This window comes from Aeromonas caviae (assembly GCF_000819785.1).
Taxonomy (GTDB): Bacteria; Pseudomonadota; Gammaproteobacteria; order Enterobacterales; family Aeromonadaceae; genus Aeromonas; species Aeromonas caviae.
On sequence record NZ_CDBK01000042.1, the window covers coordinates 56884 to 111797 of the forward strand.

Genomic DNA, 54914 nt, shown 5'->3' on the forward strand with positions numbered 1-54914 from the left:
AACGCAATACATCTAGAATGGCCATAATTTTTTCTTTAGTTTCATATAAACGCAGTCAATATTGACGTAATTCTAGTCATTTACGCCGACAAAAAACAGCAACACTTTGCGTGCAGAAGTAACAGGGAGTGTTATGTATCTGAAGCAAATCGTCGTCGCCTGCCTGGCGACAGCCCTGGCCGGTGGCGCCATGGCACAGCAGTTGACGCTCAAATCCGGTTACCCCGAGACTTATGTGGTGCAAAAAGGGGACACCCTCTGGGACATCTCGGGCCAGTATCTGGCCGAACCCTGGCTCTGGCCACGCCTCTGGAACATCAATCCGCAGATCGCCAATCCCCACTGGATCTATCCCGGTGACGTGCTGCACCTGAGCTGGGTCAATGGTGAGCCTCGGCTCGGCAAAGCCAGTCAGGGGGGCAAGCAGGTCATCCGTCTCTCGCCCAAGAACCGCTATGAAAACAAGGCCAATCCCATACCGACCCTGCCTTTGAGTGAGATAGCGCCCTTCCTGCAGACCGACCACATTCTGGCCAACAATCAGCAGAGCAAGGACCTGCCCTATGTGCTCGGCAACAATGACAAGCATGTCGGGATGCTGGAGGGCGACATTCTCTATGTGAAAGGAGCCCTGAACCCGGGCCAGAGTTATGGCCTCTATCGCCCGGGGGTGGCATACAAGGACAAGCATACCGGCGAGTCGCTCGGTCAGGAGGCAATTTTTGTCGGCACGGTGCGGGCAGAGGAGTACCTTGCCCACGACACCACCAAAGTGACGCTGACCCATAACCGGCGTGAGGTGTATCAGGGCGACAAGGTGATGCCGCTGCCGTCGCAGGAGAGCATCTCTGCCGTGTTCATGCCAAAGGCGGCACCCTCCATTTCCCCCGGCTATGTGATCGAGCTGCCGAGCAAGGTACATGGTGGGGGCAAATTTGATGTGGTACTCATCAACAAGGGGGAGCGTGATCAGGTGGCCCCGGGCGATGTGCTCGAGATCCTGCGCCCGGGAGCCGAGATGGTGGACAAGAATGGCAAGGTGTCATACCGGGAATATTCATCCGTCTATGACAAGGCGTTCTATTCTGCCGGCAAGTCATCGCTGCCTGCCGAGGCCGTTGCCAGAGTCATGCTGTTCAAGGTCTACGACAAATTGAGTTACGGTCTTATCCTGCAGAGCCAGGATCTGGTCGGCTCTGGTTATCAGGTCAGAAATTTCTGACGTGTCCTTGCCACTGGAGCGGTTGTCGCTATGGCTGACGCTGGATGCCGTTACAGGCATAGGCCCGGTCACCGCCGCTCGCCTGTTGGCGCATGTGGGTGGTGACATCACAACCCTGTTTGACTCAGACGATGGCGCCCTGCGAGTTCTTGGTATGCAGAGTGCCCAGATTCAGCAGATGAGATGGCCTCTTCCTGTCGTGGAGCAGGGATTGAGGTGGGCCGCCGAGCCCGGCAATCACCTCCTCTGTCCCGATGACCCCGCATATCCTGCCCTGCTCAAAGAGATCCCCGGCGCCCCGCTCTTGCTCTACTGCCACGGGAACGTCTCATCCCTCTCCCTGCCACAGTTGGCGATGGTGGGTACCCGCCACCCCACCTATGCCGGCAAAGACAATGCGACACGCTTGTGTGCCGAGTTGGTGGGGTGTGGTCTGGCGATCACCTCCGGCCTCGCGTTGGGCATCGATGGCGTCTGCCATCAGCAGGCGCTGGCATCGGGCGGAATCACCCTGGCGGTGCTGGGATCCGGTCTGGATTGTCTCTACCCCAAGCGTCATCAGGGGTTGGCGATGCAGATCCTCGAGCAGGAAGGTCTGCTTGTTTCCGAGTTGGCGCCCCAGCAAGGCCCCCTGGCTGAACACTTCCCTCGCCGCAACCGTATCATCAGTGGTCTGTCGCTGGGGACACTGGTGGTGGAAGCGGCAGAACAGAGTGGTTCGCTCATCACGGCCCGTTATGCGCTGGAGCAGGGCCGCGAGGTCTTTGCCGTTCCCGGCGCCCCGCAAAATGCACAGGCAGCAGGGTGCAACCGTCTGCTTCAACAGGGTGCCAAGCTGGTCTTGAATGCCGCCGATATCCTGGAAGAGTTTCCAAGGCTGGTCTTGCCCCCCGGACCCGCCAACGGTTCTTCCGAGGCGCAGCATAATAGCGAATTGCCTTATGCCGATTTGTTGGATAACGTAGATTATGAGACCACGAGCGTGGATACCGTTGCCGAACGGGCCCGGCTTCCTGTCGATGTCGTACTGGGCAGGTTGGTAGAGCTGGAGCTGGTTGGTGCAGTGATGGCGGTAGCCGGTGGATACGTCAGAGCGAGGAGGGCGAATCATGTTTGATGTATTGATGTACCTTTTCGAGACCTACATCCACAGCGATGCAGATGTGATGGTCGAGCAGGATGAACTCACCGACGAACTGAGCCGGGCCGGTTTCGACAAGGACGAGATCGAGAAAGCGCTCAACTGGCTGGAGCGACTGGCCAACCTGCACGACAGCGAGCGGGAAGTCTATGTCACCGCAAGCCAGCAGGGCTCTATGCGGATCTATGCGCCGCAGGAGCTTGTTCGCCTCAGTACTGAATGTCGCGGTTTCCTGCTGTTCCTGGAGCAGGCGCAAGTGCTGAATGCCGAAACCCGTGAAATCTGCATCGAACGGTTGCTCGAGCTGGACAAGCCGGACATCGAGCTGGACGATCTGAAGTGGGTCGTCATGATGGTGCTGTTCAATGTGCCAGGCAGCGAAAACGCCTACCAGCAGATGGAAGAGCTGGTGTTTGACGAGTCGGACGGCGTCATCCACTGACAGCCCGGTGCCGCGCTGGTAGAATTCAGGCCATCTGGATTTCAAGGCGCGGCCCATGTCAAAGATCGATCACCACCTCTTCTCTGCCCACGAACATGCCTTCGAGCGCGAGCCGTGCCCGCAGTGTGGTGCTGAACTGGTGATCCGCCAGGGCAAACACGGTCCCTTCCTTGGTTGTTCAGCCTATCCAGCTTGCGATTACATTCGCTCCCTCACCCCCTCTGGCCGCGATATAGAGAAAGTGCTCGAGGGGTCGTCCTGTCCGGATTGTGGCCATCCACTGGCCATCAAGAAGGGTCGTTACGGTCTGTTTGTGGGATGTACCCAGTACCCGGCCTGTCAGCATATCGAATCCCTTCAGGAGAGTGACGATACCCAAATCCTCTGCCCGGAGTGTGGTAAAGGTCATCTGGTGAGCCGCACGTCCCGTTATGGCAAACAGTTCTACTCGTGTGACGCCTATCCTCACTGCAAGTATGTGGTGAATGACAAGCCGGTTCCCATGCCCTGTCCCGAGTGTGGCTGGGGCATCATGATCGAGAAGAAGGTGCGGGGAAACCTGCGCTGGGTCTGCCCGCAAAAGAAATGCTCCCACCAGATTGAGCGGGTATAATCTCGCCGCCCATGATCAGGCAGGCGGATTGCTGGTCAGCGTGAGGTTGTGAGCCGATGCGCATCGCCCAACTTGCCTTGATCCTGACCTGATCGCCATCTCAAACTCCCTGCGGTTGCTCGGTTCACTGATGCACGCAAGCGTCTGAGCCGAAATGCATGACTGAAGAGGAGCAGGGATATAGCCCATATCGCAGCAGTGATGGCCCCGATGCCGTCATGTCGGTTCAACATACAATCCAGTGATGAGAGGCGGCAGCGTGGCTGTCGCATGTGCCTATGCCAAATGAATTTGAACAAGCGGTTGCCGCCCTTCAAGGAGAAGGGGTTATCGCCTATGCCACCGAAGCCGTGTTTGGTCTGGGGTGTGATCCTGATTCCGAAGCCGCCGTGCAGCGGCTGCTGGCCATCAAGCAGCGGCCGGTGGAGAAGGGATTGATCCTGATCGCGGCAGATCTGGCGCAATTGCAGGACTACATCGACTTGAGCCAGCTCAGCGATGAGCAGCTTGCTCGCGTGCAGGCGAGCTGGCCTGGTCCCTTCACCTGGATCATGCCCGCTCGCGCGACGACGCCGTCCTGGTTGACCGGTCAGTTCGAGACCCTGGCGGTGCGGGTCACAGGCCATCCCCAGGTGCAAGGGCTTTGCCGGGCATTTGGCAAACCGCTGGTGTCCACCAGTGCCAATCTCACCGGTGAGGAGCCCGCTCGCCGGGTGGCTGATATTGGCGATCTGCTGGCAAGCCAGCTGGCTTACATTCTGCCCGGCGAAGTCGGGGGGCAAGCCAACCCGTCCGAAATCAAGGACGCCCGCACCGGGGCCATCATTCGCCCATCCTGAGTTGGGCACGGCCCTGTTTCATGCAGGTTGTGCGATGAGGTCATGACAATACGAGAAGTGCAGGCAGTGCATGCATGATGCCTGTCTGACAGGAGATAAAATGAGCAAACCGGATGTGGCCCAGGTAAAAGCCTTCCTGCTGCAATTGCAGGATGATATCTGCCGTGGCCTGGAGCAGGCCGATGGATGCGGGCACTTTGTGGAAGATGCCTGGAGTCGCGAAGGTGGTGGTGGCGGTAGAACACGGGTGCTGCGCCAGGGGGCGGTGATCGAGCAAGGTGGGGTCAACTTCTCCCATGTCTATGGCGATGCCATGCCGGCATCCGCGACCGCACATCGTCCCGAACTGGCTGGCCGCAGGTTTGAGGCCATGGGGGTGTCGCTGGTGATCCACCCGCATAATCCCTATGTACCGACCAGCCATGCGAATGTGCGGTTCTTCATCGCCGAGAAAGAGGGGGAGGAGCCGATCTGGTGGTTTGGTGGCGGCTTCGACCTGACGCCCTTCTATCCGTTCGAAGAGGACGTGAGGCATTGGCATCAGGTCTCCCATGAGCTCTGTCAGCCGTTCGGCACCGACATTTATCCCGAGTTCAAATCCTGGTGCGATCATTACTTCTTCCTCAAGCATCGGGGCGAGACGCGCGGGGTGGGTGGTCTTTTCTTCGATGACCTGAACCGCTGGCCATTTGCCGACTGCTTTGCCTTCATGCGTGCAGTGGGTGAGGGTTACCTCGCGGCTTACTTGCCGATTGTCGAGCGACGCAAGGAGCTTGCTTATGGGGAGCGGGAACGGGCGTTCCAGCTTTATCGCCGTGGCCGCTACGTGGAGTTCAATCTGGTCTACGACCGCGGGACCCTGTTCGGACTGCAGACGGGGGGGCGCACTGAATCCATCCTGATGTCGATGCCGCCGCTGGCGCGCTGGGAGTACGACTGGCAGCCGGAGGCTGGCAGCCCGGAGGCATTGCTCTATAGCGACTACCTCAAACCGCGCGAGTGGTTGTGACCAGAGGGGCCATGATGGCCCCTTCTTATTGGTCGATATTCGGCTTGTTCCTTCATGAGAAAACCCGTTAAATCGGGATATTGCCCTCAAAAGGAACGCCTTGATGGATCGTTATCTGGTTTTTGGCCACCCCGTGCGCCACAGCAAATCTCCCTTCATTCATACCCTGTTTGCCAGGCAGACCCAGCAAGAGCTGGAGTATGGTCTGGCAGAACCGGCCGTCGATGAGTTTGCCAGCGCTCTGAACCACTTCTTCGCCGAAGGAGGGAAGGGGTGCAACGTGACCGTACCTTTCAAGGAGCAAGCCTTCGTGCTGGTGGCGCGGCTGAGCCCCAGGGCCAAGCGGGCGGGAGCGGTCAACACCATCAAACTGACTGATGATGGCGTGCTGCTGGGTGACAATACCGACGGCGCCGGGCTGGTCGCCGATCTCAAGGCTCACGGAGTGAACCTTGCCGGTAGCAGGATCCTGCTTCTGGGAGCTGGTGGCGCAGCTCGTGGCGCCCTGGCCCCCCTGCTGGCGGAAGCACCGGGCGAGATCGTTGTGGTCAACCGTACCCATGCCAAGGCGGAACAGTTGGCTGTGGAATTCAGGGATCTGGGCAGCATCACGGCTCAATCCTATGAACAGCTGGTGGGGCCGTTCGATCTCATCATCAATTCCACCTCAGCCAGTCTGCAAGGTGAGTTGCCACCTTTGGCGCCAACCCTCATCCACCCGGACATCGCGATCTACGACATGATGTATGGCGCAACGGACACAGCCTTCATCGGCTGGGCCAAACAACATGGCGCGCGCCATACCATGGATGGATTGGGCATGCTGGTCGAACAGGCTGCGGAGGCTTTTACCGTATGGCGAGGGATCCGGCCCGGCACCAAGCAGGTATTGAGAGAGTTGCAGCGCAATCTGGGCGTCGTGTGAACCAGCTAGTGTGCTCTATTGGGCTGTCGGCAGATCTGATGTAGAGATTCTGCATCGCTGGATAGGGGGCATCCATCAGGATGCGGCACGACACGTGTGACGTGAAACGGTTGTTCTGTGGTGGGGGTGTGGCAGAACAGGCACCATTTTATAAAATCATTATCTAACAATAAGTTACTTTTAATTTGCCGTAGCACGCAGAATTTTTTTTGAGTTTTTTCTCAAAGCAGCGGAACTTCTGTAACGGACTGCTGACTAACTGGATAGTTGAGGAAGTGCTAGCTAGTCACCTTTATAACTCCCCGGTATTCGTACTGGGGATTTTTTTATCTGCATGAAAATTATGAATATTTTTTCTTTTTCCTACCCTTGAAATTAAATTACATAAATTACTTTCACTTTCTGCTGCTTTGCTGTACAGTTGTCGGCGTAGGGTACAGAGGTAAGATGTTCTATCTTTCAGACCTTTTATTTCACGTAATTGAATGTGGCTGAATAGCAGCCCCGATGAGTCATCGTCGGGGCGTTTTTTTATGCGCAACATTTAGAGTAAATGCTTTAATTGTTGTCGTTCTTTGTTAGAATGAAGGCGTTTCTTGAGGAAAACCAATCGTCTTTGTTCTCGAGAACTCGCTTTTTCCCAAATTTTTGAACTCATTTCTTCAGGCCGGTTTGCAATGGCAAGACCGGCCTCATTTTTATCCCTATATTGCCTCACCGTGTAATTAAATTTCAGTTTCGTTTGTTACAGCCTTCAATTCTGATTTTTTACTCGATATCCATGAAAACGGTATCAGGTTGATGATTAGTTAATTCTTTTCGCGTCTAAACATGCTATCAGTATGATTTAAATATATTTTTTGAGGTTTTTCTTCAGAGGTGGCGAAGGCGGGGAGGGAGGGCTCGGAGATGGGGGGATCATGAAAGCCTTTCAATCAGCGGAGGTCCAACTCCGCCAATTGCAGCCAGGGAGAGGAGTCGTTTACTCCTCGTTCTGATTATCTTCGTCGTCTACCTGGGCGTTGTCTGCTTCGGACAGGTACCAGCCGCTCAGGGTCTGGGCCAGCTTCTCGACGCCGATATTGGTCAGAGAAGAGAATGCTTCAACCTGGATCTGCGGGCCCAGTTCTGCCACCGCCTGACGAACCTTGATCACCTGGTTGTTGCGGGGCCCCGGGCTTAACTTGTCCGCCTTGGTCAGCAACAGCATCACCGGCAGTTCACGGTGTGAACTCCATTCCAGCATGTTCATGTCGGTTTCCTTGAGCGGATGGCGGATGTCCATCAGGATCACCAGCCCTTTCAGGGACTCCCGTCGTTGCAGGTATTCAGCCAGTGACTTTTGCCACTTGAGCTTCATTTCCAGCGGAACCTGGGCATATCCATAGCCGGGCAAGTCGACCAGGCGTTTGCCCGGTTCCAGCTCAAACAGGTTGATCAGCTGAGTACGGCCAGGGGTCTTACTGGTACGTGCCAGGTTCTTGTGTTTGGTCAAGGTATTCAATGCAGACGACTTGCCAGCGTTGGAACGACCGGCAAACGCAATCTCGACACCCCCATCATTTGGCAGGTGGCGGATGTCGGGTGCGCTGGTCACAAAATGCACCTTATTGAAATTCAGAGTTTGTGTATCCAACGTAAATTCCCCATAGAGATAGAGGGTTATAGAGTTACTTTTTTGTGAAATAGTGTAAAATGGCGTCGCTTGAACGCGTTTATTTTAACATGCCTTCAGCGGCATGGGATCTGGAAGCCTAATAACGAGAAAGTTGGAACGCCATGAAGAACCTAGTCATTACACTTGCTCTGATGGTTGGCGTAACTGGGATGGCACAAGCCAAGGGCGATGCCGCTGCGGGACAAACCAAGGCTGCCGTCTGTGCGGCCTGTCATGGACCGGACGGCAACAGCCCAGTCGACATGTATCCCAAGATTGCTGGTCAGCACGCATCATATATCAAAAAACAATTAGTTGAACTGAAGGCTGCAGCTTCTGGCCAAACTGGTCGGGTTGCGCCCGTCATGGGACCTATGGCGTTGCCGTTGTCCGAGCAGGATATGGACGATCTTGCCGCCTATTTCTCCAGCCAGAAGGTGACGCCGGTTGCCGTGCCCGATGATGTGGTTGCCGCAGGCAAGGCGCTTTATATGGGGGGGGACATGGAGCGAGGCCTGGCCGCCTGTACCGCCTGTCATGGCCCACGGGGTTCCGGCGTCGAGCAAGCGAAGTATCCCAGCCTGTCAGGGCAGCATCCCGCCTATATCAAGGCCCAGCTCAGCGCTTTTCGTTCGGCGACCCGCGACAACGATCCCAATGGCATGATGCGGGATGTGGCCAAGAAGCTGACGGATCAGGACATCGAGGCGCTCTCCAAGTATGTGGCGGGGCTTCACTGATATAGCCTGTTAGTTATCTTGTTGAAAAGAACAGGGAACCATTGTGTTCCCTGTTCTTTTTTGAGGTTGTAGCGATCGCCCGTAAACAGCCTGCATTGCTGTAAGAGATCTTCTATATACGGGGCTGGTCGTGTCTGAAAGATTGCTCATGTATATTTAATTATTTTTTGTTTTTCAATGAATTAAGAAATAAAAAATCACTTTGTACCAGTTCGAAATGTGCTTTGGTTGATTGAGTCATCCAGCGAAGAAGTTACAGTAGGCAGCAAGGATTGGCCGGAGAGAGGGTGCAAGACCCGTCTTCGGTTTGACAGGATGTCGGCTCGGAGCATGCGATGAGCAATAGATGCAAAAAGCCAGGATGGTGACCGCCAGGGATGAGCGGGGCTGCGGGAGGCAACCACCCCGATGGGAGACAGGATGTCGCCGGTTTGGGTTAGACAAACAAACACACGCACACTCAGGACTGGTCAATAAGGATCAGGATGATCCAACGAAATGATGCGCCGTGGTTCGCCCAGGGATAAGGCGATTGGCTACCAGGGAATGGAACTCGCATGATGGAAAAAGGCAGCTTCGGCTGCCTTTTTTCTATTGGGTCATTAACCCGCCAAGACATTCTGTGTCAAAATACCAGCAACATGCCCAGAGGATGCCGATCCTGCGGTGTTCAGCGACCCAACGTGGTCGAATTGGTGCGGGATCCCACTCTTGTTCCATATTTACTGTTCCCCGCTTCAGCATCCTCCCCGGACGACACGCTCCGGGGGTTTCCATTCAGTTATTTGTCGGAGTCATTCATGTCGGCCAAACAACCCAACCGCAAGCCTACCGGCAAGCGCAAAGAATCAGATGCCAGTGCCCAGGAAGGTCGTGAGCGCAAGCGCGCCGCCAAGCGCAAGGGCCTGAAGGCGGGCTCCCGCCAACAGGTCGAGCAGGCGGGCAAAAAGAGCGGCTCCAAGCAGGCCAAGGATCCACGCATCGGCTCTCGCAAGCCCATCGCGCTGATTGCCGACGAGAAGGGTAGCAAGCCGGTGGCGACCAAGCCTGCGAAAGAGAAGCGGGTGGTGATGACCCCCGAGCAGGAGCTGGCGTCCATCGAGAATGATGATCGCCTCAATGCTTTGCTGGATCGTCTGGATGCCGGTGAAACCCTGGAGGCCGCAGAGCAGGCATGGGTCGATCAGCGGGTTGACCGTTATCAGGAGCTGATGGACGAGCTCGGTATCATCGACAACGACGATGACGAAGATGGCGACATGGATTTTGATGATGCCGATTTTGACGAGCCGAGTCAGCCTGCCTCCGAAGAGGAGCTGTGGGAACGTTTCTCTCAGGCAGACTACCAGCCTGAAGCCAAACCCGAGCCGAAGAAAAAGTGATGAGTGGATGGATGCTGGCCGCCCTGCTGGGTGGCCTGTTTTTGCTGGGGCTGGCCGTCTATGCCGGCACCCTGATGGCGCGTCTCAAACGCCAGCAAGAGATGCAGCAGCACGCCATTACGGCCCGCAACGAGCGGATCCTGGAGAGTGTCAGGGTGATCGCCCACGCGGTACGAGATGGTCAGTGCGACTACTCGGAAGGTGCCATCCGGCTGACCAATCTGCTGGATGCCTTGCAAATAAAGGGGGGCCGCGCCTTTGCCACCGAGTTCCCGGGGCTCTACGGCCTCTATGAGAAGGTGAAGGAGATGCCGACCCATGAGGCGAGGCGGGCACTCAAGCGCAATGAAGTGATGAAGATGGATCTCGAACGCAGCGGCTACGAGGCCGAGCTGGAGGCGCAGATCCTTGAGGATGTCGCCAGACTGAAGGATTTTCAGTTAAGCCGGTGAGCCCATGACAAAGACAGAGGAAGCAAGCGTGCAAGCAGAACAGATTGTGTGGGATCAGGCCCTGATCGAAAAATACAACTACAGTGGTCCGCGTTATACCTCCTATCCCACTGCGCTGGAGTTCAACGAGGGGTTCGGCTATCCGGACTTTGTCCAGGCAGCGGGCCAGTATCCTGCACGCAATCTGTCGCTCTACGTGCATATCCCCTTCTGTCACAAGCTCTGCTACTACTGCGGCTGCAACAAGGTCATTACCCGGCACCAGCACAAGGCAGATCAATACCTCGACTACCTCGAACAGGAGATCAAGGCCCAGGCCCCCCTGTTCAAGGAGAGACTAGTCACCCAGCTGCACTGGGGTGGCGGCACACCCACCTATCTGAGCGAACCCCAGACTCGTCGCCTGATGGCCATGTTGCGGGAGCACTTCCACTTCGCCGAGGAGGGGGAGATCAGCATCGAGGTGGATCCCCGCGAGATCGAATTGTCCATGCTGGATGTGCTGCGGGAGCTCGGTTTCAACCGCATCAGCCTTGGCGTTCAGGACTTCAACAAGGCGGTCCAGGTTGCGGTCAATCGGGAGCAGGACAACGACTTCATCCGCGCCATGCTGGTCCGTGCCCGCGAGCTGGGGTTCCGCTCCACCAATCTGGATCTCATCTACGGTCTGCCGCACCAGAACCGGGAGAGCTTCCATCACACCCTGGAAGAGGTGCTCAAGACCGACCCGGCCCGCCTGTCCATCTTCAACTATGCCCACCTGCCGAGCCGTTTTGCCGCCCAGCACAAGCTGAAAGAAGCGGACATGCCGGCGCCGCAGGAGAAGCTGGCCATGCTGCAGGACACCATTGCCTTCCTGACCGGCCAGGGTTATCAGTTCATCGGCATGGACCACTTTGCCAAGCCCGATGACGAGCTGGCCGTCGCCCAGCGCGAGGGCAAGCTGCATCGCAACTTCCAGGGCTATACCACCCAGGGGGATTGCGATCTGCTGGGGCTGGGGGTCTCTTCCATCAGCATGATGGGGGATGCCTATTCCCAGAACCAGAAGGATCTCAAAACCTACTATGCCCAGGTCGAGTCACTGGGCCATGCCCAGTGGAAGGGGTGCTCCCTCAATCGGGACGATCTGATCCGTCGTGAGGTGATCAAACGCCTCATCTGCGATTTTTCCCTGAACTTCGCCGCTGTGGAGCAGGCCCACGGCCTGGTGTTCAAGGAGTATTTTGCCGAGGATCTCAAGCTGTTGCAGACCTTCATCGACGACGGTCTGGTGCGCATGACCGAAGAGGGGCTGGAGGTGGTCTCCACCGGTCAGCTGCTGATCCGCAACATCTGCATGTGCTTCGATGTCTACCTGCGCAGCAAGGCGCGCCAGCAGCAGTTCTCCCGGGTGATCTAGACCGGGCAATGTCGTGGGACAATAAAAAAACCGCCTTTCGGCGGTTTTTTTATTGGGTTTTACCCCTGCTCAGCGTTGAGCCGCACGGGCACTCAGCTCGGCCTTCTCGGCTTCGCTCAGGAAGGCCAGGGTCAGGCCGTTTTGCTGGGCGGTGCGGATCTCGCTCACCGTCATGCCGGCAGCCGGGGCCGCCACCTCGTATTCATGGGGCAGGTCGATCCCCTCCACCGCCGGATCGTCGGTATTGAGGCAGGCCAGCACGCCGGCTGCCAGGAACTGGCGGATCGGGTGATCGGCCAGACTCGCCACCGTGGTGGTCTGGAGGTTGGAGGTGAGGCAGGACTCGATGCCGATGCGGTGTTCGGCCAGATAGGCCATCAGGGCCGGATCCTGGATGGCCTTGACGCCGTGGCCGATGCGCTCGGCTCCCAGCTCGCGAATGGCCTGCCACATGCTCTCGGGGCCGGCGGCTTCACCGGCGTGCACGGTGACCCGCATGCCTGCATCCCGCACCCGGCGGAAGTGGTCGGTGAAGAGATCGCCCGGGAAGCCCAGTTCGTCGCCGGCCAGATCGATGGCGACCAGGCGATCGCGATGAGCCAGACAGGCATCCAGCTCCTGCTTGCACTGCTCGGTGCCGAAGGTACGGCTCATGATGCCGATGAGGTTGGTCTTGATGCCGAAGTCACGGCTGCCTGCGGCCACGCCGTCGATGATGGCTTCGACCACGCCCTGCGGGTGCAGTTTGTGGGTCATCGCCATGTAGGCCGGGCTGAAGCGCAGCTCGGCATAGTCGATCCCGGCACGCAGCAGATCCTCCACGTTTTCGTAGGCGACCCGGCGGCAGGCATCGTAGTCGGCCAGCACGGCCACGCCCCAGTCCAGTTTCTTCAGGAAGGCCACCAGACTCGGCTCGTTCTCGACGATCTGCACGTGTGGGCGCAGGGCCTCCAGTTCATCGGCTGGCAGTCGGATGTTGTGCTGACGTCCCAGCTCGAGAATGGTCTGCGGGCGGATGTTGCCATCCAGATGGCGATGCAGGTCGGTCAGGGGGAGGGATCTGTCAATCATGGGGCACCTTCTGCGAGTCGGGTTGGAAAGCCTGCCATTCTAGGCGGGGCGCCTGAAAAAGATACCCCGTTTGCAAGCAAACGGGGTGTGATTGGTCAGGCTTTCCCTCAAGGCGTGATGGGAATCGTTTTTCCCGCAGGCTCAGGGAATGTCGAGCTCCTTGAGCTTGCGGGTCAGGGTATTGCGGCCCCAGCCGAGCAGGCGGGCTGCCTCCTGCTTGTGACCGTGGGTGTGATCCAGTGCCGTCTCCAGCATGATCCGTTCGAACTGGGGCATGGCATCCGCCAGGATATCGGTCTCCCCCAGCGCCAGCTTGGCGGCCACCCAGTCCTGCAACTGCTGCTGCCAGCCACCGGTCAGGGCGGGCTGGCCCGGCTCGGCGGTGCTGGTGATGGGAGTCAGCAGCTCGGTGGGCAGATCGCCTACCAACACCTCCTGGCCCGAGGCCATCACCGTCAGCCAGCGGCAGACGTTCTCCAGCTGGCGCACGTTGCCCGGCCAGGGGAGGCGGCTGATGTAGGTCTGGGTATCCGGGTGCAGGCTCTTGGCCTCCACGTTCAGCTCCTTGGCGGCTCGCAGCAGGAAGTGCTGGGCCAGCTGGGGGATGTCCTCCCGGCGCTCCTTGAGGGCCGGAATATGGATGCGGATGACGTTGAGGCGGTGGAACAGGTCTTCCCGAAACTCGCCGTCGGCGACCCGCTTCTCCAGATTCTGGTGGGTGGCGGCAATGATCCGCACATCCACCTGCACCGGTTGGTGGCCGCCAACCCGGTAGAACTGCCCGTCCGCCAGTACCCGCAGCAACCGGGTCTGCACGTCCAGCGGCATGTCGCCTATTTCGTCGAGAAACAGGGTGCCGCCATCGGCCTGTTCGAAGCGGCCGTGACGAATGTTGTTGGCGCCGGTGAAGGCTCCCTTCTCATGGCCGAACAGCTCGGATTCGATGAGATCTTTCGGGATGGCCGCCATGTTGAGGGCGATGAAGTTCTTGTGGGCTCGGGGGCTGTGCTTGTGCAGCGCATGAGCGACCAGCTCCTTGCCGGTACCGCTTTGACCGTTGATGAGCACCGAGATGCTGGAGCGCGACAGCCGGCCGATGGCGCGGAACACCTCCTGCATGGCAGGGGCTTCGCCGATGATCTCCGGGGTGGTGGTGGCTTCCTGTTGGCGAGCCTTGCGCTTGGTCCGCTGCTCCTTGAGGTGGTTCTCGGCCCGGCGTACCAGGGTGACCGCTTCGTCGATGTCGAACGGCTTGGGCAGGTATTCGAAGGCACCTCGCTGGTAGGCGTTGACTGCGGAGTCGAGGTCCGAGTGGGCCGTCATGATGATGATGGGCAGATCGGCTTGGCGGCGATGGATCTGCTCCAGCAGGCTCAGGCCGTCGATGCCCGGCATGCGAATATCCGAGAGGATCACGTCCGGTGAGCGCATCTCCAGTGAACTCAGCAGGGCTTCGCCGTCGGCGAAACTTTCGCATTCGAAGCCTTCGCTGCCAAGGGTGCGCTCCAGAACCCACCGGATGGAGCTGTCGTCATCGACGATCCACACTTTTGCTGTCATGAGGTTCCCTTATTTGCGAAGTGGTAAATAAATGGTGAATTCGGTGTGGCCCGGCCAGCTGATGCAGTCGATGCGCCCCTTGTGCTGATCGATCAGGTTCTGGGCTATGGAGAGGCCCAGGCCCGTTCCCCCGTCCTTGCCGGTGATCATGGGGTAGAAGAGGGTGTCGCGAATGGCGTCGGGAATGCCGGGGCCGTTGTCGATGATCTTGATTTCGGCCGCCAGGCGATAGCGCTGGCCATGGATGGTGATCTGGAAGGCGGTGCGCGTCTTGATGCGGATGAGGCCGTCCTGATCCCCAAGGGCTTCGGCGGCGTTGCGCACTATGTTCAGGAACGCCTGTTGCAGCTGGTCCGATTCCATCTCGAATTCGGGGATGCTGGGGTCGTAGTCCCGTTCGATGCGGATCTGCGGCGGCAGCTCCAGGTCCACCAGACGGCGCACCTGCTCCAGCACGGAGTGAACGTTGTGCATCTGGTGACGGCCGGGACGCTGGGGACCGAGCAACCTGTCGACCAGCACCCGCAGGCGATCGGCCTGCTCGATGATGATGCCGGTGTATTCACGCAAGGCCGGGTCGGGCAACTCCTTTTGCAGCAGTTGGGCCGCGCCGCGCAATCCCCCCAGGGGGTTCTTGATCTCGTGCGCCAGGCCGCGCACCAGCTCCTTGGCGGCCTGCTGCTGGGCGTGTTGCTGCAGCTCCTGGCTGATCTTCTTCTGCTGATCGATCTTGCGCAGTTCTACCACTATCAGTCGCTGTTCATGATCGGCCATGGGACTGACGCTGATCTCCACCAGCCTGGGCTCCCCCTCCACCACCAGGGTGACTTCGCTGTCGGTGAAGCCCTGCCCCGAAATGAGGCACTGTTTGAAACGCTGCAGATCGAGAGAGATGTGTTCCAGCAGGTGGGGCAGTTCGATGCCGATCAGTCGTCGTTCGCTGAGGGAAAGCAGCTGCTCTGCCGCCGGGTTGACGAATTGAATGCAGAGACGTTCATCCATGAGAATGACGGCGGTCAGCAGATTGTCCAAGAGTGTCTTGGCGTTGTCCGAGCGGGTTGGCACAGGTTTCTCCCTAAAACGGTGCTGTACACCTAGAATGCACCAATATAGTGCATCAAGTTTACCCGCATCGGTGCGTCACATCACCCCTAATTGGCCTTGGGGGCAGCTCTGGGAGCCTGATTCACCGACGCCCTGTGCAGGTAAAAGGTGGTTGGCTTAGATTTAGCAAGGATCGTACCGTCTTTGGCGAGCAACTCGAGCCGTGCCTCGTAAGCGCCCCTATCGAGGTTTTCCACCCGTATGGCCAGGCTGTTGTGAACCAGGGGCACCGCCTTGCCGTTCAGGATCAGGCGCACATCGTATTGCACCGGGACCTGGGGAGAGATCTCGCCCTGGAAGACGATGTTGCCGGTATTGTCGCGCAATGTGCTGCCCGGTTCCGGAGAGATGAGGTCGATCTCCAGGGGAGCCGCTTCCAGGGCTTTCCTGGCATCGACACCGGTCAGGCTGTTGAAGTTGTCCACCTGGACCGAGTGGGGGGCTGTGCCGATGAGCGGCGAGACCCGCAGGTCCACCTCTTTTGCGCTCTTGCCGGGAGGGGGGGCATCGGTGTAGTGGGTCACCCCCTGGGGATCGACCCAGGAGTAGACGCGGGCGGCCTGTGCGGAACAGGAGGCCATCAGCAGGAGGCTCAGCAGCCAGGGTACAGTGTTCATCCATCTCTCCTTGACGGGGTTCACCTTAATCCTATCAGAGAAAAACCATGGGGTCGGGGTGTGAACAGCCGAGGGTGGTACGGCTCCGTGAACGGGATCATCTTTCTGCACGATCGTGCCCGTTTGGCGGTATTTCCGTTGCCAGAATGAAAAAAAACCCGCCAGATGGCGGGTTTGTCATGGGAAAGCGGATTAGACGGAGTAGTACAGCTCGAACTCCAGCGGGTGCGGGGTCATGCGCACGCGGTCAACATCCTGCTGTTTCAGTTCCAGGTAGGAGTTGATGAAGTCATCGCTGAACACACCACCACGGGTCAGGAACTCACGGTCTGCATCCAGTGCGGACAGCGCTTCGTCCAGGGAACCGGCAACGGTCGGCACTTCAGCGGCTTCTTCCGGCGGCAGATCGTACAGGTTCTTGTCCATGGCATCGCCCGGATGGATCTTGTTGATGATGCCGTCCAGACCGGCCATCAGCTGGGCAGCGAAGGCCAGGTACGGGTTGGCAGCCGGATCCGGGAAGCGTACTTCGATGCGGCGGGCTTTCGGGCTCGGCACGACCGGGATACGGATGGAGGCAGAACGGTTGCGGGCGGAGTAGGCCAGCATGACCGGTGCTTCATAGCCCGGCACCAGACGCTTGTAGGAGTTGGTGGTCGGGTTGGCGAAGGCGTTGATGGCCTTGGCGTGCTTGATGATGCCGCCGATGTAGTGCAGTGCCATCTCGGACAGACCGCCGTACAGGTCGCCTGCGAACAGGTTGACGCCGTCTTTGGCCAGGGACTGGTGGCAGTGCATGCCGGAGCCGTTGTCACCGAACATGGGTTTCGGCATGAAGGTGACGGTCTTGTTGTAGGCGTGGGCCACGTTGTGGATCACGTACTTCAGGACCTGTACTTCGTCAGCCTTCAGGGTGAGGGTGTTGAAGCGGGTTGCGATCTCGTTCTGACCGGCGGTCGCCACTTCGTGGTGGTGAGCTTCGACGACCTGGCCCATCTCTTCCAGCACCAGGCACATGGCGGCACGGATGTCCTGGGAGGAGTCAACCGGGGCAACCGGGAAGTAACCACCCTTGACGAATGGACGGTGACCCTTGTTGCCGTGCTCGTAGTCGGTACCGGAGTTCCAGGCAGCTTCTTCGGATTCGATCTTCACGAAGCTGTGGCCCATGGTGTTGGAGAAGGTGATGTTGTCGAACATGAAGAATTCCGGCTCCGGCCCGAACAGCACGGTGTCAGCGATGCCGCTGGACTTCAGGAAATCTTCGGCACGCTTGGCGATGGAGCGCGGATCGCGGTCATAGCCTTGCATGGTGGCGGGTTCAAGCACGTCACAGACGATGTTCAGAGTGGTCTCTTCGGTGAACGGGTCCAGTTTGGCGGAAGCCGGGTCCGGCATCAGCACCATGTCAGACTCGTTGATGCCCTTCCAGCCGCCGATGGAGGAACCATCGAACATCTTGCCGTCTTCGAAGAAGTCTTCGTCAACCTGGTGGGAAGGGATGGATACGTGCTGCTCTTTACCCTTGGTGTCGGTAAAACGCAGATCAACAAACTTGACTTCGTGTTCCTGGATCAGGGCCAAAACGTTCTGGGCTGACATGCTAAGTAACCTCCGGTGTTAAAACTCTTTGGGTGAATGCGTCGTCACATTCACATAAGCCAGTATCGTGCCAAGTTTGTGACAGCTTGATTTCAGGGCACTTGCACCGTTTCAGGCTGTCGAGAAACCCGTTCTCATGCCGGTTGCTGCATTAAAGTGGTGCAACCTTGGATCGTTTTGGTGCACCGAGATGGTGCGCCAGCGTATCCAGGCCATCTAAGCAGCCTTTTGCTGCGGGGTCCATGATCCTGATCCTTTGTTGTGTGTGAATGTGTTGCAATTCTGCTAGGCAGATCACAAAGGCGAGAGTACAATTAGCGCCCAATTTTACCCGGTGATTTGAGGCGAGAATGTTAGAGAATTTACGCAATATTGCGATTATTGCGCACGTTGACCACGGCAAAACGACTCTGGTTGATAAGCTGCTGCAGCAATCCGGCACTCTGGATCGCACCAGCGAAGGTCAGGAACGGATCATGGACTCCAATGATCTGGAACGGGAACGTGGCATCACCATTCTCGCCAAGAACACTGCGATCCGTTGGAACGACTACCGCATCAACATCGTGGATACCCCGGGTCACGCCGACTTCGGTGGTGAAGTTGAGCGCGTGCTCTCCATGGTTGACTCCGTGCTGCTGCTGGTCGACGCCGTTGACGGCCCGATGCCGCAGACCCGTTTCGTGACCCAGAAGGCGTTCGCCCAGGGTCTGAAGCCCATCGTGGTCATCAACAAGATCGACCGTCCGGGTGCTCGTCCTGACTGGGTAATGGATCAGGTCTTCGATCTGTTCGACAACCTGGGTGCCACCGATGAGCAACTGGACTTCAAGGTTGTTTACGCCTCTGCACTGAACGGTTGGGCCACCCTGGATCAGGACGTCCCGTCCGAGAACATGGAACCCCTGTTCCAGGCCATCGTCGACAACGTGGAAGCCCCAAAGGGCGACGTTGACGGTGCCTTCCAGATGCAAATCTCCCAGCTGGACTACAACTCCTACGTGGGCGTCATCGGTATCGGCCGCATCACCCGTGGTCGCGTCAAGACCAACCAGCAGGTCACCATCGTCGGTGCCAACGGCAAACCGCGTACCGGCAAGGTCGGTCAGGTGCTGGGCTACCTGGGCCTGTCCCGTACCGAAGTGACCGACGCGCAAGCGGGCGACATCATCGCCATCACCGGTCTGGGCGAGCTGAAGATCTCCGACACCATCTGTGACAACAGTGCCGTCGAAGCCCTGCCGCCGCTCTCCGTTGACGAGCCGACCGTGAACATGACCTTCCAGGTCAACACCTCGCCGTTCGCCGGTAAAGAAGGCAAGTTCGTCACCTCCCGCAACATTCTGGAGCGTCTGAACCAGGAGCTGGTCCACAACGTGGCCCTGCGCGTGGAAGAGACCGAAGATCCGGACAAGTTCCGCGTCTCCGGCCGTGGTGAACTGCACCTCTCCATCCTGATCGAAAACATGCGCCGCGAAGGTTACGAACTGGCGGTATCCCGTCCGGAAGTTATCCTGCGTACCGTGGATGGCGAACTGCAAGAACCGTTCGAAACCGTCACTGTGGACGTGGAAGAAGCGCATCAGGGTTCCGTGATGGAGCAGCTCGGCCTGCGTAAAGGCGAGATGACCAACATGACCCCGGATGGCAAGGGTCGCGTCCGTCTGGACTTCATCATCCCGAGCCGTGGTCTGATCGGCTTCCAGACCGAGTTCCTGACCATGACCTCTGGTACCGGTCTGCTGTACCACACCTTCGACCACTACGGTCCGCACAAGGGTGGCAGCATCGGTGAGCGTCAGAACGGCGTGCTGATCTCCAACGCCACCGGCAAGGCCCTGACCTTCGCCCTGTTCGGTCTGCAAGATCGTGGTCGTCTGTTCATCGGTCACGCGACCGAAGTGTACGAAGGCCAGGTGATCGGGATCCACTCCCGCTCCAACGACCTGACCGTCAACTGCCTGAAAGGCAAGCAGCTGACCAACATGCGTGCCTCCGGTACCGACGAAGCCCAGGTGCTGACTCCGCCGATCCGCATGACCCTGGAGCAGGCTCTCGAGTTCATCGACAACGATGAGCTGGTGGAGATCACCCCCAAGGCCATCCGTATCCGTAAAAAGCTGCTGACCGAACTGGATCGCAAGCGCGCCGGTCGTGCTTGATCGATAGCTGTTCATCGACAGACCAAAGAGAGGCCTTATGGCCTCTTTTTTTATGGGCTCGACATGAGGGCGCATGGGGCCTGAGCTCGATGGAGGCGCATCCGGCCGGTCTGCGGGTGGCCAAATGACCACCCTATCTGACACAATGTCTGCATGATCACGCTTACGAGAAACAAGATGCAGCAGCAGATCCGCGGCCGTCTGGCCCATGCACTCTCCTTCTTGCGCCACGATGGTGCCCACTTCGCCCAGTTTGTCTGGGGCCGCTTCCAGCAGGACAGATTGACGGTGACCGCCGGTTACCTGGCCTATGTGACCCTGCTCTCCCTGGTGCCCATGATCGCCGTGGTGTTCGGCATGATGTCGGCCTTTCCGGTGTTCCAGAGCCTGAAGCAGGCGATGGAGCAGTTCGTCTATCACAACTTCGTCCCCACCGCAGGGGAGATGCTCAAGGAGTACATCGACGGCTTCGTGGCCAACGCCACCAACACCACGGCCGTCGGTATCGGTGCCCTGATCGTGGTGGCCCTGATGCTCATCTCGGCCATCGACAAGAACCTCAACTACATCTGGCGGTCCACCCGAAGCCGGCCCTTGGCCCAGGCATTCGCCATGTACTGGATGATCCTGACCCTGGGCCCCGTGCTCATCGGTGCCAGCATCGCCATCTCCTCCTACATTCTCTCGCTCAGGTTGTTCGCGGCTGACAGCCTGTTCGGTATCGGCTATCTGCTGCTGCGCAGCCTGCCGTTCCTCTTCTCCGTGCTCACCTTCCTGCTGATCTATACCGTGGTGCCCAACTGCCGCGTGCGGCTGACCCACGCCTTCATCGGTGCCCTGGTGGCGGCCACCCTGTTCGAGCTGGCCAAGCGCGGCTTTGCCATCTACATCACCAACTTCCCCTCCTACCAGGCCATCTATGGCGCCCTGGCGACCATTCCCATCCTGTTCGTCTGGGTGTATCTGAGCTGGCTGGTGGTGTTGCTGGGGGCCGAGACCACCGCCTGCCTCGGGGAGTACGAGAAGCCCGGTGCAGAGGAACTGGCCTGACGCCGGCCGGCCATCACACCGGATCCCGACACAAAGGGGTTGGCCCGGGCAGGGCAGTTATTGGTAGCATCGACGACCGCTCATCCCGCAGGATGGGCGGTCGTGCTGTTTTGAGAGGAGAGGGATGTGATTGCACTGATTCAGCGGGTCAGCGAGGCCAGCGTAACGGTAGAGGGAGAGGTGACCGGGGCCATCGGCCAGGGGTTGCTGGTGCTGCTCGGGGTGGAGCAGGGGGATGACGAGGCCAAGGCGGACAAGCTGCTGCACAAGGTGAGCGGTTATCGCATCTTCTCGGACGAGAACGGCAAGATGAACCTCAACGTGAGCCAGGTGAGCGGCAGCCTGCTGGTGGTCTCCCAGTTCACCCTGGCGGCGGATACCGGCAAGGGGATGAGACCCAGCTTCTCCGGTGGCGCCCATCCCGCAGATGCCGAGCGACTCTATGAGTACTTCGTGGCTCGCGCCAGGGAGAGCGGCGTGCCGACCGAAACCGGCCGCTTCGCCGCCGACATGAAGGTCAGGCTGCTCAACGACGGCCCCGTCACCTTCTGGCTGCAGGTATAAGGGTGGCAGGCAGGTCAGGACTCACCGGAGGGCAGGACGCGATGCCTGCACACTTCGCAGGTTCTTCACCCTGCCGGTGCTCGCCCGCCCAGGCTAAGCTGACGGGTCGCGTGCAGGATGACGTTGCGGTAGCCGGGCACGTCGTGGACGTGGGTCGGGCCTATCCACTCCTCTGCCAGTCGCAGAGCCTGTGCCTGTTCGAGCCGGGTGCGGGGCAGCAGATTGATGATGAGGGTGCCGCTCAGGCGGCTGGCCAGTGCCTGATAGAGCGGAGCCTGGAACAGCAGAAGGGGGTTGCCGTCCTGGCTGAACAAGTCCAGCAGCACCAGATCGTAGATCTCCTGGCTCTGGTGCAGGAAGTGCAGCGCATCGGCGTGATGCAGCCGAGGTGAGCCCCCTGACGAGGGGAGGAAGAACTGCTGGAACAGGGTGAGGATCTCGGCATCCAGATCCACGCAGTCGTGGTGGGCATCGGGCCAGCGTGCCGCCAGGTGACGGGTGAGATCCCCTCCGCCCAGCCCCAGCTCCAGGATCCTGCTTGCCTGCTTTGGCAACTGCTCCGCGATGCTCCGTTGATGAGGCAGACAGAGGCGGGCCGGTTGGTGGAGGCTCATGGCGGATTGCACCACGCCGTCCATTTCCAGCCAGCGATGACGGGCATTTTCAAGCACCGAAACGCGGCGTTCGGGTTTGGCACTGAGGTGCAATAAGTGATCGGCTTGGTACGCTTGCAGATTGAAGTCCATGAATTTGCACGGCAAGATGGCTTTCGACCAGTGTAACTCAAGGATGTTGTTATGTACCGGGTGGTCACCCCCCAAACGGCAGCCTAGCTGGATACCTACTACAGGCTGCGCCGGGAGAAATGGTTGCGTCAGTCCTTCCATCTGCCAGTCGGCGCACACTCAAGGATCGCTTTATGTACCGGGTAGTCACCCCAGAAACACCAGCGGAGCTGGATGCTTACTATCAGTTGCGCTGGGAACTACTGCGCAAACCCTTCAATCTGCCCCTTGGCTCCGAGCGTGACGAGTACGATACCGTCGCCATTCATCGGCTGATGCTCTCACCCGACGGAACGCCCATCGCCGTGGGTCGCCTCTTTGTGGGCGGCGATGAAGCCCAAATCCGCTTTATGGCGCTGCGACCCGAATTTCGCGGCCAGGGGCTGGGCGCCCGCATGGTGGAAGATCTCGAGCAGCTTGCCCGCGACGAGAAGGTGAAACGGCTGGTGATGAACGCCCGCCAGGAGGCGGTGGAGTTCTATCGCCGCTGCGGCTTCCTCGAGGTAGGGGAAGGCCCCGTCTCCTTCGGCCGCATCCCTCACCGCCAGATGATCAAGTCCCTGAGTCCCATGCAGACCATCCAATACCGTCCGGAGTGGTGCCAGGATCTCACCACCCGCTGGTCGCGGGGTATTCCCATCAGCGAGAAGATGGGGGTGCACATCACCCACTACGATGGCCAGACCTTCCACCTCAAGGCCAACCTGGCGGCCAATCTCAACGTCCACGACACCATGTTCGCCGGCAGCATTTACAGCCAGTGCGTGCTGGCGGGCTGGGGTCTTATCTGGTTGCAGCTCAAAGAGGCAGGGCTGGGAGGGGATACCGTGCTGGCCGAGGGCAACATCAAGTATTACCGGCCGGTGAGCGAAGAGCCGGAGGCGCGGGTGGCCCGGGAGGGCATGCCTGCCGTGCTCGAGCCGCTGAGGGGCGGAGAATCCGCCAAATTCAGCCTGCGGGTGCAGCTGTTCAGCGGCCGCAAGCTGGCGGTGGAGTTTGTCGGTCAGTACGTGGTGCTGCCCATCAAGCGCGGCGCACGCTGACCCCTGATGTTCACAGCAACAAGGCCTCTTCGCGAGGCCTTGTTCGTTATTGGGCGGCGGGTGGCCGTGGGCGCCAGAGCGGGCCGCTTCGTCCCTGGGCGGGGTAGCTCACACCCGCCTCCCAGCCACAGGCGTCCTGTCCCGTGGGGAAACTCCAGCCCAGGTCGGGCGCATTGAGGGGGCCGCGCCAACGGGCGAGCAGCTCGGCGCAGCGCCCCTTGTTCAGGACCCCGAGGTCGAGCTGCCACTGGTCTGCGGCCAGGTCGACACCCCCTTGCAGTGCCAGCAGGTGGGTGATGGTGGAGGCACCGCCTTGCTCGATCCGCACCTTGCCCTGCTCCGCCCTGGCATCCAGCCTGATCTGATAGAAGGGGGTGTCTCCGCGTTGCATCGCCTGCCACAGCGTCTGCGGTGTCAGATCGGGGGGGGTCTGCTCCCTGAACCAGTCATCCAGCAGGGGGTCGATGCCGACCTTGTCCCAGAAGGGATCCTTGCTCTCCAGGCTCAGGCTGCCCTGAAGGGTCCGGCGCCAGTTGGCCGTCTGCTCGCCGGGCTGCACGTTGAGGTCGGCCTGCAGATCTGCCGCCAGATCCACCTTGCCCGCGAAGGAGACGGGGGAGTGCAGCAACTTGCCCCACTGCTCCAGATCCAGCTGCTTGCCCTGCAACTGCAGGCGGCTCTCCTGCCCGGGCGTTCTGCCCCACTGGCCGCTCAGGTTGAGGGAGCCCTCGTCGGGCAGGGAGGTGGCGAGGGTGTTGAGCTGCCAGGAGCTGGGGGTCAGCTCGCCATCCAGGGTGCCGTTGCGGGCACTGAGACCGTCCCACACCAGCTCGAACCACTTGCTCTCGATGCGGGCGCGCCCCAGCAGGGGGCCTGGTTGGTTGCCCCGCAGGGCGAGATCGTTCAGGTAGAGTTGCCAGCCAGTCAGGGAGAGGGGCAGGGTGTCGTCGAAAGAGAGCACCTTGAGCTTGTCGAAGGCCAGTTTGCGGATGTCGATCTGTTGCGGGCGCCAGCCCTGCCAATCCTGCCACCACCCCTGGGGCAAGCTGATGTCCATGCCGCTCAGGGCCAGATCCTTCAGGACGAGCTTCTGCTGCTGGGTGTCGAGGGCCAGCTCGACGTTGAACTCCCCTTCGTATGCCTTGCCCCGCAGCTCGGCATCCAGCTGCCGGGGGGAGAAGGCGAGCTTGCCCTCGACGGCCTCAAGCTGGAACAGGCCGCGGCCTATGTCGCCCAGGGTGCCCGCCAGATAGCCGCTGGGCTGGCTGCCCGCCTGCCAGTCGAAGGCGGTGAGCTGGCCGTTGAAGTTGTTGAGGGAGAGCTCCTGATCGATGGCATTGATGCTCACCTGGGCAAGCTGACCCCTGTCCAGGGTGATGCGGCGCAGGGGGAACTCGCCAGGGGGTATGTCACCAAGCTCGAGGCGCATGGCGCGGGCCTTGAGATCGTGCAGTTGCAGGCTGCGCTCTGGCCAGTTCAGCACCATGCCGGTCTCGAGCAGGCCGTCGAACAGGTTGGTGGTCAGTCTGTCGGTGCTGAGCACCTGCCCCTCCAGCCGCCCCTTGAGGCTGAGACGGGCTAGGGTGAACATGGGGGTCTCCAGCTGGTTGATGCCCAGGGTGAGGTTGGCCTGGGGCTGGCGTCTCGGGTCGATCAGTTCCCAGTCACTCAGGGACGCACTGAGGCCGCGCAGGGTCAGGGCCTCGCTCTGCAGGCTCAGGTTGTCGATGGTGCTGTCGCTGATGGTGAGGGAGTGAACCGGCAGGCTTGGCAACTGGTTGGGGAGCGGCAGCTTGATGACGGGACGGATGAGGTCCAGGTGGGCGATGCGCACATCCCGGTTCAACCAGTCGATGTGCTCGATCTCCAGATAGAGTTTTTCCAGCTGTACCGCATCCCCATAGCGCACCTGTTCCGCCAGCAGGGTGTAGGGGTGCAGCGGATTGAACACCAGCCGGCCAATGGTGACGGGCACCCCGGTCTGCTGGCTGAGCCAGTTGGCGATGGGGCCTTTGGCGCGCTCGGCATCGAACAGGCCGAGACCGACCCAGACAAAGAGCAGCAGGAAGGCAAAGGTGTAGAGCAGGCCGCGCAGCCAGGAATTCATCAGTGCTTTCCTCCTGTTTCTGTTGCTTGGTCAGGCATTCGAGTAGTGATCCCGTAGACCGAGCCTGCATCGTATCAAGGGTTCGACATGGCTCGGGTGTTTATTCATCAGGCAAGGTGACCCTCTTCTGCATCTGCCCTGGTCAAGCATTGGAGTAGTGGTCTCGCAGGCCCAGCCAGCGGCGGATCAGGGGCTCGACATGGCTCGGGTGTTTATCCATCAGGCAAGGTGACCCTCTTCTGCATCTGCCTTGGTCAAGCATTGGAGTAGTGGTCTCGCAGGCCCAGCCAGCGGCGGATCAGGGGCTCGACATGCGCCGGGTGTTTGTCCATCAGGAAGCGCGCCATCTTCTGCACCTGAGGGATGAGTGGCTGGTCGCGCACCAGATCGGCGATCTTGAGATCGGCCAGGCCGGTCTGGCGGGTACCGAGCAGCTCGCCTGGGCCACGCAGCTCCAGATCCCGCTGGGCGATGAGAAAGCCGTCGTTGGTCTCCCGCAGCACCCCGAGGCGGCTCTGGGCCGTCTTGGACAAGGGGGCATGATAGAGCAGCACGCAGTGAGAGGCCACCGACCCCCGCCCGACCCGGCCGCGGAGCTGGTGCAACTGGGCCAGCCCCAGCCGCTCCGGGTTTTCGATGATCATCAGGCTGGCATTGGGCACATCCACCCCCACCTCGATGACGGTGGTGGCGACCAGCAGTTGCAGTATGCCCGCCTTGAACTCCTCCATCACCCGCTGTTTCTCGACGGGGCGCATCCGGCCGTGTACCAGGCCGATGTGCAGGCCGGGCAGCAGGGTTTGCAGCTCGGCGGCAGTGTCTTCGGCGGCCTGGCACTCCAGCACCTCCGACTCCTCGATCAGGGTGCAGACCCAGTAGGCCTGCTTGCCCTCCTCGCAGGCGAGCCTCACCCGCTCGATCACATCCTGGCGGCGACTGTCTGGCAGGGCGACCGTGGTAATGGGAGTGCGGCCCGGCGGCAGCTCGTCGATGATGGAGGTGTCGAGGTCCGCATAGGCGGTCATCGCCAAGGTGCGGGGGATGGGGGTGGCGGTCATGATGAGCTGGTGGGGATGCACCCCTTCCCGCTCCCCTTTTTCTCGCAGGGCGAGGCGCTGATGCACGCCGAACCTGTGCTGTTCATCGATGATGACCAGGGCGAGGCGCTGGAATACCACCTGCTCCTGGAAGATGGCGTGGGTGCCCACCACCATCTTGACGCTGCCGTCCGCGATGGCGGCCAGCGCCTCTTCCCGCGCCTTGCCCTTCTGCTTGCCCGCCAGCCAGCCCACCTTGATGCCGAGCGGCTCCAGCCACCTGGCGAAGTTGATGGCGTGCTGTTCGGCCAGCAGCTCGGTCGGGGCCATCAGCCCCACCTGGCAGCCGTTGCCGATGGCCTGCAGGGCGGCCAGCGCCGCGACCAGCGTTTTACCTGAGCCCACGTCCCCCTGCACCAGCCGCATCATGGGGTGGCTCTGTTGCAGATCCCTGGCTATCTCCGCCACCACCCGGCTCTGGGCGCCGGTGGGGGTGAACGGCAGGGCGCCGAGCAGCTGTTCGACCAGCTTGGGTGCGGGTTTGAGGGCGCGGGCGAGCTGGTTCTGAGCCTGGGCGCGTACCTTCAAGACCGAGAGGTTGTGGGCCAGCAGCTCTTCCAGTACCAGCCGCTGCTGTGCCGGGTGCTGGCCGCTCTCGAGCAGGGCCAGCGCCACCGAGGGAGGCGGGCGGTGCAGCAGCTTCAGGGCGGCGGCCAGATCGATCTGCTGGGGATAGAGGCCGGCAGGCAGCAGCTCCTCGACCCCGTAGAGGTCGAGCTGGGCCAGGGCCTGATCCGTGAGGCTGCGCAGGGTGAGCTGGCGCAGCCCCTCTGTGGTGGGGTAGACGGGGGTGAGGGCCTCTTCGGTCTGGCCGGCCTGCTCCTCGCCGAGCAGCTTGTACTCGGGGTGGGCCATCTCCAGGCCGTACTTGCCGGGACGGGTCTCGCCGAAGCAGCGGATAAGGCGGCCCTGGGCCAGGCTGTTTTTCTGGGCAGCGGTGAAATTGAAGAAGCGCAGGGTCAGGCTGCCGGTGCCGTCGCTGATACGGCACACCAGCATGCGGCGGCGCCCCATCACCAGCTGGGTGTCCTGGATCTCGCCCTCGACGGCACCGTGCAGGCCGGGCGGCAGATCGCCGATGGGCCACACCTGGGTGCGGTCCTCGTAGCGCAGGGGGAGGTGGAACAGCAGATCCTGCACCGTGGCCAGCCCCAGCCGCTCGAGTTTCTCCAGCATCTTGCTGCCGACACCCTTGAGGCTATCGAGAGAGATTTTATCCAATTTCATCAATTAGATGCCCGAAAACACTGTAAATATGTCCAGATGATAGGGGTTGTTGCGGCCTCGATGCAAGCCGCGTTGTGCCGTTCCGGGCTGGTGGGCAAGGGAGTGGGGGGAGGGTCATCCATGAAAAAGGCCTGCCGGAAACGGCAGGCCTTTTCACTGACGGGGCGCCCTGGCGGTCAGATGATGCGCTTGAGCAGGAGGTGAGCCTTGACCCTGTGGATCCGGGCCAGCAGCTTGCGCACCTGATCCGGGTAATCCTTGATCTGCTCTATCTGGTCGAAGTGACTGATGCGGCGGGTGTGGGCCAGGATGTTCTCCCGCTCCGCACTGAACTGCTCGCGCAGGTGATGGTGCTGGTCGTGTACCAGCAGGCCGTTCTCCAGATCCAGCGCCCAGGCTCGGGGATTGAGGTTGTTGCCGGTGAGCAGGGCCCACTCCTCATCCACGAAGATCCCCTTGAGGTGATAGGAGTTCTTCTCGCAGCACCAGAGCATGAGGTTGAGCCGGCCGTTGTCGATGTGGTGCTGGTTGCGCTCGGCAAACTTGCGCAAGTTGGTCTCGTAGAGATAGGGCAGACCGCCGATGGTGGAGAACTTCTCCTCCGGGGGGATGAAGAAGTCGTTGGCGGTCTTGTCGCCCACGACGATGGTCACCTTGCAGCCGCGTTTGAGCAGCGCCTCCACGTCCTTGTTCAACTCCTTGGGGGGGTTGAAGTAGGGGGTGCAGATGAAGATCTCCCGCTCGGTGGCCCGCACCAGGTTGCGGATCATCCGGTTGAGCTGGTTGCCCCGCTTGCCCAGGCCCACCATGGGGGTCACGGCGATCTCCCGATCGTTGGGCTTGATGCTCTCGAAGCGGTACTGGCAGAGGCGCAGGCGCTGCTTGAAGCGGCGGATCGGTCCCTTGAGCTGCTTGGCGCCGGGGATGCCGGTGCGATCCAGCCGCTGGACGGCCTCGCTGCCGAGGAAGACGTCATCCACGTAGTTGACCATGCTGCGGGTCAGTGCCGGGCTGTGGATCTGGTGATAGCGATCGAAGCGGTAGCGCTCCTGCTGGTGCAGGTAGATGTCGTTGAGGCTGGCGCCGGAGTAAAGCAGGGTGTCGTCGAAGATGAAGCCCTTGAGGTGCAGCACCCCGAGCAGCTCGCGGCCCTTGACCGGCACGCCGTAGATCTCGATCTGGTGTTGGTGGCTGGCGGCCATGGCCTGGTACATCAGGTGGTTGCCCCCCTGCTTGCCCTTGCCGATCAGGCCGCGCTGGGCGCGGTGGAAGTCGACGAACACCTTGATGTCGAGAGAGGGATTGCGCTGCTTGGCGGCATAGAGGGCGGAGAGGATCTCCCGTCCCGCCTCGTCATCCTGCAGATAGAGCGCGATCAGATAGATGCGCTGGGTCGCATGGGCGATGAGCGACAGGATCCGGCTCTTGAAGTCTTTGGCGCTGCTGAGTATCTGGAACTGATCCGCGGCAACCGCGATCTGGGGTAAGCGGGTCAGCAACTGTCGATAATGTGCCGATGAATGCATAGAGAAGCCTGAAATCACGGGATGAAGCGTTCCACTCGGGGCGAAGAATAGGCAATTCTAGCAATCTGTGGCGATGGGCCCAAGCAAGAATCCGTAAAAAGTCGGTGCAATATCACATCGGGGCCGACGGATGCGGCCCCGATGTGTTTCCGTCAGAGGATGGCGCTGGCCGTGGCCACGATGAGGAAGGCGATGGTGCCGAGCAGGGTCTCCATCACGGTCCAGGTCTTGAGGGTGGTCTTCTCGTCCATGTTGAGGAAGCGGCTGACCAGCCAGAAGCCGGAGTCATTGAAGTGGGAGAGCACGGTGGCGCCCCCGGCGATGGCGATGACGATGAAGGTCAGGTCCAGCTCGCTCAGGCCGGTGGTGGCGGCCACGGTCGGCGCCATCAGGGCGGCGGTAGTGGTCAGGGCCACGGTGGCGGAACCCTGGGCGACCCGCAGCGCGGCGGACACCAGGAAGGCTGCCAGGATCACCGGCATGCCGGTATCGGAGAGCACGTCGGCCAGGGCAGTGCCGATGCCGCTCGCCCGCAATACGCCGCCGAACATGCCGCCGGCACCGGTGACCAGGATGACGGCGCAGACCGGGGCCAGGGCGTCGTTGCAGAACTTCTCGAGCTGCACCTTGCCCTGGCTCTGGCGGAACATCCAGAGGGCGTACAGCACGGTGATGAGCAGGGCGACCGGGGTCTTGCCGACCATGCGCAGCACGTTGACCCAGTCCGCACCCTTGTCGATGACGCCCATGACGCTCAGGGTATTGAGGCCGGTATCCATGAAGATGAGCACCAGCGGCAGCAGCAGGATGGAGATCACCTGGCCGAAGCTCGGCGCCTTGTCGGAGAGCTGCTCGGCACTGGCAGTGAAGCTCGGGGGCAGGGGCAGCTCAAACTTCTTGCCGGACCAGAGCCCGAACAGGTAGGCACCCAGATACCAGGTGGGCAGCGCGACCAGCAGACCCACGACGGTGAGCAGACCGATGTTGGCACCCAGCAGCTCGCTGGCGGCCACCGGGCCCGGGTGGGGCGGCAGGAAGGCGTGCATCACCGCAAAGGCACCGGCGGAGGGCAGGGCATACTTGAGGACGGAGCCGCCGAACTGCTTCGCCACGCTGAAGATGATGGGCAGCATGACGATGAGGCCGGCGTCGAAGAAGATCGGGAAGCCGAACAGCAGGGAGGCCACACCCAGCGCGAAGGGGGCGCGGTGGGAGCCGAAGCGGTTGATCAGGGTATCGGCCAGTACCTTGGCGCCCCCCGTCATCTCCAGGATCCTGCCTATCATGGCGCCGAGGCCGACCAGCAGCGCGACCGAGGCCAGGGTGCCGCCGAAACCGGTCAGCATGGTGGGGATCACCTGGTCATAGGTGACCCCGGTGGCCAGGGCCGTCAGCATGCTGACCAGGGTCAATGCCACGAAGGCATGTACCTTGAATCGCATGATCAGCACCAGCAACATGACAATGGCTCCGCCCGCTACCGAGAGCAGATAGGCGACATCGGGTGTGTTCATTGCTCCGTCCATAAAATTGTCCTCAAATGGTTCTAGTTGTTGTTCTGCACATTTCTGTGCTGCACTTCACATTGCGAAACGTTACCGGTAACATGTTACCGGTAACGTGGTAGCTTAGAACCCATCAGGCGAACGTTTTTTGAAAAGTGAGAGAGAGGTCAAATAATGGCGGGCAAGTGCATTATCGTGATGGGTGTGTGTGGCAGCGGCAAGTCCAGCATCGGCCTCAAGGTGGCCAATGCCCTGGGGGCCAAGTTCATCGACGGCGATGATCTGCACCCTCGCGCGAACATCCAGAAGATGGCGGCGGGCAACCCGCTCAACGACGAAGACAGGGCCCCCTGGCTGGAGCGGATCCGCGATGCGGCCTACAGCCTGGAGCGCAAGAACGAGCTCGGCGTCATCGTCTGCTCGGCCCTCAAGAAGCAGTACCGCGACCAGATCCGCGAGGGTAACGACTCGGTGAGTTTCCTGTTTCTGGATGGCAGCCAGTCCCTCATTCTCGAACGGATGCGGGCACGGCAGGGCCACTTCATGCGCGAAGCCATGGTACAAAGCCAGTTTGATACCCTGGAGCGACCGGATGGCGAGCCCGGCGTGTTTCGCATCGATATCGACGGGACCTTCGAACAGGTGGTCGACCGTGCCGTCACCGCGCTGACGCAGGCGCAATGAGCCATGTCGCGCGCCCGGCTGCGGCCGACCGCGCCCGTATATAGAGTTGGAGAGAAAGCTATGACCCATCCCGTGATCACCCAGGTGACCAACCGCATCCGCGAGCGCAGCACCGCCCGCCGTGCCCGCTTCCTGGCCCGCATCCAGCGCCAGGCCGATCAGGGCAAGACCCGCGCCTCCCTCTCCTGTGGCAACCTGGCCCACGCCGTGGCCGCCTCGAGCTGTGACGAGAAGGGGCGGATCCTCGACATGACCCGCGCCAACGTGGCCATCGTCACCGCCTACAACGACATGCTGAGTGCCCATCAGCCCTATCAGGGCTACCCGGACATCATCAAGGGTGCCCTGGCCGAGCTCGGCCACAGCGCCCAGGTCGCCGGCGGCGTGCCCGCCATGTGCGACGGCGTGACCCAGGGTCAGCCGGGGATGGACATGTCCCTCTTCTCCCGGGATCTCATCGCCCAGGCCACCGCGGTCTCCCTCTCCCACAACACCTTCGACGCCACCCTGCTGCTCGGCATCTGCGACAAGATTGCCCCGGGCCAGATCATGGGGGCGCTTTCCCACGCCCACCTGCCCACCGCCTTCGTGCCTGCCGGCCCCATGGCGAGCGGCATCAGCAACGACGAGAAGGTAAAGGTGCGCCAGCAGTACGCTGCCGGTGAAGTGGGCCGCGACGCCCTGCTCAAGATGGAGTGCGGCGCCTACCACGCGGCGGGCACCTGCACCTTCTACGGCACCGCCAACACCAACCAGCTGGTGTTCGAAGCCATGGGCCTGATGCTGCCGGGCTCCGCCTTCGTGCATCCGCACAGCGAGCTGCGCCACGCCCTCACCGAGGAAGCGGCCCGCCGCATCAGCGCCATGATCCCGGGCTCCCCGGCCTATCGCCCCCTGAGTGCGGTGATCGACGAGCGCGCCCTGGTCAACGGCCTGGTGGCCCTGCTTGCCTCCGGCGGCAGCACCAACCACAGCATCCACATGGTGGCGCTGGCCCGCGCCGCCGGGCTGGAGCTGACCTGGGACGACCTGAGCGATCTCTCCGACGTGGTGCCGCTCCTGGTGCGCATGTACCCGAACGGCCCGGCGGACGTCAACGCCTTCGAACAGGCGGGGGGCGTGCCCGGCCTGATGCGTCGTCTGGCCGAAGAGGGGCTGATCCACCTGGATGCCACCCCGGTCTTCGGCGAGATGCAGGACTACCTCAGCCGTCCGGCACTGGTGGATGGCAAGCTGGTGTGGCAACCGGTGGGCGAGAGCGCGGATCCGAGCGTGCTCTCCCCCTCTGGCAGCGAGTTCCAGGCCACCGGCGGCACCAAGCTGCTGGCGGGCAACCTGGGCCGCGCCGTGGTCAAGGTCTCCGCCGTGGCTCCCGAATATCGGGTGATTGAAGCTCCGGCCCGGGTCTTCTCTTCCCAGCATGCGGTGGAGGCGGCCTACAAGGCCGGTGAGTTGAACCAGGACGCCGTCATCGTGGTGCGCCACAACGGCCCGGCCGCCAACGGCATGCCGGAGCTGCACAAGCTGATGCCGGTGCTTGGCAACCTGCAGAAGGCGGGTCACAAGGTGGCCCTGGTCACCGACGGCCGTCTCTCCGGCGCCTCCGGCAAGATCCCGGCCGCCATCCACGTCACCCCGGAAGCGCTGCACGGCGGGGCCATCGGCCTGCTCGCCGATGGCGACCTGCTGCGGGTGGATGCCGAGTCTGGCCGCCTCGACTGCCTGACCGATTTGAGCGGCCGTACCCAGGCCGAGATCGACCTCACCCTGGAACAAGAGGGGTGGGGCCGTGAACTGTTCAGCGTGATGCGTCGCGCGGTATCGAGCGCCGAGTGCGGCGCCACCATCTTTGACTAAGGAAGAGCTATGCAGAACTGGAAAGTGACCCCTGCCGAGGTGTTTGCCGCCTCCCCCCTGGTACCCGTGATGGTCATCAACGACCTGGAGCAGGCCCTGCCGATGGCCAAGGCCCTGCTGGATGGCGGCATCTCGGTGTTCGAGATCACCCTGCGCACCCCGGTGGCGCTGGACGCCATCGCCCTCATCGCCAAGGCGATGCCGGATGCCATGGTCGGTGCCGGTACCGTGCTCAACTGCGCGCAGTTTGATGCCGCCGTCGCTGCCGGTGCCCGCTTCGTCATCTCCCCGGGCATGACCCCGGCCCTGCTGGCCCACGCGGCCAAGAGCACGGCGCCGCTGATCCCGGGCGTGGCCACCCCGTCCGAGGTGATGCAGGCGCTGGAAGCAGGCTACGACCACCTCAAATTCTTCCCGGCCGAGGCGAACGGCGGCACCAAGGCACTCTCCGCCATCGCGGCGCCCCTGCCCCAGGTGAAATTCTGCCCCACCGGCGGCATCGGCCCGAAAAACGTGGCCGACTACCTGGCGCTGAAATGTGTGGCCACCGTCGGCGGCTCCTGGATGCTGCCGGCAGACGCCGTCAAGAGCGGCAACTGGGAGGAGGTGACCCGCCTCTCCCGGGAAGCGGTTGAATTGGTTAAACGCTAAGCAAATATCGTTTAGAAAAATTAAACAGGCCACCCCCGGGTGGCCTGCTGTTTTTCCGCCCCCGGAGGGGGTGGGCCGTTTGCTTCCGGCCTCGCCCTGGCTTAAGGTCGGGGGCCGCCCCTCTCCCCTGGAGCCTTCATGTCCTGTCTGCATCCATCCTACCCGCAAGGGCACTTCACCGCGCTGCACTGCCACCCCCATGCCCAATACTGCTATCTGCACGACGGGGGCGGCATCATCACGGGGCGAGGGGAGGGAGAACTGCTGGTGGCGGGCCAGATCTGCTTTATTCCGGCGGGGTGGGAGCACGAGTTTCGCGTGCTGCGCCGCTCCCGGCTCTCCCTCCTCTATGTGCCGACGTCGGCCCGCACCGCCTTCGGCCCCTTGCAGGCCAGCCCGCTGCTGGCGGGCCTCTTCGCCCGCCTGCCCGAGCTGGCCGAGGAGGAGGTGAAGGGAGCCTATCTGACGGTGCTTGGCCAGGAGCTGGAGCGCGCCGACCCGCTCGCGGCGCGCATTCCCCTCACCGGTGAGCTGGACCCGCGCCTGTTGCGGGTGCTGGACAGGGTGTGCCAAGCGCCCGCCATCCATCTGACGCTGACGGCGCTGGCGGCAGATTGCGGCGCCTCGGTGCGCACCCTCAACCGGCTCTTCCTCCAGCAGCTGGGGTGCAGCTTTCGCCAGTGGCGGGAGCAGGTGGTGCTGGGACGGGCGCGCCAGTTGCAGCACCGGGGGCTCACGCTGGCCCAGATCGCCGATCGGCTCGGCTACGAGGATCCCGGTGCCTTGTCCCGCGCCCTCCAGCGCCTTGCCCGGCGCGAACCGGCGGCCTGAGGGCGCATTGTCTGCCTTCCTGCTCGCCATGGCGGTGTCTGCGGGTTGCCGGCAGTCAGCGCCGCGAGCCGATATCTGCATCCTCCTTGCTGCCTGCCAGCAGACAGGTCACCTCGTCGGTATGGCAGATCCGATCGCCGCGAAAGGTGAAGAGGCCGCTCACCTTGCAGACCAGGGTGCCGCCGTCCTGGCGGGTGGCCCGTACCACATGGGTCGAGTGCACCCGCTCCCCCTGCGCCAGGGTGGCGACAAACTCGATGCTCGCCCCGGCCAGATGGCGGCGCAGTGTGGCGATGTGCTGGTGAAACGCCGGGTAGTCGAGCCGCTCGCCGTTCACCTCCTGGCAGTAGTCGGGGGTGAACCAGGCGTCGAGCTCCGCCAGGGGGAAGGCGGGATCACAGATGACGCGCTGCAGGCAGGCTTTCAATCGTTCGGTGTGGTGCATGGTCTGCTCCTGACAGGGGGGATGGAGGAGCCAGCATAGGCCAGGGGACGGCGAGGGGAGAGGGGGGAAGGCGCCATCATGGCGGTCGAACGCGCCATGATGGCCGGGGATCAGCCGAGGCTTTCCCCCTCATAGAGGGAGAAGCCGATGTCCTTGCACCTGGTCGCCAGCGGCTGGCCGCCGAGGCGGGCCAGCAGCATGATGGCGGCTTCGCGACCTATGGTCTCGCGGGGGGTGACGATACTGGCGAGCTTGGGGGTCATGGCGTGGCCGATGTCGAGGGCGTTGCTGCCGGCAATGGCCACCTGCTGGGGCACCGGGATCCACCTGGCCTGGCATTGCAGCAGGGCCCCCACCGCCAGGTCGTCGTTGGTGCAGAACAGGCCGTCGAGATCGGGGAAGCGCGCCATGGCCTGGGCCAGCAGCTCTCCCCCCAGGGTGAAGCTGGAGGATTGCTCCGTCAGCAGGTGCTGGCCGGTCAGACCGAAATCGGCCATCGCCTGGTAGTAGCCTTCCATTCGCAGCTGGGTGCGCACGTCGAGCCGGGCGCCGAGGTAGATCACCTTGCGCCGTCCCCGGCGCAGCATCTCTGTTACCATGGCCCGGGCGGCGGCCCGATGATCCATGCCCACCACCATGTCGATGGGGGAGAGGGGCAGATCCATGGTCTCCACCACCGGGATGCCGGCGGTGGCGATCATCTTGCGGGTGCGCTCGGTGTGCTGGGTGTCCGAGAGGATGAGCCCGTCCACGTTGTAGGAGAGGAGCGAGGCGACCTGCTCCTCCTCCCGCTCCGGGCTGTAGCCGTAGTGGGCGAGCAGGGTCTGGTAGCCGGCGGGCCGGGTCACCGCCTCGATGCCGTGGATCACCGCCGAGAAGACCTGGTTGGAGAGGGAGGGGATCAGGATGCCGATCGCCTTGCTGGTGGCGTTCGACAGCATGTCCGGCGCCCGGTTCGGGATGTAGCCGAGCTCCTCCACCGCGGCGGCGATGCGCTCGCGGGTCCCTTCGGCCACGGCGGACGGGTCGCGCAGGTAGCGGCTGACGGTCATCTTGGTGACACCGGTCAGGTCGGCAATGTCCTGCAGGGTAGGGCGGCGCTTGCGGGTGTCGTTCATCTGGGGATCCGGCAAAAAATGTTACACGTAACATTACCGTTTTTGCACGGCAATGTCAGCATATGACGCCATCAACAGGGGGCAGGGGATGATCAAGGGCAGGTGTTTCGAGGGGGTCCACTTCGAGCAGCAGGAGGTGGAGGGGGAGCAGTTCCAGGGGTGCCGCTTCATCGGCTGTCACTTCTCCTGGCTCGATCTCGGGGAGAGCCGCTTCGTCGACTGCAGCTTCTATGACAGGGAACGGGAGCTGGGCTGCCTGTTTCAGGGCTGCGATCTGAGGGAGGCGAGCTTCCTGCGCTGCGATCTCACCCTGGCGGACTTCGGCCGCAGCCAGTGTCTTGGGCTGGAGATGCGCGACTGCCAGGCCATGGGGATCAACTTCGCCCATGCCAGTTTCGCCAACCGGATCACTGCCAAAAGCTACTTCTGCGAGGCCCACCTCACCGGCAACAACTTCAGCTACGCCAACTTCGAAAGCTGCCTGCTGGAGCGGTGCGAGCTTGCCGGCAACCGCTGGCAGGGGGCCAACCTGCTGGGCGCCTCCCTGGCTGGCTCGGATCTCTGCGGCTCCGAGTTCGGGCAAATCGACTGGACCAGCTTCAACCTGCAAGGCTGCGATCTGCGCCAGTGCGATCTGCCCGGCCTGGATCTGCGCCGGGTCAACCTCGCCGGGGTGCAGATCACTGAAGATCAGCAGCAGGGGCTGCTGGAGCAGATCGGGCTGGTGGTCTTCCCCTGAGCGGGGTGGAAAAGAGGTAAGTTTTCATCATCGGGGCGGGCGGTGTGGTGCCTCCCCTGCCAAGCAAAAAGCCTGCGCGATGCAGACTTTTTGTCGGGTGAAGTGGTAAACGACGCGGTGTTGCTGTCTTTTGCTCCCTGCTCCCCTCGCGGGAGAAGGGCTGGAGATGAGGTAGCGGACTCCGATCGGGCACCGCCAAGGCGGGCTTAGCGTCTGGCCAGCCACTTGGTCGGGTTGATGGCCTCGCCCTGATAGCGGATCTCGAAGTAGAGGCCGGAGCGCTCCTGTCCGCCGCTGTCGCCGACCAGGGCCACGGGCTCACCCTGCTCCACCTTTTGTCCCACCTGGCGCAGCAGCGACTGGTTGTGGCCGTAGAGGCTCATGTAGCCCTTGCCGTGGTCGATGACCAGCAGCATGCCGAAGCCGTCGAGCCAGTCGGCGTAGACCACCTGTCCCGGTGCCACCGCCTTGACCTGGGTCCCTTCGCTGGCGCCGATCAGGGTGCCCTTCCACTTCAGCTCGGCGGTACGTGGCGAGCCGTAGGAGATGAGGATGGGGCCCTGCACCGGCCAGCGCAGGTTGCCACCCGTGCTCAGACCGCCGTAGCCGTTGCTGCTTGCCTTGGCGCTGTTGCGGGCGGCTGCTTGCTGCTGCGCCACCTTGGCCTGCTGTTCGGCGACGCGTTGCTGCCGGGCCGCCAGCCGCTGCTGTTCGCCGACCTGGCGCTGCTGGGCCGCGATCCGCTGCTGCTCCTCGATGCGTTTCTGTTCGGCTGCCAGGCGCTGGGCCTCCAGACGGCGCTGGCGCTCCTGCTCGGCCTTGATCTTGGCGAGGCGCTCCCGCTCGGCCCGTTCGCGGCGTTCCTTTTCTTCCTGCTGACGACGCAGCTCTTCCAGCCGCGCCTTGAGCGCTTTCTCCGCCTTGACCAGCTTGTCGAGCTTCTGCTCGTCGGCCTGCACCGATTGCTGCAACTGGTTGCGCACCTTGGCACGGCTCTGCTGGCTGGCCAGCAGGCTCTGGTGATGTTCCTGCTGCTCGCCGAGCAGGGTCTGGAGGCGGTTCTCGGTCTCCCTGGTGGCCTGCTGGTTCTTGGCCAGCTTGTCACGGGTGGCACGCAGGGCTTCAATGGCCTCGATACGGGCCTTGTTGAGGTAGTCGAAATAGTCGAGGGCGCGGCTCAGTTTGGCCGGATCCTGCTGGTTGAGCAGCAGTTTGAGGTAATCGTGGTTGCCCGCCTGGAAGGCGCTTTCCGCCTGCTTGGCCAGCAACTGCTTCTGGTGTTTGGCTTGTTGCTCCAGTGCCAGCTTGTCCTGCTGCAGGGACGCCAGCTTCTGCTGGTTCTGCCGGAGTTGCTGTCTGGTCTGCTCGAGTTTGGCGGCGGCAGCCGAAATGGCCTGCTCGTCAGCCTTGAGCTGGGTGTTGAGCTTGGCAAGCTCCTGCTTGCTGAGCTTGAGGGTCTGTTGCTGTTCCTTGATCTGGGACTGCATGGCCCCCAGCTGCTGGTTCGCAGCCTGGGCTGTGCCGGTACCGCCGATCAGGCAAAAAAACAGCGCGCCGGCCAACAGGCCGACGCGACTGGTTTTCTGTGAAATAATTTCGCATCCCCGCATGGGGCAGGATTATTTCAGAATCATCAGGGGCTTGCCAGTCATTTCCGGCGGCACCGGCAGACCCATCAGGGTCAGCATGGTGGGGGCCAGATCGGACAGTTTGCCACCTTCGGCGACCTCGGCTTTACGACCGAAGTAGATGAGGGGAACCGGCAGATTGGTGTGGGCGGTGTGGGCCTGACCAGTCTCTTCGTCCATCATCTTCTCGGCGTTGCCATGGTCGGCGGTGATGAGGCACTCGCCACCCACTTCCGCCAGGGCGTCGGTGACGCGACCGATGCAGTGGTCGACCGCTTCACAGGCTTTGACGGCCGCATCGAACACGCCGGTGTGGCCGACCATGTCGCCGTTCGGGTAGTTGCAGATGATGACGTCGTACTTGCCGCTCTTGATGGCCGCAACCAGCTTGTCGGTCAGCTCTTCGGAGCTCATCTCCGGCTGCAGGTCATAGGTGGCCACTTTCGGGCTGGCGACGATTTCGCGATCTTCGCCGCTGAAGCAGGCCTCTTCGCCACCGTTGAAGAAGAAGGTGACGTGGGCGTACTTCTCGGTCTCGGAGATGCGCAGCTGGGTCTTGCCCTGCTTGGCCAGCCACTCGCCCAGGGTATTGACCAGGGCGGTGGGCGGATAGGCGCAGGCGGTTTTGATGTCGGCCGCGTATTCGGTCAGCATCACGAAGTGCAGGGCCGGGGTGGCGGTGCGGGCGAAGCCGGTGAAGTCGGTATCGACGAAGGCGCGGGTGATTTCGCGGGCGCGGTCGGCGCGGAAGTTCATGAAGATCAGCGCATCGCCGTCGATCATCGGTACAGCGTCGCCGATGCGGGTGGCTTTGACGAACTCGTCGTTCTCGTCGCGGGCATAGGCGGCGGCCAGCGCGTCGGTGGCGTTGTCGGCGGTGAATTCGCCCTTGCCCTGAGTCATCAGGTCATAGGCCTGCTGCACGCGATCCCAGCGGTTGTCGCGGTCCATGGCGTAGTAACGACCGATCATGGAGGCGAAACGACCCTTGCCCAGGCGGGCAAACAGGGCGTCGAACAGCTCGATGGAGGACTGGGCACTGCGCGGCGGGACGTCGCGGCCATCCAGGAAGGCGTGGAAGTAGATCTGCTCGGCGCCACGCTTGGCGGCCATCTCGATCATGCCCATGATGTGCTCTTCGTGGCTGTGTACGCCACCCGGGGACATCAGACCCATGATGTGCACGGCCTTGCCCTTGGTCACGGCAGCGTCGACAGCCTTGGCCAGCTCGACGTTCTGGAAGAAGTCGCCGTCCTGGATGTCCTTGGAGATGCGGGTCAGCTCCTGATAGACGACGCGACCGGCTCCGATGTTGGTGTGGCCCACTTCGGAGTTGCCCATCTGGCCGTCCGGCAGACCCACGTCCAGGCCGGAGCCGGAGATCAGGGTGCTGGTGTAGTCACGGGCCAGGCGATCCAGGTTGGGGGTCTTGGCGGCAGCAACGGCGTTGTACTCTTGCTTGGTGCTGTAGCCCCAACCGTCCATGATGACCAGAACCAGCGGTTTCTTAGCTGTTGACATAAGGCTATGTCCTCTCGGATAGGAATGAATTGCGGGAAGTGAAACTAGCGTAATATTACTACATCTGCCGAAATAGTCACCTGATAGCCAAGTCCCTCTCCAGCCTCGCTTTTTAACTGTTATCCCGCTGTTTTAGGCATGTTGCCGGCTTGTCTGCCTCGGCGGGTTTTCCTCTGTTTTCCCCCTCTTTTCGGCATGACGCATCCTCTCGTTCGGCCCGGTTGGAGGAGGAAGAATCGGCAGCCATCCCTGATGGGAGCTTGCTCTCGCTTTGCCGCCAAGATGGCTGATCTTATGCAGGGCCCCATGTATACTCGGGCCCTTGTCTTGGTCCCTGGATAGTAGAAGATGCAAGAGTATTTGGATTTCGCGGCCCGCAATCCGCTGCTGACCGCAGCCTGGTTGGGCCTGGCAGGCACCCTGGTGTACACCACTGTGCGTGTTCGTTTTTCTCCAGTGAAGGCGGTCAACAACCACGCCGCTACCCTGCTTATCAACCGTGAAAATGCCACCGTCGTGGACATTCGCAGTCAGGATGAATTTGCCAAAGGTCATCTGGCCGGGGCCCATCACCTGCCGCTCGCCCAGATCCAGGCGAATAATCTGGGTCCGGTTGAAAAGCACAAGGATGCCCCCATCATAGTGGTGTGCGAGTCGGGGATGACCGCTGGTGGCGCGGGTCGCCAACTGAGCAAGGCCGGTTTCAAGCAGGTGTATGTGCTCAGCGGTGGCATGGCCCAATGGCGTGCAGACAATCTGCCGGTGACCAAAAAACGCTGATTTAAGGGCCTGCGCCCACTCATTATCTTAAAAAGGAATCAAACGAAATGGCTGACGAAATCAACAACCAGGAAGTGCAACCGGAATTCCACATCCAGCGTGTCTACACCAAGGATGTCTCCTTCGAAGCCCCGAATACTCCGCACATCTTCCAGAAAGAGTGGCAGCCGGACGTCAAGCTGGACATGGACACCAAGACCAATGTCCTGGCCGACAGCGTCTATGAAGTGGTGCTGACCCTGACTGTCACCTGCAAGCTGGAAACCGAGACCGCCTTCCTGTGCGAAGTGCAGCAAGCCGGCATCTTCACCATCGGCAACCTGCCTGAGCCGCAACTGGCCCACTGCCTGGCGGCTTTCTGCCCGAATATCCTGTTCCCGTATGCCCGCGAAGCGGTGTCCAACCTGGTGAGCAAGGGTTCCTTCCCGCAGCTGAACCTAGCACCGGTCAACTTCGACGCCCTGTTCGCCCAGCACATGGCGCAGGTACAGGCCCAGCAGGCGACTGCGGAAGCCTGATAATGGCCGACCAGATCGCAATCTCGGTCCTGGGGGCGGGGTCTTATGGCTCCGCCCTTGCCATTTCTCTGGCGCGCAATGGTCATCCGACCCTGCTGTGGGGTCACGACCCTGCCCATGTCGCCGAGCTGGAACAGGATCGCTGCAACAAGGCATTCTTGCCGGATGTCCCCTTCCCGGCCGATCTGCAACTGACGTCGGATCTGCAGGCGGCGGTGCAAGCCGCTCCCGTGCTGCTGCTGGTGGTGCCGAGCCATGTGTTCGGCCAGGTACTGGCCCGGGTCAAACCCTTCCTGCGCCCGGATACCCGGATCGCCTGGGCCACCAAGGGGCTGGAGCCGGACAGCGGCCGTCTGCTGCAAGAGGTGGCGCGGGAGGTGCTGGGGGATGCCATTCCACTGGCGGTCATCTCGGGCCCGACCTTCGCCCGCGAGCTGGCTGCCGGTCTGCCGACCGCCATCTCGGTGGCCTCGACCCACGACGACTTTGCCGACGATCTCTCCCACCTGCTGCACTGCGGCCGCTCGTTCCGGGTCTATACCAATCCGGACTTCATCGGTCTGCAGCTGGGCGGGGCGGTCAAGAACGTCATCGCCATCGGTGCCGGTCTCTCTGACGGACTCGGCTTTGGCGCCAACGCCAGAACCGCGCTCATCACTCGGGGCCTGGTGGAGATGCAGCGTCTGGGCGCCGCCCTCGGGGCCGACGCCAAGACCTTCATGGGGATGGCGGGGCTCGGGGATCTGGTACTGACCTGTACCGACAACCAGTCGCGCAACCGCCGTTTCGGTCTGGCGCTGGGAGCGGGCAAGTCGGTTGACACCGCCATGGCCGAGATAGGCCAGGTGGTGGAAGGCTATCGCAACACCAAGGAGGTGCATCTGCTGGCGGCCCGCTGTGGCGTCGAGATGCCCATCTGCGAACAGATCTTCAAGGTGCTCTACGAGGGCAAGAATCCGAAAGAGGCGGCCATCGCCCTGCTGTCGCGAGACAAGAAGGACGAGTGATCTGCCAGCCGCAGCATGCAAAAGGCCCCGCCAGCTGGCGGGGCCTTTTCTTTGCCGCAAGGGGCAAATCAGTAGTAGGAGTGGTCGCCGCGCTGGTGCTCGGTGGCATCCTTGACGCCGTTGAGCTCGCCCGGGAATTTCTCCAGCAACTGCTTCTCGATCCCCTCTTTCAGGGTGTAGTCGACCATGGAGCAACCGTTGCAACCGCCGCCAAACTGCAGGATGGCCAGTTTGTCGTCGGTCAGCTCGACCAGGGTGACCTTGCCGCCGTGACCGGCCAGCATGGGGTTCACCTCGGACATCAACACGTACTCGATACGGTCGATCAGCGGGGCGTCGTCGGCCACCTTGCGCATCTTGGCGTTGGGGGCTTTCAGGGTGAGCTGAGAGCCCATCTGATCGGTGACGAAGTCGATGGTGGCATCCACCAGGAAGGGGGCGCTCAGGGGATCGACCAGGCAGTCGAAGCCGCTGAAGGGCAGGTGCTGATCTTCCGGATCGACCGCGTCGGGTGGGCAATAGGATACGCCGCACTCGGCATTCTGGGTTCCCGGATTGACCACAAACACCCGGATGTTGGTGCCATCAGGCTGCTTCTCCAGCAACTTGCGGAAGTGGGCCTGGGCGGTGTCGGAAATGCTGATCATCACTATCCTCATAAACCTGAGTGTACGACTAGGGTATTCATGATAACTCGCTTGGCGGGGCTTGGGTAGCGTGCCGATGGTGAGCCTGTGAGCCCGGGCGTATCGGAATCATGCCGCCAGCGGACTCCCGGGCCGGATCCCTGCCCGGTTATTTCAGGTGTCGGAGGGTACGGCAGATGGCCCACACCTCTACCGTGGTGACGCCGTGCTCATGAAGCAACCGGGTGAGCTGACCTGCGGTGGCGCCCGTGGTGACCACATCATCAAGCAGTGCCACATGCCGGTAGTGGTGAGGTTCTATTTCGAAGGCGCCACGCAGATTGCGTCGCCGCTGGCCGGCACTGAGCCGGGTCTGTTGCGGGGTCGACCTTGTCCGGCGCAATACGCGGGTGTCGCAAGGAATGCCGGTGAGTGCGCTCAGGGCCTGGCCGATTTCTTCTGCCTGATTGAAGCCGCGCCACCACTGGCGCCACCAGTGCAGGGGAACCGGAATGATGACCTGTGGCGGGTTGGCGAGGTCCAGATGGTCTGCCAGCAGGCGGGCAAGCAGCGGCGCGAGCAGGATCTGACCGGAATACTTCAGCCGGGGGATGAGTTGGGCATAAGGTGCCTGATAATCGCCGATCACCTGCAAACGCTCCCAGGGGGCGGGTCTGCGCTGGCAGCGACCGCACAGCAGTTCGCTCTCGCGATGTTGCTCCGGCAGCGGTGCTGCACACATCAGGCATCGTCTGTCGTGTTGGCGCTGGGCGTGGCGACACCAGGAGCACAACAAGGGCGTCTCGTCACAGGGTTGGCGACAGAGCAGGCACAGACCGAGCCAGTCGGACTGGGTGCCAAGGATCGGACTTGCTTTGGCGAGCAGCCGCTTTAACATGCAGGCTCCAAGCAGATAAACAGGGATCTTGAGTCTAGATGAGCGTATCGGTTGAGCGGTTTGGCCAGGGCCCGGACCTGGTGTTGTTGCATGGCTGGGGCATGAACGGGGCCGTCTGGCACGGTATTGCCCAAGAACTGGCTGCCCACTATCGGCTGCATCTGGTGGACCTGCCCGGCTTTGGCAACAGCCCCCTGCAAGCAGGGACAGACTACACCCTGCCCTGGCTGGCAGAGCAGGTGGCGGCCATATTGCCTGAAAAATGCCATCTGCTCGGCTGGTCCCTCGGTGGTCTGGTGGCGAGCCAGTTGGCGCTGACCATGCCTGAGCGCCTTCTCTCTCTCATTACCGTAGCCAGCTCTCCCTGCTTCATGGCCCGCGACGAGTGGCCCGGGATTGCCCCCAAGGTGCTGGCGGGGTTCAACCAGATGCTGGCCGGCGACTTCATGCAGACCATAGAGCGCTTCCTCGCGATCCAGGCCATGGGCAGCGAGCACGCCAGAAACGACATTCGCCAGTTGCGTCACTGGCTGGCGGAGCGACCCGCTCCCCGGCTTGCGGCCCTGGAGGCGGGTCTGGGCCTGCTGGCCGAGGTCGATCTGCGGGATGAACTGATCGGCCTGGATCTGCCCTGGCTGCGTCTTTACGGCAGGCTGGATACCCTGGTGCCGAAGGCCGCCATTCCCTTGCTGGATGCGCGTTACCCTGCCAGCCACAGTCTGGTGCTGGAGAAGGCATCCCATGCTCCCTTCATCTCCCATCCAGAGCAGTTCATCACCCTCCTGCGGCAGTTCATTGACTGAGATTTGAGCGGCAGGCTTCAATAACTCGTCAGGTTGGTGGATAATTAGCCAACCCTACAGAGGAGTGTGCCAATGCGTATCGAATCAGCCATGACGGCGGGCGTGCAGGGGTTCCAACGGGCCGAGCAGTTGGCGGGCCAGGCGTCCAGCCAGATCGCCCGTCTCAATACGCCAGCGGGTGATCAGGTGCAGTTGCCGGATGAACTGGTGAATCTCAAGGTGGCCGAGCTGCATGCCGGGGCATCCGCCAAGGTGATCCAGACGGCCAGCGACATGCTGGGCACCCTGATCGATATCCGGGTGTGACATGAACATCAACGTCAGTCTGCCGACCATCATTCCGAATCAACTGCAGCCGCAGACGGAATCGGCACAGACTGACAACCGCCGTGCAGAACTGGTGCCCCCCAGCCGCCAGAGCGAAGCGTCCAACGCCGAGTCCGGCGTCGGTTCCCAGAAAGAGAGATCCCGGGCCGCCCAGGCCAATCCCGCCACCCCATCCTCGTCCACGAAAGAGAACGGCCAGACCGGCCCCGTGATGGTGGCGCACCGTTTTGTTGAGGCAACGGGGGAGGAGGGGGAGCGTCGACAACGTCAGGAGGGTGAACAGCAGGAGCAGCAAAAGCAGCAGCGTCAGGTGGCTGCGCTGGTCGAACGGGATCTCGAAGTTCGCAAGCACGAGCAGGCTCACCAGGCAGCCGGCGGCGAGCATGCGGGGAGCCCTACCTACCAGTTTTCCCGTGGGCCGGATGGCAAGCGTTATGCCACCGGGGGGGAGGTGGTCATCGACATGGGGACCATTCCCGGGGATCCCGCCGCGACCATCGCCAAGATGCAGCAGGTGCGTGCCGCTGCACTCGCGCCCGATGAACCATCGTCACAAGACATGAGTGTGGCCCGTGCCGCCTCTGGCAAGGAGGCACAGGCCCGCAAGGATCTGATGACTCTCAGGCAGGAAACCACAGGCCCGCTCGGTGCTTATATGGACAATCGAAACCAGGTGATTGCCAGGCACTATCAGCAAGCGGTGAGGCCAGCCTCCCCGCATAGCCTGAGTCAGGACGTTTGATCCCGCTCCGTGCAGGCATGAAAAAGCCCCTTTCGGGGCTTTTTTGCATTCTGGTGGCTTATTTCTTCAGTTTCGACAGGGCAGCCGCGAAGGCGTTGCCCATGGCTCCCTCGGTCGGAGCGCTCTGACGGGGCGCCTGTTTCGGTCGGGCGTTGCCGGTGTGACGCGGCTCGGTCGGTTTGCGTGCAGGTTGGCCGGCTTTTTCATCCAGACGCATGGTCAGACTGATGCGTTTGCGCGGTACGTCGACTTCCAGCACCTTGACCCGGACGATGTCACCGGCCTTGACCACCTCGCGGGGATCCTTGACGAAGCGATCGGTGAGGGAAGAAATGTGCACCAGCCCGTCCTGATGGACGCCGATGTCGACGAAGGCGCCGAAGTTGGTGACGTTGGTGACCACACCCTCCAGCACCATCTCGGGCACCAGATCGCTGATTTTCTCCACCCCTTCCTTGAAGGTGGCGGTCTTGAACTCGGGACGCGGGTCGCGGCCGGGCTTGTCCAGCTCGCTAATGATGTCGGTGACGGTAGGCACCCCGAACTGCTCGTCGGTGTAGTCGGTGGGCTTGAGGGTGCGCAGCAGGCTGCTGTTGCCGAGCAGGCTGTCCACGGTCTGCTCCAGCTTGGCGAGGATCCGCTCCACCACCGGGTAGGATTCCGGGTGCACCGCTGAACCGTCCAGCGGATTGCTGCCGCCGCGAATGCGCAGGAAACCGGCGCATTGCTCGAATGCCTTGGGCCCGAGTCGGCTCACTTTCAACAACTGCTGACGATGCTGGAAGGCGCCGTTCTCGTCGCGGTAGGCGACGATGTTCTGGGCCAGGGTCTGGGAGAGGCCGGAAACCCGGTTGAGCAGGGCGACCGAGGCGGTATTCACATCCACCCCCACCGCGTTCACGCAATCCTCGACCACCGCATCGAGGCGGCGGGCCAGCTGGCTCTGGCCGACATCGTGCTGGTACTGGCCGACACCTATGCTCTTGGGGTCGATCTTGACCAGTTCGGCCAGCGGATCCTGCAGCCGGCGAGCGATGGAGACGGCGCCACGAATGGAGACGTCGAGATCCGGGAATTCTTGGGAGGCGAGCTCGGAGGCGGAGTAGACCGATGCCCCCGCTTCACTCACCACAATCTTCTGAGCCTTGGCGGCCGGGTAGCGCTCGAACAGATCGCTCACCAGGCGGTCGGTTTCCCGGGATGCGGTGCCGTTGCCGATGCTGATGAGCTCGACCTTGTGCTTCTGGCACAGCTCGCTCAGGGTCTTGAGACTCTGGTCAACCTGGCGCTTGGGTTCGAACGGATAGATGGTCGCGTGATCGACCAGCTTGCCGGTGGCATCCACCACTGCCACCTTGACCCCGGTGCGGATGCCAGGATCCAGCCCCATGGTGCAGCGCATGCCAGCCGGCGCTGCCATCAGCAGATCCTTGAGGTTCATGGCGAACACCTTGATCGCCTCGTCTTCTGCCGATTCGCGGATGCGGCCGATCAGCTCGGTCTCCATCTGCAGGGAGAGCTTGATCTTCCAGGTCCAGCTCACCACCCCCTGCAGCCACTTGTCGGCCGGGCGGTGTTGCAGGTTGAGTCTGAGGTGATGGGCGATGATCCCTTCGCAGGGGCTGGCACCCTCATCGTCGCCGACGACCAGCGCCAGGTTGAGGATCCCCTCGTTGCGGCCGCGCAACATGGCCAGCACCCGGTGGGAGGGGGCCTTGTGCAGGGGTTCGTCGTGTTCGAAGTAGTCCTTGAACTTGGCCCCTTCCTGCTCCTTGCCTGCCACTACGCGGGCACGCAGGGTGGCGTTGTGCCACAGGTAGTCCCGCAACTTCTCAAGGAGATCCGCCTGCTCGGCGAAACGCTCCATCAGGATGTAGCGGGCACCGTCGAGGGCGGCCTTGCCGTCGGTGATCCCCTGCTCGATATTGAGGAAGCGAACCGCCTCCTGTTCGGGATCCTTCATGGGGTCACCCAGCAGCAAATCCGCCAGTGGCTCCAGCCCCGCCTCGATGGCCATCTGCCCCTTGGTGCGCCGCTTGGGCTTGTAGGGGAGGTAGAGGTCTTCCAGCCGGGTCTTGCTGTCGGCGTCGTTCAGCTCGCGGGCCAGCTCGGGGGTCAGTTTGCCCTGCTCTTCAATGGAGCGCAGGATCACCTGGCGGCGATCCGCCAGTTCACGCAGGTAGCCGAGGCGGCTCTCCAGGGTACGCAGCTGGCTGTCGTCCAGACCGCCGGTCACCTCTTTGCGGTAACGGGCGATGAAGGGAACGGTCGCGCCTTCGTCCAGCAGGCGAACGGCTTCCTGCACCTGTTCCGGGCGGGCATTCAGCTCACCGGCGATCTGATGTTCTATTACGTGGCTTTGCATCGAGGGTCTCTTGGTCGGGTCCTGTCTAACTGGCCAGCGTGGGCTATGTCGCCAAACAGGGGGTCTGTCCTGGCGATAGTTTAGATACCTGCCAGGCCACTGCCGCGCGGGCCGGTTGGCGCCGCAAGGCGCCGGGTGTGAGCACTATATGGGGTCGGGCTGCGGGATGCCACCCTGGCCGACAAGGCGGGGAGGGGGTCTTCAGCTCGCCGGGTTGACTCTCCTGCCCGCCCTGGGCGGTGACCGCCAGTATGACGGTGGCTGGCTCATTGGGAATAGCTGATTTCATTGACGTACCAGCAGGCGTCACCCACTGGCGTTTGAACCATGGCTTCATCGCCCACCTCTTTCTTGAGCAGGGCACGTGCCATGGGGGAGTCGATGGAGATGTAATCCTTGCGGCCGAAGATCTCGTCATAGCCGACGATGCGAAAGCGCTTGGTCTCACCCTCGTCGTTTTCCACCTCGACCCAGGCGCCGAAGAAGACCTTGCCCTCCTGGGAGGGGGAGTAGTCGACTATGGTCAGCTCTTCCAGGCACTTGCGCAGGTAGCGAACCCGGCGGTCGATCTCCCGCAGGCGTTTCTTGTTGTACTGGTAATCGGCATTCTCGCTGCGATCACCCAGGCTTGCCGCCCAAGCTACTTTTTTGGTGACATCGGGCCTCTCCTCCCGCCAGAGCATGTCGTGCTCCTGCCGGAGCCTGGTGTAGCCTTCACGGGTAATGAGTTTGGTTTTCATGGGGTTATCACTCCCTCGCCAATTGCATCCGGTTGCCCGGGATCTTAGTCATTGTCGCCGCCCTGTCGAGCAAAAAGCAGAGCTGGCCATCCATCCTTCCCGGCTCCGGGGCCGAATGAGGGCAATAACCGGTAACATATTTATGCTTTGTGGTTGCAGGGGGCGGCTCTAGTATGAGGGGAGACAGAAAAGAGAGGTGGCAATGAGTCAGCAATACAAGGTCCTGGTGGTGGACGACGATCTGAAACTGCGTTCCTTGCTGGAGCGCTACCTCACCGAGCAGGGGTTTGTAGTGCGGGGTGTCGCCAACGGGGAGCAGGCCGATCGCCTGCTGACGCGTGAAAACTTCAGCCTGATGGTGCTTGATCTGATGCTGCCGGGGGAAGACGGCCTCTCCATCTGCCGCCGCCTGCGCGAGGCCGGCAACCAGATTCCTGTCTTGATGCTCACCGCCAAGGGGGACGAAGTGGATCGCATCGTCGGTCTGGAGATGGGGGCCGACGATTATCTGCCCAAGCCGTTCAACCCCCGTGAGCTGCTGGCCCGGATCCGCGCCGTGCTGCGCCGCCATACCGTGGAGCTGCCCGGCGCCCCTTCCGCGGCGGAGAAGATGGTGAGTTTCGGGGCCTACCAGCTCAATCTGGCGACCCGTGAACTGAGCCGTGATGGCGAACCGGTTGCCCTGACCAGCGGGGAGTTCGCCGTGCTCAAGGTGCTGGTGAGTCATCCTCGCGAACCGCTCTCCCGTGACAAGCTGATGAACCTGGCCCGTGGTCGCGAGTACACGGCCACCGAGCGCAGCATCGATGTGCAGGTCTCCCGCCTGCGCCGCCTGCTGGAACAGGACCCGGCCCAGCCCCGCTATCTGCAGACCGTCTGGGGTCTGGGGTATGTGTTCGTACCGGACGGTGAGAACGCATGAAGAAAGTGGGCAGCATGTTCTCCCGCATGCTCTGGTTTCTGGCTGCCGTGCTGGTGGTCTATCAAGTCGTCTCCTACGTTACCTTCTACAACTACCTGCTGGCGCCGACCGTCAAGCAGATCAGCCACCTGCTGGCAAACCAGGTCAAACTCATCTTCCCGGTGGACAACAACCAGCTGGCGCTCAGTGAAGATGCCGAGGCGCTGGTCTATGTGACCACTGGCAGCGACATCTATACCCAGAGCGAGGCGGAGCAGCACGGGCTGAATGATTCCAAGCCCTACCCCTATCTGGAGCAGAGCATCAGCCGCGAATTGAAAGGGGATACCAGGGTCAGGGTTGAAATCCAGGATCACTACATCATCTGGATCCAGCCTCCCCAAGCCAGCCAGATGTGGGTGCGCATTCCCCTGACGGAAATTGAAGATGACGACATCGAACCGCTCATCCTCTATATGAGCGTCTTGCTGGTGGTGACCCTGTTTGCGGCCTGGCGTTTTGCCCGTCAGCTGGTGCGGCCGCTGGAGGATCTGGAAGCGGGGGCCGTGGCGGTGGCGCGCGGCAACTTTCCCGATGCCCTGGGGGAGCAGGGCTCGCGGGAGGTGCGCCGCCTGACCCGCACCTTCAACCACATGTCGAGCTCCATCAAGGGGCTGATCGAGGAGCGCAACCTGATGATGGCCGGGGTATCCCACGATTTGCGCACCCCTCTTACCCGCATTCGTCTCGCGACCGAGATGATGTCCTCGGGGGATGAGTACCTCAAGGAGAGCATCAATGCGGACATCGATGAGTCGAACGGTATCATCGATCAGTTCATCGACTACATTCGCCCGAACGAGGGGCTCGATGCCCGGCCCGTCGACCTGACCCAGCTCATTCACGATGCGTTGCTGATGCAGACCGATCAGGGACTGGAAGTGGAGCTGCTCCTGCCGGAGGAGGCGGTGCGTGTGGCCTGCCATCCCATCAGCATTCGCCGTATCCTCAACAATCTGTCGGGCAACTCCCTGCGCTATGGTGCGACCCGGTTGCAGGCCGAGCTCAGGGATGATGGCCACTGGGTGCGGCTGCGACTCTCCGACAATGGCCCGGGGATCGCAGAAGAGGACTATTCGCGGTTGCTCAAGCCCTTCACCCAGGGCAATGTGGCGCGCACCGGTGGCGGCAGCGGGCTGGGGCTGGCCATCGTTGCCAAGATAGTCTCCCAGCATCACGGCACCATCAGGTTGGGGCGTTCCGAACTGGGGGGCTTGCAGGTGGAGATCCGGCTACCCAAGAACCAGCCGCTGGAGTGGATGGATTGAAAGCAGGGCGTATCGAGGGATACGCCCTTTTGTCTGTCAGGGGTGGGGGTCGCTCACCTTGCGGTAGCGCTTGCCATATTTGAGTTGCTGGATAAGCAGGGCGGCGACGATGAGAGCCAACCCGATGGGGGTCGCCGGGTGAATGGTTTCGCCGATCAACAGGTTGAGCAGCACCAGAGAGGCAAACGGCGAGATGAAGATAAGGTTGCTGATGGGGGCCGTGTTGGTGGCGTGGCGCAGTGCCATCAGCCAGAGCACGAAACCGAAACCCATCTCGAACAGCCCCACATAGATGGCGCCAGCCCATCCCTGCCAGGCGGTCATGGCAAAGTCCGAGAGCAACCAGGTCGCCACGATGATGAAGGGCAGGCTGATGAGGAAGCCGAGCAGCAGGCTGACGACGGGGTCCCCCTGATTGCGGGTGTTGAGGATCCAGTAACCGGCCCAGATCAGGGTCGACACCAGCGCCAGCGTGACGCCGAGGGGGCTGTCGAACTGCAGACCGAACACGTCCCCCCTGGTGGCGATCACCAGGGCGCCGAAATAGCCGAGCACGATGGCGACGCCATCGCGGCGGCGCAGCTTTTGACCGAGGAAGGGAACGGCCAGCAGGCTGAGGGTGATGGCCCAGGTGTAGTTGAGAGTCTGCGCCTGCTGGGCGGGCAGCAGATCATATGCCTTGAACAGCAGCAGGTAATAGAGAAAGGGGTTCAGGACCCCGAGAGCGAGGTAGTAGAGGGGGCGACTCTTGATGTAGTCGAGCAGTAGCGGCAGTTTGCCCTGACAGGCCACGATGCACCCCAGGGTCAGGGTCGAGGTGCAGGCCGCGACCAGCAGCAGCTGTACCGGTTCAAAGTAGGCGAGGGAGATCTTGAAGGCGCTGGCCACCGTGGACCAGAGGGCGACGGCACAGAGCCCGTACTGGTAGGCTTTCTTCTGATTCTTGAGCATGGGATGGGTTCCGCAGACAGGGGCGAGGGCGCAGTCTATCAGCCTGTTTGCAACATTGTCGTTACCCCTGCCAGGCAAGGGCTTGCCCAGCCGTTGGCGAGATCCATCTGTCACATAAAATTGCGCACAATCTGTCCGCCTTCACTTGCGTGAGTGGAAAAAATCCGTATAATCCTCTCCGCTTGCCCATGAGGCAGCCAGACGATATGTCTGCTTGCTGAGCTTCCCGTTTACGAGTTGCCAGCCATACAGTCCTCCCGATATGGGAGGAAACGTGAAAAATCACACCTCTGGCGGGAGTAATCCCGGTCGGGCGGTGTTGATTTATGTTCTTTTATCTATTGGAGCTCTGTCAATGCAGAACCAAAGAATCCGTATCCGCCTGAAGGCTTTTGATCATCGCCTGATCGATCAATCCACTGCGGAAATCGTTGAAACTGCTAAGCGCACTGGCGCGCAGGTTCGCGGTCCTATCCCGCTGCCGACTCGCAAAGAGCGTTTCACCGTTCTGATCTCCCCGCACGTCAACAAAGACGCGCGTGATCAGTACGAGATCCGCACTCACAAGCGTCTGGTAGACATCGTTGAGCCGACTGACAAGACCGTAGACGCTCTGATGCGTCTGGATCTGGCAGCTGGTGTAGACGTCCAGATCAGCCTGGGTTAATTACGGAAAGAGGTTGATAACAATGACAATCGGTCTTGTAGGTCGCAAAGTGGGTATGACTCGCATCTTCACTGAAGATGGCGTTTCTATCCCGGTGACTGTTATCGAAGTTGAAGCTAACCGTGTAACTCAGGTCAAATCTGTAGAAACCGACGGCTACAACGCTATTCAGGTTACCACTGGCGCCAAGAAAGCCAGCCGCGTAACCAAGCCGGAAGCTGGCCACTTCGCCAAAGCTGGTGTAGAAGCCGGTCGCGGTCTGTGGGAATTCCGCCTGAACAACGGTGAAACTTTCACTGTTGGTAGCGAGCTGAAAGTAGATCTTCTCGCTGACGTTAAGCTGGTAGACGTTACCGGCACATCCAAGGGTAAAGGTTTTGCCGGTACTGTTAAGCGCTGGAACTTCCGTACCCAGGATATGACCCACGGTAACTCCCTGTCCCACCGTGTACCTGGCTCCATCGGTCAAAACCAGACCCCGGGCCGTGTATTCAAGGGCAAGAAGATGGCTGGTCACATGGGTGCTGAGCGTGTAACGACTCAGAACCTGGAACTGGTTCGTGTTGACGCTGAACGCAACCTGCTGCTCATCAAAGGCGCAGTACCGGGTGCAACCAACGGCAACGTGATCGTCAAACCTGCCGTCAAAGCGTAACGTCTGAGGAGATAGTAATGGAATTGGTAATGAAAGACGCCAAGAGCGCTCTTGAAGTTTCCGAGACTACCTTCGGGCGCGAATTCAACGAAGCTCTGGTTCACCAGGTTGTCGTTGCATATGCCGCTGGTGCCCGTCAGGGTACTCGTGCGCAGCTGACTCGCTCTGAAGTGTCTGGTGGCGGCAAAAAGCCGTGGCGTCAGAAGGGTACTGGTCGTGCCCGTGCTGGCTCCATCCGTTCGCCCATCTGGCGTTCCGGTGGTGTGACCTTTGCTGCTAAGCCGCAAGATCACAGCCAGAAAGTAAACAAGAAGATGTACCGCGGCGCTATCCGTAGCATCCTGTCCGAGCTGGTACGTCAAGAGCGCCTGATCGTTGTTGAGAAGTTCGGCATCGAAGCGCCGAAGACCAAAGAACTGATCGCCAAGCTGAAAGAAATGGAACTGACTGACGTTCTGATCGTGACTGCTGAAGTCGATGAGAACCTGTTCCTGGCTGCTCGTAACCTGTACAAAGTTGACGTGCGTGACGTTGCCGGTATCGACCCGGTCAGCCTGATCGCTTTCGACAAGGTTCTGATGACTGCTGACGCAGTTAAGCAAATCGAGGAGATGCTGGCATGATCCGTGAAGAGCGTCTGCTGAAAGTTCTGAAGGCTCCGCACATCTCTGAAAAGAGCACCATGGTCGCAGAAAAGCAGAACACTATCGTGTTCAAAGTTGCTGTTGATGCCACCAAGGCGGAAGTCAAAGCTGCAGTTGCGAAACTGTTCGAGGTCGAAGTTGAGACCGTCCGTACCCTGAACATGAAGGGTAAGACCAAGCGCGCAGGTGCACGCGTAGGCCGTCGTTCCGATTGGAAAAAGGCTTATGTGACCCTGAAAGCTGGTCAGGACATCGACTTCATGGGCGCAGCCGAGTAAGAGGAGTTCTGAAAAATGGCAATCGTTAAGTGCAAGCCTACTTCTCCGGGCCGCCGCCACGTCGTCAAGATCGTCAACCAAGAGCTGTACAAGGGCAAGCCCTTCGCCGCTCTGCTGGACAGCAAAAGCAAGTCCGGTGGCCGTAACAACAACGGTCGTATCACCACTCGTCACATCGGTGGTGGTCACAAGCAACACTACCGTCTGATCGACTTCAAGCGCGACAAAGACGGCATTCCGGCCAAAGTTGAGCGTCTGGAATACGATCCCAACCGTACCGCAAACATCGCCCTGGTGCTGTATGCAGACGGTGAGCGTCGTTACATCCTGGCTCCGAAAGGCCTGAAAGCTGGTGATGCAATCGCC

Annotated in this window: 54 protein-coding genes (2 of these 54 only partly in view); 33 read left to right on the forward strand and 21 right to left on the reverse strand. The window is 61.4% G+C overall.

The features are described from left to right. Positions 1-25, reverse strand: the beginning of a protein-coding gene (gene def / locus BN1120_RS06320) for a peptide deformylase (RefSeq protein WP_010672507.1). 488 nt of this gene lie to the left of the window's left edge; the window shows 25 of its 513 coding nt (coding positions 1-25); the start codon lies at positions 23-25; the stop codon falls past the left edge of the window. A 108-nt stretch (positions 26-133) separates the two neighbouring features. On the opposite strand from def, the gene BN1120_RS06325 reads away from it, so the two are divergent. From BN1120_RS06325 to aroE, 7 genes are all read left to right on the forward strand, one after another. After that, the gene (locus tag BN1120_RS06325; RefSeq protein WP_042015236.1) at positions 134-1222 is read left to right on the forward strand and encodes a LysM peptidoglycan-binding domain-containing protein; all 1089 of its coding nucleotides are present in this window, start codon (positions 134-136) and stop codon (positions 1220-1222) included. Between the two features lies 1 nt (position 1223). Further along, positions 1224-2339 carry a DNA-processing protein DprA gene (gene dprA / locus BN1120_RS06330; protein WP_042015237.1) on the forward strand — a complete coding sequence of 372 codons (1116 nt, stop codon included), beginning with the start codon at positions 1224-1226 and terminating at the stop codon, positions 2337-2339. Further along, a complete protein-coding gene (locus BN1120_RS06335) occupies positions 2332-2805 on the forward strand; it encodes a DUF494 family protein (protein WP_010672510.1) in 474 nt (157 codons plus the stop codon). Before dprA ends, BN1120_RS06335 begins: the two co-directional genes overlap by 8 nt. Before the next feature lie 55 nt (positions 2806-2860). Beyond that, positions 2861-3418, forward strand: a complete 558-nt coding sequence (locus BN1120_RS06340; RefSeq protein ID WP_042015238.1) for a DNA topoisomerase family protein — start codon at positions 2861-2863, stop codon at positions 3416-3418. A 278-nt stretch (positions 3419-3696) separates the two neighbouring features. Then, positions 3697-4257: an L-threonylcarbamoyladenylate synthase type 1 TsaC gene (locus BN1120_RS06345; RefSeq protein WP_039039520.1), complete on the forward strand. Its 561-nt coding sequence runs from the start codon at positions 3697-3699 to the stop codon at positions 4255-4257. Positions 4258-4357: 100 nt separating this feature from the next. Beyond that, positions 4358-5266, forward strand: coding sequence for an oxygen-dependent coproporphyrinogen oxidase (gene hemF, locus BN1120_RS06350; protein WP_042015240.1), 909 nt, complete (start codon positions 4358-4360; stop codon positions 5264-5266). A gap of 103 nt (positions 5267-5369) precedes the next feature. After that, positions 5370-6191 carry a shikimate dehydrogenase gene (gene aroE, locus BN1120_RS06355; protein ID WP_042015242.1) on the forward strand — a complete coding sequence of 274 codons (822 nt, stop codon included), beginning with the start codon at positions 5370-5372 and terminating at the stop codon, positions 6189-6191. 982 nt (positions 6192-7173) lie between these two features. On the opposite strand, the gene yihA is transcribed toward aroE, so the two are convergent. Then, complete coding sequence (gene yihA / locus BN1120_RS06360; protein ID WP_042015244.1) at positions 7174-7827, reverse strand: ribosome biogenesis GTP-binding protein YihA/YsxC; 654 nt, start codon at positions 7825-7827, stop codon at positions 7174-7176. A 143-nt stretch (positions 7828-7970) separates the two neighbouring features. Between yihA and BN1120_RS06365 the strand changes: the two genes are divergently transcribed. The 4 genes from BN1120_RS06365 (at position 7971) to hemN (ending at position 11824) form a co-directional block, all read left to right on the forward strand. Then, positions 7971-8588 carry a c-type cytochrome gene (locus tag BN1120_RS06365; RefSeq protein WP_039039516.1) on the forward strand — a complete coding sequence of 206 codons (618 nt, stop codon included), beginning with the start codon at positions 7971-7973 and terminating at the stop codon, positions 8586-8588. A gap of 800 nt (positions 8589-9388) precedes the next feature. Continuing rightward, the gene (gene yihI, locus BN1120_RS06370; RefSeq protein WP_039039515.1) at positions 9389-9970 is read left to right on the forward strand and encodes a Der GTPase-activating protein YihI; all 582 of its coding nucleotides are present in this window, start codon (positions 9389-9391) and stop codon (positions 9968-9970) included. Positions 9971-9981: 11 nt separating this feature from the next. Then, positions 9982-10422 (forward strand): DUF2489 domain-containing protein, encoded by a 441-nt coding sequence (locus BN1120_RS06375; RefSeq protein ID WP_042015245.1) that lies wholly within the window; start codon positions 9982-9984, stop codon positions 10420-10422. Positions 10423-10450: 28 nt separating this feature from the next. Next, positions 10451-11824, forward strand: coding sequence for an oxygen-independent coproporphyrinogen III oxidase (gene hemN / locus BN1120_RS06380; protein WP_080767919.1), 1374 nt, complete (start codon positions 10451-10453; stop codon positions 11822-11824). A gap of 69 nt (positions 11825-11893) precedes the next feature. Here the strand turns inward: hemN and add are convergent, their stop codons facing one another. The 5 genes from add to glnA all read right to left on the reverse strand — a co-directional run bounded on the left by add (position 11894) and on the right by glnA (position 17778). Then, on the reverse strand, positions 11894-12895 hold the full coding sequence (gene add / locus BN1120_RS06385) for an adenosine deaminase (protein WP_041212164.1): 1002 nt from the start codon (positions 12893-12895) through the stop codon (positions 11894-11896). 141 nt (positions 12896-13036) lie between these two features. Continuing rightward, the gene (glnG, locus tag BN1120_RS06390; protein ID WP_010672523.1) at positions 13037-14455 is read right to left on the reverse strand and encodes a nitrogen regulation protein NR(I); all 1419 of its coding nucleotides are present in this window, start codon (positions 14453-14455) and stop codon (positions 13037-13039) included. A gap of 9 nt (positions 14456-14464) precedes the next feature. Continuing rightward, on the reverse strand, positions 14465-15520 hold the full coding sequence (glnL, locus tag BN1120_RS06395) for a nitrogen regulation protein NR(II) (RefSeq protein ID WP_042015249.1): 1056 nt from the start codon (positions 15518-15520) through the stop codon (positions 14465-14467). 86 nt (positions 15521-15606) lie between these two features. Continuing rightward, positions 15607-16176, reverse strand: a complete 570-nt coding sequence (locus BN1120_RS06400; RefSeq protein WP_010672525.1) for a DUF4124 domain-containing protein — start codon at positions 16174-16176, stop codon at positions 15607-15609. A gap of 192 nt (positions 16177-16368) precedes the next feature. Then, complete coding sequence (gene glnA / locus BN1120_RS06405) at positions 16369-17778, reverse strand: glutamate--ammonia ligase (protein ID WP_010672526.1); 1410 nt, start codon at positions 17776-17778, stop codon at positions 16369-16371. Between the two features lie 350 nt (positions 17779-18128). On the opposite strand from glnA, the gene typA reads away from it, so the two are divergent. From typA to dtd, 3 genes are all read left to right on the forward strand, one after another. Next, positions 18129-19940, forward strand: a complete 1812-nt coding sequence (typA, locus tag BN1120_RS06410; RefSeq protein ID WP_039039512.1) for a translational GTPase TypA — start codon at positions 18129-18131, stop codon at positions 19938-19940. Positions 19941-20117: 177 nt separating this feature from the next. Next, the gene (locus BN1120_RS06415; RefSeq protein WP_039039511.1) at positions 20118-20990 is read left to right on the forward strand and encodes a virulence factor BrkB family protein; all 873 of its coding nucleotides are present in this window, start codon (positions 20118-20120) and stop codon (positions 20988-20990) included. 126 nt (positions 20991-21116) lie between these two features. After that, positions 21117-21554, forward strand: a complete 438-nt coding sequence (gene dtd, locus BN1120_RS06420; protein ID WP_010672529.1) for a D-aminoacyl-tRNA deacylase — start codon at positions 21117-21119, stop codon at positions 21552-21554. A 65-nt stretch (positions 21555-21619) separates the two neighbouring features. On the opposite strand, the gene BN1120_RS06425 is transcribed toward dtd, so the two are convergent. Then, entirely contained in the window at positions 21620-22300 is a 681-nt protein-coding gene (locus BN1120_RS06425; protein ID WP_042015274.1) for a methyltransferase domain-containing protein, read from the reverse strand. Positions 22301-22473: 173 nt separating this feature from the next. On the opposite strand from BN1120_RS06425, the gene BN1120_RS06430 reads away from it, so the two are divergent. Further along, the gene (locus BN1120_RS06430) at positions 22474-23382 is read left to right on the forward strand and encodes a bifunctional GNAT family N-acetyltransferase/hotdog fold thioesterase (RefSeq protein WP_010672532.1); all 909 of its coding nucleotides are present in this window, start codon (positions 22474-22476) and stop codon (positions 23380-23382) included. A gap of 46 nt (positions 23383-23428) precedes the next feature. Here the strand turns inward: BN1120_RS06430 and BN1120_RS06435 are convergent, their stop codons facing one another. The 4 genes from BN1120_RS06435 to BN1120_RS06450 form a co-directional block, all read right to left on the reverse strand. Next, positions 23429-25489 (reverse strand): AsmA family protein, encoded by a 2061-nt coding sequence (locus tag BN1120_RS06435; protein ID WP_042015250.1) that lies wholly within the window; start codon positions 25487-25489, stop codon positions 23429-23431. A gap of 254 nt (positions 25490-25743) precedes the next feature. Beyond that, complete coding sequence (gene recG / locus BN1120_RS06440) at positions 25744-27813, reverse strand: ATP-dependent DNA helicase RecG (protein ID WP_042015251.1); 2070 nt, start codon at positions 27811-27813, stop codon at positions 25744-25746. Positions 27814-27989: 176 nt separating this feature from the next. Next, entirely contained in the window at positions 27990-29339 is a 1350-nt protein-coding gene (pssA, locus tag BN1120_RS06445; protein WP_042015252.1) for a CDP-diacylglycerol--serine O-phosphatidyltransferase, read from the reverse strand. A 152-nt stretch (positions 29340-29491) separates the two neighbouring features. Next, entirely contained in the window at positions 29492-30853 is a 1362-nt protein-coding gene (locus BN1120_RS06450; protein WP_223916553.1) for a GntP family permease, read from the reverse strand. A 165-nt stretch (positions 30854-31018) separates the two neighbouring features. On the opposite strand from BN1120_RS06450, the gene BN1120_RS06455 reads away from it, so the two are divergent. The 4 genes from BN1120_RS06455 (at position 31019) to BN1120_RS06470 (ending at position 34867) form a co-directional block, all read left to right on the forward strand. Next, positions 31019-31528 carry a gluconokinase gene (locus BN1120_RS06455; RefSeq protein ID WP_039039504.1) on the forward strand — a complete coding sequence of 170 codons (510 nt, stop codon included), beginning with the start codon at positions 31019-31021 and terminating at the stop codon, positions 31526-31528. 60 nt (positions 31529-31588) lie between these two features. After that, a complete protein-coding gene (gene edd / locus BN1120_RS06460) occupies positions 31589-33385 on the forward strand; it encodes a phosphogluconate dehydratase (RefSeq protein WP_042015255.1) in 1797 nt (598 codons plus the stop codon). Positions 33386-33394: 9 nt separating this feature from the next. Next, positions 33395-34036 (forward strand): bifunctional 4-hydroxy-2-oxoglutarate aldolase/2-dehydro-3-deoxy-phosphogluconate aldolase, encoded by a 642-nt coding sequence (locus BN1120_RS06465; protein ID WP_039039502.1) that lies wholly within the window; start codon positions 33395-33397, stop codon positions 34034-34036. A 138-nt stretch (positions 34037-34174) separates the two neighbouring features. Beyond that, complete coding sequence (locus BN1120_RS06470) at positions 34175-34867, forward strand: helix-turn-helix domain-containing protein (protein WP_041212169.1); 693 nt, start codon at positions 34175-34177, stop codon at positions 34865-34867. Positions 34868-34922: 55 nt separating this feature from the next. Here the strand turns inward: BN1120_RS06470 and BN1120_RS06475 are convergent, their stop codons facing one another. Both BN1120_RS06475 and BN1120_RS06480 read right to left on the reverse strand, forming a co-directional pair. Next, entirely contained in the window at positions 34923-35312 is a 390-nt protein-coding gene (locus BN1120_RS06475; protein WP_041214080.1) for a nuclear transport factor 2 family protein, read from the reverse strand. A gap of 110 nt (positions 35313-35422) precedes the next feature. After that, positions 35423-36430 (reverse strand): substrate-binding domain-containing protein, encoded by a 1008-nt coding sequence (locus tag BN1120_RS06480; RefSeq protein ID WP_039039499.1) that lies wholly within the window; start codon positions 36428-36430, stop codon positions 35423-35425. An 88-nt stretch (positions 36431-36518) separates the two neighbouring features. Between BN1120_RS06480 and BN1120_RS06485 the strand changes: the two genes are divergently transcribed. Next, positions 36519-37169: a Qnr family pentapeptide repeat protein gene (locus BN1120_RS06485; protein ID WP_042015257.1), complete on the forward strand. Its 651-nt coding sequence runs from the start codon at positions 36519-36521 to the stop codon at positions 37167-37169. Positions 37170-37375: 206 nt separating this feature from the next. Here the strand turns inward: BN1120_RS06485 and BN1120_RS06490 are convergent, their stop codons facing one another. Both BN1120_RS06490 and gpmM read right to left on the reverse strand, forming a co-directional pair. Beyond that, complete coding sequence (locus tag BN1120_RS06490; protein WP_042015258.1) at positions 37376-38779, reverse strand: peptidoglycan DD-metalloendopeptidase family protein; 1404 nt, start codon at positions 38777-38779, stop codon at positions 37376-37378. 9 nt (positions 38780-38788) lie between these two features. Further along, on the reverse strand, positions 38789-40318 hold the full coding sequence (gene gpmM, locus BN1120_RS06495) for a 2,3-bisphosphoglycerate-independent phosphoglycerate mutase (protein WP_039039496.1): 1530 nt from the start codon (positions 40316-40318) through the stop codon (positions 38789-38791). A gap of 348 nt (positions 40319-40666) precedes the next feature. Here gpmM and BN1120_RS06500 point away from each other — a divergent pair, with 348 nt between their 5' ends. Genes BN1120_RS06500 through gpsA form a run of 3 tightly spaced genes read left to right on the forward strand, consistent with a single transcriptional unit; the run spans position 40667 to position 42623 of the window. After that, positions 40667-41098 carry a rhodanese-like domain-containing protein gene (locus tag BN1120_RS06500; RefSeq protein ID WP_042015259.1) on the forward strand — a complete coding sequence of 144 codons (432 nt, stop codon included), beginning with the start codon at positions 40667-40669 and terminating at the stop codon, positions 41096-41098. Between the two features lie 47 nt (positions 41099-41145). Beyond that, the gene (gene secB / locus BN1120_RS06505) at positions 41146-41616 is read left to right on the forward strand and encodes a protein-export chaperone SecB (protein ID WP_010672547.1); all 471 of its coding nucleotides are present in this window, start codon (positions 41146-41148) and stop codon (positions 41614-41616) included. Between the two features lie 2 nt (positions 41617-41618). After that, on the forward strand, positions 41619-42623 hold the full coding sequence (gene gpsA, locus BN1120_RS06510; protein ID WP_010672548.1) for an NAD(P)H-dependent glycerol-3-phosphate dehydrogenase: 1005 nt from the start codon (positions 41619-41621) through the stop codon (positions 42621-42623). Between the two features lie 68 nt (positions 42624-42691). Here the strand turns inward: gpsA and nfuA are convergent, their stop codons facing one another. Continuing rightward, positions 42692-43270, reverse strand: a complete 579-nt coding sequence (gene nfuA / locus BN1120_RS06515) for a Fe-S biogenesis protein NfuA (protein WP_010672549.1) — start codon at positions 43268-43270, stop codon at positions 42692-42694. A 148-nt stretch (positions 43271-43418) separates the two neighbouring features. Further along, the gene (locus tag BN1120_RS06520; RefSeq protein WP_041212175.1) at positions 43419-44147 is read right to left on the reverse strand and encodes a ComF family protein; all 729 of its coding nucleotides are present in this window, start codon (positions 44145-44147) and stop codon (positions 43419-43421) included. Between the two features lie 38 nt (positions 44148-44185). On the opposite strand from BN1120_RS06520, the gene bioH reads away from it, so the two are divergent. The 3 genes from bioH (at position 44186) to BN1120_RS06535 (ending at position 46019) form a co-directional block, all read left to right on the forward strand. Beyond that, entirely contained in the window at positions 44186-44950 is a 765-nt protein-coding gene (bioH, locus tag BN1120_RS06525; RefSeq protein ID WP_042015262.1) for a pimeloyl-ACP methyl ester esterase BioH, read from the forward strand. A gap of 72 nt (positions 44951-45022) precedes the next feature. Continuing rightward, positions 45023-45256: a hypothetical protein gene (locus BN1120_RS06530; RefSeq protein WP_010672552.1), complete on the forward strand. Its 234-nt coding sequence runs from the start codon at positions 45023-45025 to the stop codon at positions 45254-45256. A 1-nt stretch (position 45257) separates the two neighbouring features. Next, a complete protein-coding gene (locus BN1120_RS06535; RefSeq protein WP_042015263.1) occupies positions 45258-46019 on the forward strand; it encodes a putative metalloprotease CJM1_0395 family protein in 762 nt (253 codons plus the stop codon). A gap of 58 nt (positions 46020-46077) precedes the next feature. Here the strand turns inward: BN1120_RS06535 and BN1120_RS06540 are convergent, their stop codons facing one another. Both BN1120_RS06540 and greB read right to left on the reverse strand, forming a co-directional pair. Continuing rightward, positions 46078-48384, reverse strand: coding sequence for a Tex family protein (locus tag BN1120_RS06540; protein WP_042015264.1), 2307 nt, complete (start codon positions 48382-48384; stop codon positions 46078-46080). Between the two features lie 266 nt (positions 48385-48650). Beyond that, positions 48651-49124 carry a transcription elongation factor GreB gene (greB, locus tag BN1120_RS06545; RefSeq protein WP_041214073.1) on the reverse strand — a complete coding sequence of 158 codons (474 nt, stop codon included), beginning with the start codon at positions 49122-49124 and terminating at the stop codon, positions 48651-48653. A gap of 202 nt (positions 49125-49326) precedes the next feature. On the opposite strand from greB, the gene ompR reads away from it, so the two are divergent. Next, positions 49327-50046: an osmolarity response regulator transcription factor OmpR gene (gene ompR, locus BN1120_RS06550; protein WP_010672556.1), complete on the forward strand. Its 720-nt coding sequence runs from the start codon at positions 49327-49329 to the stop codon at positions 50044-50046. After that, positions 50043-51353, forward strand: a complete 1311-nt coding sequence (gene envZ / locus BN1120_RS06555; protein ID WP_042015267.1) for a two-component system sensor histidine kinase EnvZ — start codon at positions 50043-50045, stop codon at positions 51351-51353. Before ompR ends, envZ begins: the two co-directional genes overlap by 4 nt. Before the next feature lie 36 nt (positions 51354-51389). On the opposite strand, the gene BN1120_RS06560 is transcribed toward envZ, so the two are convergent. Then, positions 51390-52304, reverse strand: coding sequence for a DMT family transporter (locus BN1120_RS06560; RefSeq protein WP_042015269.1), 915 nt, complete (start codon positions 52302-52304; stop codon positions 51390-51392). A gap of 355 nt (positions 52305-52659) precedes the next feature. On the opposite strand from BN1120_RS06560, the gene rpsJ reads away from it, so the two are divergent. The 5 genes in view from rpsJ to rplB are tightly spaced (at most 22 nt apart) and all read left to right on the forward strand, a layout consistent with a single transcriptional unit that may run on beyond the window. Then, positions 52660-52971, forward strand: coding sequence for a 30S ribosomal protein S10 (rpsJ, locus tag BN1120_RS06565; RefSeq protein WP_005307944.1), 312 nt, complete (start codon positions 52660-52662; stop codon positions 52969-52971). A 22-nt stretch (positions 52972-52993) separates the two neighbouring features. Beyond that, positions 52994-53626: a 50S ribosomal protein L3 gene (gene rplC / locus BN1120_RS06570; RefSeq protein ID WP_010672559.1), complete on the forward strand. Its 633-nt coding sequence runs from the start codon at positions 52994-52996 to the stop codon at positions 53624-53626. A gap of 17 nt (positions 53627-53643) precedes the next feature. Next, positions 53644-54249, forward strand: coding sequence for a 50S ribosomal protein L4 (gene rplD, locus BN1120_RS06575; protein ID WP_005340616.1), 606 nt, complete (start codon positions 53644-53646; stop codon positions 54247-54249). Then, entirely contained in the window at positions 54246-54548 is a 303-nt protein-coding gene (gene rplW, locus BN1120_RS06580) for a 50S ribosomal protein L23 (protein WP_005307955.1), read from the forward strand. The genes rplD and rplW overlap by 4 nt, the downstream gene beginning before the upstream one ends. 15 nt (positions 54549-54563) lie before the next feature. Beyond that, positions 54564-54914, forward strand: the beginning of a protein-coding gene (rplB, locus tag BN1120_RS06585; RefSeq protein WP_010672560.1) for a 50S ribosomal protein L2. 471 nt of this gene lie beyond the right edge of the window; only the first 351 of its 822 coding nucleotides appear in the window; its start codon is at positions 54564-54566; the stop codon falls past the right edge of the window.

What these genes read in the sequence shown, in the direction of transcription:
- BN1120_RS06325 (WP_042015236.1), top strand. Translation starts at nt 134, where the DNA reads ATGTATCTGAAGCAAATCGTCGTCGCCTGCCTGGCGACAGCCCTGGCC.
- BN1120_RS06340 (WP_042015238.1), top strand. Translation starts at nt 2,861, where the DNA reads ATGTCAAAGATCGATCACCACCTCTTCTCTGCCCACGAACATGCCTTC.
- pssA (WP_042015252.1), bottom strand. Translation starts at nt 29,339, where the DNA reads ATGCATTCATCGGCACATTATCGACAGTTGCTGACCCGCTTACCCCAG.
- BN1120_RS06535 (WP_042015263.1), top strand. Translation starts at nt 45,258, where the DNA reads ATGAACATCAACGTCAGTCTGCCGACCATCATTCCGAATCAACTGCAG.
- ompR (WP_010672556.1), top strand. Translation starts at nt 49,327, where the DNA reads ATGAGTCAGCAATACAAGGTCCTGGTGGTGGACGACGATCTGAAACTG.
- aroE (WP_042015242.1), top strand. Translation starts at nt 5,370, where the DNA reads ATGGATCGTTATCTGGTTTTTGGCCACCCCGTGCGCCACAGCAAATCT.
- rplD (WP_005340616.1), top strand. Translation starts at nt 53,644, where the DNA reads ATGGAATTGGTAATGAAAGACGCCAAGAGCGCTCTTGAAGTTTCCGAG.
- gpsA (WP_010672548.1), top strand. Translation starts at nt 41,619, where the DNA reads ATGGCCGACCAGATCGCAATCTCGGTCCTGGGGGCGGGGTCTTATGGC.
- BN1120_RS06470 (WP_041212169.1), top strand. Translation starts at nt 34,175, where the DNA reads ATGTCCTGTCTGCATCCATCCTACCCGCAAGGGCACTTCACCGCGCTG.
- BN1120_RS06490 (WP_042015258.1), bottom strand. Translation starts at nt 38,779, where the DNA reads ATGCGGGGATGCGAAATTATTTCACAGAAAACCAGTCGCGTCGGCCTG.
- BN1120_RS06415 (WP_039039511.1), top strand. Translation starts at nt 20,118, where the DNA reads ATGCAGCAGCAGATCCGCGGCCGTCTGGCCCATGCACTCTCCTTCTTG.
- BN1120_RS06475 (WP_041214080.1), bottom strand. Translation starts at nt 35,312, where the DNA reads ATGCACCACACCGAACGATTGAAAGCCTGCCTGCAGCGCGTCATCTGT.
- BN1120_RS06455 (WP_039039504.1), top strand. Translation starts at nt 31,019, where the DNA reads ATGGCGGGCAAGTGCATTATCGTGATGGGTGTGTGTGGCAGCGGCAAG.
- hemF (WP_042015240.1), top strand. Translation starts at nt 4,358, where the DNA reads ATGAGCAAACCGGATGTGGCCCAGGTAAAAGCCTTCCTGCTGCAATTG.
- BN1120_RS06540 (WP_042015264.1), bottom strand. Translation starts at nt 48,384, where the DNA reads ATGCAAAGCCACGTAATAGAACATCAGATCGCCGGTGAGCTGAATGCC.
- greB (WP_041214073.1), bottom strand. Translation starts at nt 49,124, where the DNA reads ATGAAAACCAAACTCATTACCCGTGAAGGCTACACCAGGCTCCGGCAG.
- yihI (WP_039039515.1), top strand. Translation starts at nt 9,389, where the DNA reads ATGTCGGCCAAACAACCCAACCGCAAGCCTACCGGCAAGCGCAAAGAA.
- BN1120_RS06430 (WP_010672532.1), top strand. Translation starts at nt 22,474, where the DNA reads ATGTACCGGGTAGTCACCCCAGAAACACCAGCGGAGCTGGATGCTTAC.
- add (WP_041212164.1), bottom strand. Translation starts at nt 12,895, where the DNA reads ATGATTGACAGATCCCTCCCCCTGACCGACCTGCATCGCCATCTGGAT.
- BN1120_RS06450 (WP_223916553.1), bottom strand. Translation starts at nt 30,853, where the DNA reads ATGAACACACCCGATGTCGCCTATCTGCTCTCGGTAGCGGGCGGAGCC.
- BN1120_RS06500 (WP_042015259.1), top strand. Translation starts at nt 40,667, where the DNA reads ATGCAAGAGTATTTGGATTTCGCGGCCCGCAATCCGCTGCTGACCGCA.
- glnA (WP_010672526.1), bottom strand. Translation starts at nt 17,778, where the DNA reads ATGTCAGCCCAGAACGTTTTGGCCCTGATCCAGGAACACGAAGTCAAG.
- BN1120_RS06345 (WP_039039520.1), top strand. Translation starts at nt 3,697, where the DNA reads ATGCCAAATGAATTTGAACAAGCGGTTGCCGCCCTTCAAGGAGAAGGG.
- BN1120_RS06365 (WP_039039516.1), top strand. Translation starts at nt 7,971, where the DNA reads ATGAAGAACCTAGTCATTACACTTGCTCTGATGGTTGGCGTAACTGGG.
- BN1120_RS06375 (WP_042015245.1), top strand. Translation starts at nt 9,982, where the DNA reads ATGCTGGCCGCCCTGCTGGGTGGCCTGTTTTTGCTGGGGCTGGCCGTC.
- BN1120_RS06520 (WP_041212175.1), bottom strand. Translation starts at nt 44,147, where the DNA reads ATGTTAAAGCGGCTGCTCGCCAAAGCAAGTCCGATCCTTGGCACCCAG.
- BN1120_RS06435 (WP_042015250.1), bottom strand. Translation starts at nt 25,489, where the DNA reads ATGAATTCCTGGCTGCGCGGCCTGCTCTACACCTTTGCCTTCCTGCTG.
- typA (WP_039039512.1), top strand. Translation starts at nt 18,129, where the DNA reads ATGTTAGAGAATTTACGCAATATTGCGATTATTGCGCACGTTGACCAC.
- rpsJ (WP_005307944.1), top strand. Translation starts at nt 52,660, where the DNA reads ATGCAGAACCAAAGAATCCGTATCCGCCTGAAGGCTTTTGATCATCGC.
- recG (WP_042015251.1), bottom strand. Translation starts at nt 27,813, where the DNA reads ATGAAATTGGATAAAATCTCTCTCGATAGCCTCAAGGGTGTCGGCAGC.
- gpmM (WP_039039496.1), bottom strand. Translation starts at nt 40,318, where the DNA reads ATGTCAACAGCTAAGAAACCGCTGGTTCTGGTCATCATGGACGGTTGG.
- edd (WP_042015255.1), top strand. Translation starts at nt 31,589, where the DNA reads ATGACCCATCCCGTGATCACCCAGGTGACCAACCGCATCCGCGAGCGC.
- BN1120_RS06425 (WP_042015274.1), bottom strand. Translation starts at nt 22,300, where the DNA reads ATGGACTTCAATCTGCAAGCGTACCAAGCCGATCACTTATTGCACCTC.
- envZ (WP_042015267.1), top strand. Translation starts at nt 50,043, where the DNA reads ATGAAGAAAGTGGGCAGCATGTTCTCCCGCATGCTCTGGTTTCTGGCT.
- BN1120_RS06400 (WP_010672525.1), bottom strand. Translation starts at nt 16,176, where the DNA reads ATGAACACTGTACCCTGGCTGCTGAGCCTCCTGCTGATGGCCTCCTGT.
- BN1120_RS06480 (WP_039039499.1), bottom strand. Translation starts at nt 36,430, where the DNA reads ATGAACGACACCCGCAAGCGCCGCCCTACCCTGCAGGACATTGCCGAC.
- BN1120_RS06530 (WP_010672552.1), top strand. Translation starts at nt 45,023, where the DNA reads ATGCGTATCGAATCAGCCATGACGGCGGGCGTGCAGGGGTTCCAACGG.
- rplC (WP_010672559.1), top strand. Translation starts at nt 52,994, where the DNA reads ATGACAATCGGTCTTGTAGGTCGCAAAGTGGGTATGACTCGCATCTTC.
- nfuA (WP_010672549.1), bottom strand. Translation starts at nt 43,270, where the DNA reads ATGATCAGCATTTCCGACACCGCCCAGGCCCACTTCCGCAAGTTGCTG.
- secB (WP_010672547.1), top strand. Translation starts at nt 41,146, where the DNA reads ATGGCTGACGAAATCAACAACCAGGAAGTGCAACCGGAATTCCACATC.
- BN1120_RS06465 (WP_039039502.1), top strand. Translation starts at nt 33,395, where the DNA reads ATGCAGAACTGGAAAGTGACCCCTGCCGAGGTGTTTGCCGCCTCCCCC.
- bioH (WP_042015262.1), top strand. Translation starts at nt 44,186, where the DNA reads ATGAGCGTATCGGTTGAGCGGTTTGGCCAGGGCCCGGACCTGGTGTTG.
- BN1120_RS06335 (WP_010672510.1), top strand. Translation starts at nt 2,332, where the DNA reads ATGTTTGATGTATTGATGTACCTTTTCGAGACCTACATCCACAGCGAT.
- glnG (WP_010672523.1), bottom strand. Translation starts at nt 14,455, where the DNA reads ATGACAGCAAAAGTGTGGATCGTCGATGACGACAGCTCCATCCGGTGG.
- BN1120_RS06560 (WP_042015269.1), bottom strand. Translation starts at nt 52,304, where the DNA reads ATGCTCAAGAATCAGAAGAAAGCCTACCAGTACGGGCTCTGTGCCGTC.
- BN1120_RS06485 (WP_042015257.1), top strand. Translation starts at nt 36,519, where the DNA reads ATGATCAAGGGCAGGTGTTTCGAGGGGGTCCACTTCGAGCAGCAGGAG.
- rplW (WP_005307955.1), top strand. Translation starts at nt 54,246, where the DNA reads ATGATCCGTGAAGAGCGTCTGCTGAAAGTTCTGAAGGCTCCGCACATC.